At 62.2% G+C, this 57,671-nt stretch carries 50 protein-coding genes and 2 pseudogenes; 22 read left to right on the top strand and 30 right to left on the bottom strand.

The features are described 5' to 3' along the window. Positions 1-36: 36 nt before the first annotated feature. Both FJ443_RS27565 and FJ443_RS27560 read right to left on the bottom strand, forming a co-directional pair. Entirely contained in the window at positions 37-975 is a 939-nt protein-coding gene (locus FJ443_RS27565; RefSeq protein ID WP_140498487.1) for a proline/glycine betaine ABC transporter permease, read from the bottom strand. Positions 976-977: 2 nt separating this feature from the next. Further along, positions 978-2,171, bottom strand: coding sequence for a glycine betaine/L-proline ABC transporter ATP-binding protein (locus FJ443_RS27560; RefSeq protein WP_140525291.1), 1,194 nt, complete (start codon positions 2,169-2,171; stop codon positions 978-980). Positions 2,172-2,392: 221 nt separating this feature from the next. On the opposite strand from FJ443_RS27560, the gene FJ443_RS27555 reads away from it, so the two are divergent. Then, complete coding sequence (locus FJ443_RS27555; RefSeq protein ID WP_140581325.1) at positions 2,393-3,055, top strand: cysteine hydrolase; 663 nt, start codon at positions 2,393-2,395, stop codon at positions 3,053-3,055. On the opposite strand, the gene FJ443_RS27550 is transcribed toward FJ443_RS27555, so the two are convergent. The 15 genes from FJ443_RS27550 to FJ443_RS27480 form a co-directional block, all read right to left on the bottom strand. Next, a complete protein-coding gene (locus tag FJ443_RS27550; RefSeq protein ID WP_140498490.1) occupies positions 3,041-3,355 on the bottom strand; it encodes an NIPSNAP family protein in 315 nt (104 codons plus the stop codon). The genes FJ443_RS27555 and FJ443_RS27550 overlap by 15 nt on opposite strands. A 16-nt stretch (positions 3,356-3,371) precedes the next feature. Continuing rightward, the gene (locus FJ443_RS27545; RefSeq protein WP_140498491.1) at positions 3,372-4,454 is read right to left on the bottom strand and encodes an LLM class flavin-dependent oxidoreductase; all 1,083 of its coding nucleotides are present in this window, start codon (positions 4,452-4,454) and stop codon (positions 3,372-3,374) included. Between the two features lie 42 nt (positions 4,455-4,496). Beyond that, a complete protein-coding gene (locus FJ443_RS27540) occupies positions 4,497-6,008 on the bottom strand; it encodes an aldehyde dehydrogenase (protein WP_140581327.1) in 1,512 nt (503 codons plus the stop codon). Positions 6,009-6,012: 4 nt separating this feature from the next. Then, on the bottom strand, positions 6,013-7,026 hold the full coding sequence (locus FJ443_RS27535) for a flavin reductase (RefSeq protein WP_140498492.1): 1,014 nt from the start codon (positions 7,024-7,026) through the stop codon (positions 6,013-6,015). Between the two features lie 112 nt (positions 7,027-7,138). Next, positions 7,139-9,013 (bottom strand): helix-turn-helix domain-containing protein, encoded by a 1,875-nt coding sequence (locus FJ443_RS27530; RefSeq protein ID WP_140666409.1) that lies wholly within the window; start codon positions 9,011-9,013, stop codon positions 7,139-7,141. 88 nt (positions 9,014-9,101) lie between these two features. Further along, on the bottom strand, positions 9,102-10,658 hold the full coding sequence (locus tag FJ443_RS27525; protein ID WP_281405534.1) for an aldehyde dehydrogenase family protein: 1,557 nt from the start codon (positions 10,656-10,658) through the stop codon (positions 9,102-9,104). 24 nt (positions 10,659-10,682) lie between these two features. After that, positions 10,683-12,431 (bottom strand): ABC transporter ATP-binding protein, encoded by a 1,749-nt coding sequence (locus tag FJ443_RS27520; protein ID WP_140666408.1) that lies wholly within the window; start codon positions 12,429-12,431, stop codon positions 10,683-10,685. Next, positions 12,428-13,186 carry a hypothetical protein gene (locus tag FJ443_RS27515; protein WP_140666407.1) on the bottom strand — a complete coding sequence of 253 codons (759 nt, stop codon included), beginning with the start codon at positions 13,184-13,186 and terminating at the stop codon, positions 12,428-12,430. Before FJ443_RS27515 ends, FJ443_RS27520 begins: the two co-directional genes overlap by 4 nt. A gap of 8 nt (positions 13,187-13,194) precedes the next feature. Then, the gene (locus tag FJ443_RS27510) at positions 13,195-14,952 is read right to left on the bottom strand and encodes a hypothetical protein (protein WP_140666406.1); all 1,758 of its coding nucleotides are present in this window, start codon (positions 14,950-14,952) and stop codon (positions 13,195-13,197) included. 13 nt (positions 14,953-14,965) lie between these two features. Beyond that, positions 14,966-15,772: an ABC transporter permease gene (locus FJ443_RS27505; RefSeq protein ID WP_140666405.1), complete on the bottom strand. Its 807-nt coding sequence runs from the start codon at positions 15,770-15,772 to the stop codon at positions 14,966-14,968. 6 nt (positions 15,773-15,778) lie between these two features. Next, positions 15,779-16,720, bottom strand: a complete 942-nt coding sequence (locus FJ443_RS27500; RefSeq protein WP_140513435.1) for an ABC transporter permease — start codon at positions 16,718-16,720, stop codon at positions 15,779-15,781. Positions 16,721-16,915: 195 nt separating this feature from the next. After that, positions 16,916-18,427, bottom strand: a complete 1,512-nt coding sequence (locus FJ443_RS27495) for an ABC transporter substrate-binding protein (protein ID WP_181169851.1) — start codon at positions 18,425-18,427, stop codon at positions 16,916-16,918. A 101-nt stretch (positions 18,428-18,528) separates the two neighbouring features. Next, the gene (locus FJ443_RS27490) at positions 18,529-19,152 is read right to left on the bottom strand and encodes an amino acid synthesis family protein (RefSeq protein ID WP_140498500.1); all 624 of its coding nucleotides are present in this window, start codon (positions 19,150-19,152) and stop codon (positions 18,529-18,531) included. Then, positions 19,149-19,541 (bottom strand): carboxymuconolactone decarboxylase family protein, encoded by a 393-nt coding sequence (locus tag FJ443_RS27485; RefSeq protein ID WP_140498501.1) that lies wholly within the window; start codon positions 19,539-19,541, stop codon positions 19,149-19,151. The genes FJ443_RS27490 and FJ443_RS27485 overlap by 4 nt, the downstream gene beginning before the upstream one ends. Positions 19,542-19,558: 17 nt before the next feature. Then, on the bottom strand, positions 19,559-20,338 hold the full coding sequence (locus FJ443_RS27480) for an alpha/beta hydrolase (RefSeq protein ID WP_181165367.1): 780 nt from the start codon (positions 20,336-20,338) through the stop codon (positions 19,559-19,561). A gap of 149 nt (positions 20,339-20,487) precedes the next feature. On the opposite strand from FJ443_RS27480, the gene FJ443_RS27475 reads away from it, so the two are divergent. From FJ443_RS27475 to FJ443_RS27460, 4 genes are all read left to right on the top strand, one after another. Continuing rightward, complete coding sequence (locus tag FJ443_RS27475; RefSeq protein ID WP_181165366.1) at positions 20,488-21,210, top strand: GntR family transcriptional regulator; 723 nt, start codon at positions 20,488-20,490, stop codon at positions 21,208-21,210. Further along, positions 21,207-22,187 (top strand): aldo/keto reductase, encoded by a 981-nt coding sequence (locus tag FJ443_RS27470; RefSeq protein ID WP_140498503.1) that lies wholly within the window; start codon positions 21,207-21,209, stop codon positions 22,185-22,187. The genes FJ443_RS27475 and FJ443_RS27470 overlap by 4 nt, the downstream gene beginning before the upstream one ends. 81 nt (positions 22,188-22,268) lie before the next feature. Next, complete coding sequence (locus FJ443_RS27465; protein ID WP_140625443.1) at positions 22,269-22,949, top strand: GntR family transcriptional regulator; 681 nt, start codon at positions 22,269-22,271, stop codon at positions 22,947-22,949. A gap of 73 nt (positions 22,950-23,022) precedes the next feature. Further along, positions 23,023-23,853, top strand: coding sequence for an alpha/beta hydrolase (locus FJ443_RS27460; protein ID WP_181174440.1), 831 nt, complete (start codon positions 23,023-23,025; stop codon positions 23,851-23,853). A 95-nt stretch (positions 23,854-23,948) separates the two neighbouring features. Here FJ443_RS27460 and FJ443_RS27455 read toward each other — a convergent pair. Next, positions 23,949-24,493 (bottom strand): annotated as a pseudogene (locus FJ443_RS27455) (glycerol-3-phosphate dehydrogenase); the annotation flags it as partial. A 346-nt stretch (positions 24,494-24,839) separates the two neighbouring features. Between FJ443_RS27455 and FJ443_RS27450 the strand changes: the two are divergent. The 8 genes from FJ443_RS27450 to FJ443_RS27415 all read left to right on the top strand — a co-directional run bounded on the left by FJ443_RS27450 (position 24,840) and on the right by FJ443_RS27415 (position 32,538). Beyond that, complete coding sequence (locus FJ443_RS27450; RefSeq protein WP_140513420.1) at positions 24,840-25,658, top strand: metallophosphoesterase; 819 nt, start codon at positions 24,840-24,842, stop codon at positions 25,656-25,658. A gap of 38 nt (positions 25,659-25,696) precedes the next feature. Further along, a complete protein-coding gene (locus FJ443_RS27445; RefSeq protein ID WP_140666402.1) occupies positions 25,697-26,902 on the top strand; it encodes an ABC transporter ATP-binding protein in 1,206 nt (401 codons plus the stop codon). Beyond that, positions 26,899-27,819, top strand: a complete 921-nt coding sequence (locus FJ443_RS27440; protein ID WP_140498510.1) for a sugar ABC transporter permease — start codon at positions 26,899-26,901, stop codon at positions 27,817-27,819. Before FJ443_RS27445 ends, FJ443_RS27440 begins: the two co-directional genes overlap by 4 nt. Positions 27,820-27,848: 29 nt before the next feature. Further along, a complete protein-coding gene (locus FJ443_RS27435; protein WP_140498557.1) occupies positions 27,849-28,709 on the top strand; it encodes a carbohydrate ABC transporter permease in 861 nt (286 codons plus the stop codon). A gap of 120 nt (positions 28,710-28,829) precedes the next feature. Continuing rightward, complete coding sequence (locus FJ443_RS27430; protein ID WP_140513416.1) at positions 28,830-30,104, top strand: ABC transporter substrate-binding protein; 1,275 nt, start codon at positions 28,830-28,832, stop codon at positions 30,102-30,104. 111 nt (positions 30,105-30,215) lie between these two features. Continuing rightward, positions 30,216-31,049 (top strand): phosphodiesterase, encoded by an 834-nt coding sequence (locus FJ443_RS27425; RefSeq protein WP_140498512.1) that lies wholly within the window; start codon positions 30,216-30,218, stop codon positions 31,047-31,049. Then, positions 31,046-31,831 (top strand): inositol monophosphatase, encoded by a 786-nt coding sequence (locus tag FJ443_RS27420; RefSeq protein ID WP_140561359.1) that lies wholly within the window; start codon positions 31,046-31,048, stop codon positions 31,829-31,831. The genes FJ443_RS27425 and FJ443_RS27420 overlap by 4 nt, the downstream gene beginning before the upstream one ends. A gap of 26 nt (positions 31,832-31,857) precedes the next feature. After that, the gene (locus FJ443_RS27415) at positions 31,858-32,538 is read left to right on the top strand and encodes an HAD family phosphatase (RefSeq protein WP_140666401.1); all 681 of its coding nucleotides are present in this window, start codon (positions 31,858-31,860) and stop codon (positions 32,536-32,538) included. A gap of 301 nt (positions 32,539-32,839) precedes the next feature. Here the strand turns inward: FJ443_RS27415 and FJ443_RS27410 are convergent. From FJ443_RS27410 to FJ443_RS27390, 5 genes and pseudogenes are all read right to left on the bottom strand, one after another. Next, positions 32,840-34,786 (bottom strand): annotated as a pseudogene (locus tag FJ443_RS27410) (AI-2E family transporter); the annotation flags it as partial. A gap of 747 nt (positions 34,787-35,533) precedes the next feature. After that, a complete protein-coding gene (locus tag FJ443_RS31860; protein ID WP_281405536.1) occupies positions 35,534-35,737 on the bottom strand; it encodes a hypothetical protein in 204 nt (67 codons plus the stop codon). Between the two features lie 56 nt (positions 35,738-35,793). Beyond that, positions 35,794-35,886: a transposase gene (locus FJ443_RS32000; RefSeq protein WP_281405535.1), complete on the bottom strand. Its 93-nt coding sequence runs from the start codon at positions 35,884-35,886 to the stop codon at positions 35,794-35,796. A 383-nt stretch (positions 35,887-36,269) separates the two neighbouring features. Then, on the bottom strand, positions 36,270-37,181 hold the full coding sequence (locus tag FJ443_RS27395; protein ID WP_140666396.1) for an amidohydrolase family protein: 912 nt from the start codon (positions 37,179-37,181) through the stop codon (positions 36,270-36,272). Positions 37,182-37,190: 9 nt separating this feature from the next. After that, on the bottom strand, positions 37,191-38,060 hold the full coding sequence (locus FJ443_RS27390; RefSeq protein ID WP_140666393.1) for an IclR family transcriptional regulator: 870 nt from the start codon (positions 38,058-38,060) through the stop codon (positions 37,191-37,193). 128 nt (positions 38,061-38,188) lie between these two features. On the opposite strand from FJ443_RS27390, the gene FJ443_RS27385 reads away from it, so the two are divergent. From FJ443_RS27385 to FJ443_RS27355, 7 genes are all read left to right on the top strand, one after another. Beyond that, on the top strand, positions 38,189-39,376 hold the full coding sequence (locus FJ443_RS27385; protein WP_140666391.1) for a substrate-binding domain-containing protein: 1,188 nt from the start codon (positions 38,189-38,191) through the stop codon (positions 39,374-39,376). Positions 39,377-39,552: 176 nt separating this feature from the next. Then, positions 39,553-40,461 carry a succinylglutamate desuccinylase/aspartoacylase family protein gene (locus FJ443_RS27380; RefSeq protein WP_246681248.1) on the top strand — a complete coding sequence of 303 codons (909 nt, stop codon included), beginning with the start codon at positions 39,553-39,555 and terminating at the stop codon, positions 40,459-40,461. Next, a complete protein-coding gene (locus FJ443_RS27375; RefSeq protein WP_140666388.1) occupies positions 40,458-41,408 on the top strand; it encodes a threonine/serine dehydratase in 951 nt (316 codons plus the stop codon). The genes FJ443_RS27380 and FJ443_RS27375 overlap by 4 nt, the downstream gene beginning before the upstream one ends. A 1-nt stretch (position 41,409) precedes the next feature. Beyond that, positions 41,410-42,171 carry an ATP-binding cassette domain-containing protein gene (locus FJ443_RS27370; protein ID WP_246681247.1) on the top strand — a complete coding sequence of 254 codons (762 nt, stop codon included), beginning with the start codon at positions 41,410-41,412 and terminating at the stop codon, positions 42,169-42,171. Further along, positions 42,161-42,910 (top strand): ATP-binding cassette domain-containing protein, encoded by a 750-nt coding sequence (locus FJ443_RS27365; protein WP_140666386.1) that lies wholly within the window; start codon positions 42,161-42,163, stop codon positions 42,908-42,910. The genes FJ443_RS27370 and FJ443_RS27365 overlap by 11 nt, the downstream gene beginning before the upstream one ends. Further along, a complete protein-coding gene (locus FJ443_RS27360) occupies positions 42,907-43,896 on the top strand; it encodes an ABC transporter permease (protein WP_140666384.1) in 990 nt (329 codons plus the stop codon). Before FJ443_RS27365 ends, FJ443_RS27360 begins: the two co-directional genes overlap by 4 nt. After that, entirely contained in the window at positions 43,893-44,861 is a 969-nt protein-coding gene (locus FJ443_RS27355; RefSeq protein WP_140666382.1) for an ABC transporter permease, read from the top strand. Before FJ443_RS27360 ends, FJ443_RS27355 begins: the two co-directional genes overlap by 4 nt. Positions 44,862-45,768: 907 nt before the next feature. Here FJ443_RS27355 and FJ443_RS27335 read toward each other — a convergent pair. The 7 genes from FJ443_RS27335 to FJ443_RS27305 all read right to left on the bottom strand — a co-directional run bounded on the left by FJ443_RS27335 (position 45,769) and on the right by FJ443_RS27305 (position 55,705). Further along, entirely contained in the window at positions 45,769-47,178 is a 1,410-nt protein-coding gene (locus FJ443_RS27335; protein WP_140666380.1) for a M20 family metallopeptidase, read from the bottom strand. A gap of 13 nt (positions 47,179-47,191) precedes the next feature. Then, entirely contained in the window at positions 47,192-48,562 is a 1,371-nt protein-coding gene (locus FJ443_RS27330) for an aldehyde dehydrogenase (protein ID WP_140666378.1), read from the bottom strand. Positions 48,563-48,661: 99 nt separating this feature from the next. Beyond that, positions 48,662-50,245: a GMC family oxidoreductase N-terminal domain-containing protein gene (locus tag FJ443_RS27325; RefSeq protein WP_140666376.1), complete on the bottom strand. Its 1,584-nt coding sequence runs from the start codon at positions 50,243-50,245 to the stop codon at positions 48,662-48,664. A 77-nt stretch (positions 50,246-50,322) separates the two neighbouring features. Then, the gene (locus FJ443_RS27320; protein WP_140666374.1) at positions 50,323-52,194 is read right to left on the bottom strand and encodes an ABC transporter ATP-binding protein; all 1,872 of its coding nucleotides are present in this window, start codon (positions 52,192-52,194) and stop codon (positions 50,323-50,325) included. Continuing rightward, on the bottom strand, positions 52,191-53,105 hold the full coding sequence (locus FJ443_RS27315; protein WP_140666372.1) for an ABC transporter permease: 915 nt from the start codon (positions 53,103-53,105) through the stop codon (positions 52,191-52,193). Before FJ443_RS27315 ends, FJ443_RS27320 begins: the two co-directional genes overlap by 4 nt. Continuing rightward, positions 53,105-54,094, bottom strand: coding sequence for an ABC transporter permease (locus FJ443_RS27310; RefSeq protein ID WP_140499621.1), 990 nt, complete (start codon positions 54,092-54,094; stop codon positions 53,105-53,107). Before FJ443_RS27310 ends, FJ443_RS27315 begins: the two co-directional genes overlap by 1 nt. A gap of 57 nt (positions 54,095-54,151) precedes the next feature. After that, complete coding sequence (locus tag FJ443_RS27305; RefSeq protein ID WP_064994903.1) at positions 54,152-55,705, bottom strand: ABC transporter substrate-binding protein; 1,554 nt, start codon at positions 55,703-55,705, stop codon at positions 54,152-54,154. 476 nt (positions 55,706-56,181) lie between these two features. On the opposite strand from FJ443_RS27305, the gene FJ443_RS27300 reads away from it, so the two are divergent. Beyond that, the gene (locus FJ443_RS27300; RefSeq protein ID WP_140499625.1) at positions 56,182-56,946 is read left to right on the top strand and encodes a DeoR/GlpR family DNA-binding transcription regulator; all 765 of its coding nucleotides are present in this window, start codon (positions 56,182-56,184) and stop codon (positions 56,944-56,946) included. 132 nt (positions 56,947-57,078) lie between these two features. Then, positions 57,079-57,671 (top strand): hypothetical protein (locus tag FJ443_RS27295; RefSeq protein WP_140666370.1); only part of this gene is annotated, 593 nt, incomplete at its 3' end.

Here is a 57,671-nt window from a genome sequence, read left to right as displayed (position 1 = left end):
TATTTGTTGCGTCGTTCCGCCTGATCGAGACGGTGTTCAAACCTGCTGGTGGTTCGTTTCGAAACTCCCCGCTTCCTCATTTCTGGGACGCAGCAACTGAGCCAGGGCGGCCCGGATGCCCCGGGTTGGTCCGGCCTTGTCCTGGTTGGCCAGGCCCTGCGTGATGCGATCGAGGATCATGGCTAGCAGGACGATGGCGATGCCGCCGACGGCAGCCATGCCGACATCGAGACGTCCCAGCCCCTGCAGGACCACAAGTCCGAGCCCTTCGGCCCCGATCATGGATACGATCACCGACATGACCATAGCCATCAGTACTGTCTGGTTGAGGCCGCCCAGAATGGTTGGCAAGGCCAATGGAAGTTGGACTTCCCAGAGAAGTTGGCGATCGGTGGCACCGAAGGCCCGCCCCGCCTCGACCATCTCCTTGTCGACAAGACGAATCCCGAGATTGGTGAAGCGGATCAGCGGCGATATCGCCGCCACGATGACCGCGACTGCCCCAGGCACCGTTCCGACGCCGAACAGCATGACCACCGGGACCAGGTAGACGAAGCTGGGCGTCGTCTGCATGACATCGAGCACCGGCCGCACGATGGTCCAGGCGCGATCGTGGCGCGCGCACAGGATTCCGATTGGAATGCCAAGAATGACGCACACCACGATTGCCGTGGCGATGAGCGACAGGGTGGTAATCGCTTCCGCCCACAGGCCCATGAAGGCAATCAGGGTCAGCGAAAGCAGCGTGAATATAGCCACGCCACGCGATGCGGAGCGCCATGCGATGAGGGCAAAGATCCCGATCAGGATTGGAAACGGAATGGCATGGAGTCCATGGTCGATCGCGGTCAGAAGGGTCTCGACGGGCCACTTGATGGTCTGGAAAAGCGGCCGGAAATGCATTGCCAGCCAGCGGACGCCGACCTGGATCCACTGGTCCAGCGGGATGACATAGAGATTATCGACATCCAGCATGATCAGGCCTCCGCTCCCCGGGATTGCGAGGAAGCCGCCGCCGGAGCGCCAATGCGGGACAGGATCTGGAGTGGATCGACACGCCCCAAATATCGGCCGCCCTCGTCAACAACGGCTATCGGCCGGTCTCGATGGCACAGGCTGGCCACCACCGACAGCTTTTCCGTGCCGCATACCGTCTCATAGTCCTTGCTCATCAATGATTGGATCGCCGAACCATCGGCGAGGCGTGGCAACTGGCGTGGTCCGACGACACCCACGACCTGCATCGAATCGTCGACGATGAACACCGGTTCGCCATCGGCATCGCGGCCGCCGGACGCACGTCCGTCTAGCCGGAGCGGGCTGCTTTCCACCATCACGGAACTCGCATCGAACAGATGGGCCCGGTTGACGTCGCGGGTGAAGGCTGCGACGTAGTCATTGCCGGGCTTGGTCACGATGTCCTGCGGAACGCCTTCGCGCATCACCATTCCATCCGCCATGATGGCGACCCTGCTTCCGAGCTTCAGCGCCTCCTGGAAATCATGCGTGATGAACAGGATGGTCTTGTGGAAAGTCCTGTGCAGGCGCAGCAGTTCGTCCTGCATTTCGCTGCGGATGAGTGGGTCCAGCGCGCTGAAAGCCTCGTCCATGATCAGGACATCGGCATCCGTGGCGAGTGCGCGGGCCAATCCGACGCGCTGACGCATGCCGCCGCTCAGCGTACCGGGAAGATGATTTGCCCACGAAGCCAGCCCGACGACCTCCAGCACCTCCATCACCTTCTTCCTGCGCGCGGCGGCTGGCACACCGCGCAGTTTCAGGCCGAACTCGGCATTCTCCAACACAGTTCTGTTCGGCAACAGGCCGAAGTGCTGGAACACCATGGAGATACGCGTCCGGCGGATTTCGCGCAGCCGCGCTTCGCTGGCGCCGGTGATCTCCTCGCCATCGATAAGGATGCGCCCTGCATTCGGCTCGATGAGGCGATTGATGCATCGCGCAAGCGTCGACTTACCGGAGCCGGACAAGCCCATGATCATGTAAATCGAACCGACGGGAACGGACAGCGACACGTCGCTCAAGCCGACGACCTGCCCGGTCTTCTGGAGCACAGCTTCCTTTGTCTCGCCAGACTTCAGCATGGCCAAAGCCGATTCCGGCGATCTGCCGAAAATCTTGTACACGCCCTCGACCGTTATGCGATCCGTCACACCTGTCCTCCACTCCTGGCCTGGCGGACGATAGTCAGCACATTCCAGAGCCACGATCCCGATTAATGAAGATAGAACTGCACCCGCCGTCTTCCCCCGTTCGGCAGGATACCCGCGTAGCCCAGTGCTACGAAGGAAAGCATACGGCTCGCGGGTTCGATGGTATAGGCTCTCCGCTACCCGGATAGGTATAATCCGGGGCGCCCGTATGGAGAAACGGCGTGCTGGCTTCGCTTAAAAACCCTGCCCTCATGGTCGTGGACATGCAGAACGATTTCGTGCGCAGGCATGCGCCGATGGAGGTTGCATCCGCGCGCGAAACCATACCTTCGATCGGCAGACTCATTGCGGCGTTTCGCGGCAACGGCAAGCCGGTGGTATTCACGCGATACGTTGCCGACTCCCTGTATCAGGCCCTCGCCGGCAAGCTGACCTGGATCAAGCTGACCGATGCGCCGACCCATGCGTGCGTACCAGGCTTCATGCGCTCCTACGGCGATGTCGAGGGCATGCGGGATGCCGCGGAGGTGATTGACGAGCTTGCGCCACAGGATGGCGATATCGTGCTGGACAAGGTCTATTTCAGCGCCTTTCATGCCACGGATCTTGCCAAGACGCTCAAGCTGCTTGCGGTGGACGGTCTGGTATTCGTCGGCACGGTAGCGGAGATGTGCGTCGAAGATAGCTGCCGTCACGCCGTGCATTTCGGTTATCCCACGATTGTGGTGGAGGATGCTGTTTCTTCCAACCATCCGCCCAGCCGGCAGGCCATGCTCGATGCTTTCGCGCGCAACTACGGCTGGGTCATGACCACGGACCGGCTCCTGAATTCTTTCGCGGTCGGGCAAGCGGGAAGCGAGGTCTTGAACCTACCGCAGCGGTGAAAAATCGGTCGGGATCAGGATTCGGTTTTCCATCGTTTCGATATTCTCGGTGAGCTTGACGGTAAACGCCCGCCACGCGGGATCTTCGGCCAGCCGCTGACGCCGCTCGGCGCGGTCGTTCAGGTCGCTATAGCCCCATAGATGCACGACATGGTTGAGAGGTCCGATCTCGGTGCGGAAATAGCCGATCAGGTTCCCCAAGATCGGCTGCTGGATGGCAAGGCCTTCCTCGCTGATAAGCTGCATGTACCTGGCGAGACGGCCGGCCCTTATCTTGTAGATGCGTTCCTCGACAATCATGGCGTGACAGCTCCCATCAGGCGATCACCCGCGACTTTTCCCTGCCCGCTTCCTTCTCGCGCATCGCAAATACGGGCATCACTTCCTTGATGAACAGCGCCAGCGATTTCTTCTGCACCTCAAACGGCAGGTCGAAGGCGAGGCCGAGGCAGAACTGGTCTACGCCCGCCGCTTCATAGACCATCAGCTTTTCGACCACCTCGTCCGGGGTGCCGAAAAGGAGATTGTCGCGGATCGACCGCGGATCGTAGTCGCCGCTGTTGCCAACGGTGTCGTAAGAAACCGCTTCAGGAAAGCCGTTCTTCACCGTGCCGATGTTCTGGAACAGGTTCTCGAAGCTGCGCCCATATTGATAGCTGTAGCGAACCGGCAGTTCCCAGTCCTCGGGACGTTCATACACGCAAGTGCGGCGCAGCATCATGAACCGCGGTCTCGGCACTTCGGGATGATCCTGGACCGCCTTCTTGAACTTGTCGCCGAGAATGCCGATTTCCGCGACCGGCCGCGACAACGGCGTGGAGAGGATGTTGTGGCCATTGCGCACCGCCCAATCGAATGTGCCGGGGTCACGCGCCGCCACCCAGATGGGCGGGTTGGGTTGCTGCAAGGGCTTCGGCACCGAGGTTGCCAGCGGGAAGTGGTAATACTTACCCTCGTGGGCGTAGTCGCCTGCCCATAATTTCTGGACTGCCGGCAGCAGTTCCTGCATGTAGGCGCCGCCTTCCTGTTGCGGGATGCCTCCCGCCATACGGTCAAATTCATACTGATAGGCGCCGCGGGCGATGCCGAATTCCAGCCGCCCTCCCGTCAGGTGATCGCAAAGTGCGGCCTCTCCCGCGAGACGGATCGGGGTCCAGTACGGCGCGACGATGGTGGCGGTGCCAAGCCGGATCTGTTCGGTATGAGCTCCCCACCAGACCAGCAACTGGAACGGGCCGGGCGCGATCGTGAATTCAATCGTGTGATGCTCGGGCGACCAGGCGGTCTCGAAGCCGCCGGCATCGGCCATACGGACCAGTTCCAGCGTCTCAGCCGCCACCTGGCGCATATCCTTGTCGGGACTGAACCTCTCCATGTTCAGGGAAACGGAAAATTTCATGGCAATGACCTTTTCGAATATTAGGGAACCGTCGGATGAGCGTCAGCGCAACCGGATTACGAACGGGTCCTGCGTGGCGCCGGAGTAGTCGATGACGACATTCTTCAGGCGGGAGAACTCGCGCATAACCTCGAAGCCCCCGCGCTTGCCGTAACCGCTCTCCTTGAACCCGCCGGAGGGCGACATGTAAGCAGCAGAGCGATACGTATTGACCCAGACCGTGCCGGCATCAACGTTGCGCGCAAAGCGCAGCGCCCGGTCGATGTCGCGGGTCCAGACACCCGCCGCCAGCCCATACTGGGTGTCGTTGGCAAGCCCAATCAGCTCGCTTTCATTGTCGAACGACACGACGCCCACGACGGGCCCGAAAATTTCGTCGCGCATGAAGCGCATGTCGTTGCGCGCATCCGCCAGAACCGTGGGCTCGTAATACCAGCCGCCGGGGAGGTCGTCCCGCCGCGGCCGGTGGCCTCCGGCAACCAGCCGCGCGCCATCGGCGACGCCGTAGTCCACATACTGCTCGACCTTGTCGAGTTGGGCAGCGAGCGCCAGCGGACCGATTTCCGTGGCCTCATCGGTCGGATGGCCGATACGCACGCGCCTGGTACGATCCGCCAGCTTTTCTACGAATGCGGCATAGATGGATTTTTCGACGAAACAGCGCGAACCTGCGATACAGGTCTGCCCGGCAGCGGCGAACACGCCGGCAACCACGCCGTTCACCGCGCGCTCGATGTCGGTATCGGCGAATACGACATGAGGCGACTTGCCGCCCAGTTCCATCTGACACGAAACAAGTCGGCTGGCAGCGTTGGCGGCGATGCGGCGGCCGGTTGCCGTACTGCCCGTGAAGGCGATCTTGGCGACATCGGGATGCAAGGTCAGCGCTTCGCCCGCCGTGGCGCCCTTGCCGGTAACGACATTGAAAACGCCAGCCGGGAAGCCCGCTTTTGCAATCAGTTCGGCGAGGGCAAGGGTGGACGCGGAAGTATGCTCTGATGGCTTGACCACGACCGTATTGCCAATTGCCAGGCAGGGTGCGAGCGTGCCGGTCAGCAGCATCAGCGGTGAATTCCACGGCGAGATCATGCCCACCACGCCGATGGGCTCGCGCAGCGTGAAGTTCAGCATATCGAGCTTATTGACCGGTATGGTCTCGCCATGCAGCTTGTCGGCCATTCCGGCGAAATAGAGATAGCTGTCCGGCGCCGCGCGCAGTTGCACACGCATCTCTTTCAGAAGCTTGCCGTTGTCACGCGTCTCGATGGCCGCGAGTTCATCGGCGTGTTCCGCGATGAGATCGGCCAACCGGCGCAGCAGCTTGCCGCGATCCGTCTGCGTCAGCCTGCGCCAGGCCGGATCGTGAAACGCTCTTTTGGCTGCCTGCACGGCGGCGTCGACATCATCCGCCCCGGCGTCGGCAACCTCATACCAAGGCGCCGCGTTCGTCGGATCGTAGCTCGGCATGTAGCGGCCGGACCGCGGCGCGACGCGCTCCCCGGCAATCAAAAGATCCTGGCGCGATCCTTCGATCATTTTCAGCGTCAGGTCCATCATCTCATCCCTTCGCGGTTTCTCGGTCGCCGGCCAAGCCGTTAAGCGACCGCCACGGACGCGGGGCGCCGTCTATCATCGCCACCCGGCCGCCATCGCTGGAATCGACGTAGATCCCGAAGCGAGAGTCCGCGCGCTCATGCAGGTAACGGCGCAGCGTTGCGCGTATCTGCCTGATCGGAATGCTGTCCCAAGGCAGCTCTTCATGGGCAAAGAACCTCAGCGACGGCGACAAATCCGGAATTTCGCCGGGCGGGCCCGCGAGCGCGCCACGGTAAACGACATAACCGGGCTGCTGGTCGGCCACATCGAAGACCGAATAGAGAAACGCATCGCTGGTGAGCGGCGCAACCACGCCGCCGCCTTCGAAGCTGAGCATGTCGCCCGGCTTACGGTGCGTTGCCGTCGGCAGTTCCCAGCCTCCGGCGCCATCGTCGCGCAGCAGGATGCGGCCGTCATGCTCGACCAGGTAGCCGATGATCATGCGATGGGAAGGCGTCCAGCCAGGCGGCATCGGGTCTTCCACGCAGACATAGCGCCCCCGGCAAAACCCTAGCGGAGCGGCAGGGCTGGTGCCGAAAGCACGCACCCGGCCGATCAGGATCACATGGTCTCCCGCCTCGATACGGTCATGCACCGTGCAGTCGAACCAGGTAAGGCTGTCGGTGAGCACCGGCGAGCCCGTATGCACGGTAGTATGGGCTATCGTCTCGAACTTGGAGAGTGACTTCGAGGCGAAGAGGCTCGCCACCTCCTTCTGGCGCTCGTGCAGTACGTTGACGGCGAAGCCTTCGGCCGTGTTGAATGCCGGAAAGCTGCTGGCGCTCTTTCCTATGCAGACGAGCAGCAGCGGCGGCTCAAGGGAGACTGAGGTGAAGGAATTCGCAGTCATGCCGCGCGGCGAACCATCTTCGTCCCGCGTCGTCACCACCGTGATGCCCGTGACGAAGGTGCCGAACGTTCGCCGCAGTTCCACTGGATCGATCGTGCTCAGCTCTTTTTCCCTCTTGTCCGTCATGCGTCCTGCCTCTCCAGGAGGGTGGAAGGATAAAGGGACGTGAGAGAGGGTCTTCCTGCTCTACGCAGGAGAGGCGGCAGTCAGACTCCTAGGACACGAAGCAGAGACCGCATCAGACAGGTTGCTCCCGGGCAATGGTCTCGTTGAGGCGTATTGCCAGTTCAAGCGCGAACCGACGTTCGGGTGAATCGATCTCGATGCCAAACAGTTCCTGGATACGGTTCAGGCGATAACGAAGCGTAGTAACATGCAATTCCATCGCGTCCGCGCAGGCCTGGCTGCGGCAACCGTGCTCCAGAAAGACGGTCAGGGTCCTGATATAGTCCGTTGCATGCGCCTCGTCGTGACGCACGACCGCGCCAATGGCGATATCCACGAACGACCTCACTTCCTTGCTGTCGGCCGCCGAAAGCAGCAGCGGAAAAGGACCGAAGTCCTGGGGCGCAAGCAACCCGGTACGGTTGAAGCGGACGGCAAGACGGATCATGCGCTCGCATTCAAGCCATGCCTGGGGATAGTCGTGAATGCTCGAACAGGTCTTACCCGCCACGATGATCGGCTTGGTGCCGATCAGCCACTGCGTTTCCTCGATCAGCTTGCGCACAAACGTCTTGACCACCGTGTCCGCGTCGCGGGGCGCGTCGGGAATGCGGCACAGAATGATCTCGCCCAATGCGGCGGCGGTCGCCTGCGGCGCCAATTGGCCGGCGAGCCGCATGATGGCGCGGTGCAGTTCGGGTATGGTCTTGCCCTTTTCCGGCACAGTTTCCGGGAGGCCGATCGCGACCAGCCTGGCGGTGGCGTTTACGTCAATGCCGAGCCGGCGCGCCCGCGCCGTCAAATCGTCCACGTTGCGCCAGTTGCCGGAAACGATTTCCATGAACAATTCGCTGGAAGTCTGCGATTCCGTCTGGAACCGTAAATGGCTGCGCATCAACTGGACGCTGAGCGCGAACCGAGCGCTCTGAAGAAGAAGATGATCGAGGTCGCCGAAATTGGCGTCGAGCGAAAACACGATCAGCGCCCCTACCGTCTTGCCATCCACGACCAACGGCTCCACCGCCGCCGGCAGGTTGAGGTGATGGCCGCCGCAGTTCAGGTACAGCTTGCGCATTTCAAGCCCGGCCTGGTCCGAGATATCGCGAGCAAGACGGAGAAACTGGCGGCTCATGCAATCGTCCATCTCCTCGCGCCAGCGGTCGGTGTCGATGAGGTCCGGCTTGGGCGAACGTCCGGCAACGACCAGGTTGGCAGTCAGATCCACCACGACGATTGCGTTCGGCAGGAAGGTTTCGACCATGGAAGCCGCGGATGCGACGGAACCGTCCGACAGGACCTGGTGCATCAGGGAGGAATGCGCGGCAAGTGCGTTTTGGAGTTGCGCGGCGGCAGCATGTTCCGCCCTTAGCCTGTGGGCCTTGTCCACGGCTATGGCGCCCAGATGGACGATCGTCTGCAGGAATGCGAGATCGGCCGCTGACAGATCGACAACGTCGCGCGACTGCACCGACAAGACCATCGCGCGGTCTTCCATGTCCCGGCAGCCCAGAGGCAAAACCACGACAGTGCGATAACCGCGCTGGATTGCCTCTTCCCGATAGCCCGGAAATTCGATGCTCTCCTGGGCATCGCGAATGATCACCGGATCATTGCGGGTCAACGCGATGAGGGATGGACTTGTCGCCAGCGTCCAGCGGTTGCGATAGGACTTCGTCAACTGGCTAGGATCATGCCGGGTCACGACCACAGCATTGCCATCCGCCTGATCGATGCTCATCACCGCCGCCATCGACCAGGCATCGTGCTGGCATGCCGCATCGACAAGGTGCTGCAGCGTTGTCTCGAGGTCGACGCTGGAATTGATGAGGCTGGTCACGTCGCGCAGGACGCGTGACAGCGGGCGATCCAAAGCGCTCAACAGAACCTCGCTGCTTGCCGGTACTCGATCGTTACATAGCCTTCCTGGTCGATGGCGCGCCACAGTCATATTCGTTACCGGGGGTCATGCCGCCGCCATATGGCCGGCATGGATAGGATCGACCTTGCCGGCTGTTCGCGAAAGGTTTGGCAGGCCTTCAAAGCGACATGATGACCGACTTGGTCTCCGTATAAAGGTTCAGCCCTTCCTGTCCCCGTTCCCTGCCCCAGCCGGATTGCTTGAAGCCGCCGGTGGGTATCGCCGCGTCCACCGAGCCGTGTACGTTGACCCCGATCCGGCCCGCGCGAATTCGCCGTACCATCTTGTGGGCGACGCTCAGGTCCCGCGTCCAGACGCTGCCAGCTAGTCCGAAGATGCTGTCATTCGCCTGCCGCGCGATCTGTTCCAGGTCGTCGTCATCGAAGCTCATGGCGCACAGGACAGGACCGAAAATCTCTTCCTGCACCACCGCCATGTCGGGTCGGGTATCGGTCAGCACCGTCGGCGCAATGAAGTTGCCTTCATTGCCTATCCGCGTGCCGCCAAACGCCACCGTTGCACCGGCGCTCCTGCCCTGCTCGATATAGCTCATGACGCGGTCGCACTGGACCGGGGAAATGACCGGCCCCATCTGGACGCCTTCGCTGAGGCCATGACCAACGCGGATGTTCCCCGCCCGCTGGCCGATCCCATCCACGATCTGGTCGAACACCTTCTTGTGGGCGAACAGCCGCGATCCTGCGGTGCAGACCTGGCCGCTATTGGCAAAAATGCCCTGCGTGACACCGGGAATGGCAACCGACATGTCAGCATCGGGAAAGACGATGACGGGCGACTTCCCTCCCAATTCGAGCGACACTTTCTTCAAATTGCCCGCGGCAGCCTTGACGATGATGCGGCCGACCTCACTGGAACCCGTAAAGGCAACCTTGTCGATCTGGGGGTGCGAGGCTATCGCTGCGCCCGCCGTAGGTCCAAAACCGGTCACGATATTGATCACGCCGGCGGGAATGCCGGCCTCCTGGACCAGTTCACCGAAGCGCAGCGCCGTCAGCGGCGTCTGCTCCGCCGGCTTGAGCACGATCGTGCAGCCGGTGGCCAGCGCCGGAGCTACCTTCCAGGCCAGCATGAGCAGTGGCGCATTCCACGGAATGATCTGCCCGACGACACCGACCGGCTCGCGCACCGTGAAGGCATGGTACTTGTCCGGCGCAGAGATCGAAATGGTTTCCCCTGTGATCTTGGTCGCCCAGCCCGCCATGTAGCGGAACATATCCACGCTGAGCGCGACGTCGGAATTCCGGGCATTGGCAAGCGGCTTGCCATTGTTGAGAACCTCCAGTTCGGCCAGTTCATCGGCGTTCTGTTCCAGCAGATCCGCCAGTTTCCAGATGAGACGTCCACGTTCGCTGGGCGTGATGCGGCTCCATGGGCCTTCTTCAAAGGCCCGCCGCGCAGCTTTGACGGCATTGTCGATATCGGCGGCGTCGCCCTCCGGAACCTGTGCAATTATGCGTCCCGTGCCCGGATCATATGTGTCGAAAATCTTCCCGGACTGAGCCGGCACCCATTTTCCATCGATAAGGAGTTTTTTCTCCTGGCGTAAAAAGGAAGCCGCCTTCTCTCCAATTCGGAACTGATCAGCATGTGTGTTCATCGAATTCTCCATGGGTATCGGGAAGCGCCTTGCCCGGGTTCGTTCAAGGGCGTCCATCTGAAGCGCCCTCGTTAAAGCTTGTCACTCGATCACGAAGTGGTCGGGTCCGACCGCGCGAGGCTGCCGCTTCGGCGGAATGAAATCGAGCGGCCGCACGGGAGACGGCAATTCCGTCACCGGCTTGCCGATCAAGCGGTGCCTGTCCGCGGCCGGCTCTGGGTTCGGCACCGCTGCCATCAGCTTCTGGGTATAGGGATGTTTCGGATTCCCTATCACCTCGCGGCTGGGCCCGATCTCCACGATCTCGCCAAGATACATGACCGCCACGCGGTGGCTGACACGTTCGACAATGGCCATGTCGTGACTGATGAAGAGGTAGGACAACCGCAGGTCCTCCTGCAACTCAAGCAGCAGGTCGATCACCTGCGCCTTTACCGAAACGTCGAGCGCCGAGACGGCCTCGTCGGCTATAATGACCTTCGGGTCGAGCATCAGGGTCCGCGCAATGCAGATTCGCTGACGCTGTCCGCCGGAAAACTCGTGCGGAAGACGGGTGATCATCGACGGTTCGAGGCCGACACGCTCCAGAAGATGTTTCGCCTTGTCCAGGGCCTTGGCCCTGGTCGCCAACCCATGGCATAGCAGGGGCTCCGCCAGGATCGCACCGACGTTTTGCTTCGGGTCCAGGGAACTGAAAGGATCCTGGAAGATCATCTGCACATTGCGCCGGAGATCCGAAAGATCGGACCTGTTGTCGCGCCGCACCGTGCGTCCGTCGAAGACCACCTCGCCGGAATCCGGAGGATTGAGAAACAGGATGCTGCGTCCGGTCGTCGACTTGCCGCAGCCGGATTCGCCAACCAGCGACAGCGTTTCTCCAGGCATGATGTCGAAGCTCAGACCCTCGACGGCATGGAGACGCCCCACCTTGCGACGCATCGCCCCGCCACGCACGTCGAACCGGGTCACCAGCTTGCGCACGCTCAAAACCGGCTTCGGCACAGCATCCTTGGCGGGCGCGCGGTAGGAGCGGGCGACGCCTTGCCCCAGGCGGGGGACCGCGTCGATCAGCATCCTCGTATAGTCCTCGCGCGGACGCTCGAAAACGTCCTTTACTGCTCCCGTCTCCACCACGCGTCCCTTGTGCATGACCATGACGCGGTCGGCGATGTTGGCCACTACGCCCATGTCATGCGTGATGAACAGGATCGCGGTGCCGGTATCGCGCTGGACCTCGTTCAGGAGATCGAGGATTTGCGCCTGTATCGTCACGTCGAGCGCTGTTGTCGGCTCGTCGGCGATAAGCAGCTTCGGCGAGCACGCCAATGCGATGGCGATCATGATCCGCTGCCGCATCCCCCCGGAGAACATGTGAGGATAGTCATTGAACCGCCGCCGCGCGTCAGGAATGCGAACGCGGTCGAAAAGCCGGATGCCCTCCTCCCGCGCCTCGGCATCGCTTAAGGGTCGATGCTGGCGCAGCATTTCCTTGATTTGGGTGCTGACCTGCAGAACCGGGTTCAGGCTCATCATCGGTTCTTGGAAGATCATGCTGGCAATGCCGCCACGCACCCGCCGCAATGTCGATGTCGACGCCCCCACCACTTGCTGGCCATCCACGATGACCGAACCGGTCACTTGAGTATTGCCGGAAGGCAGTCCCATGATCGTCATGGAGGTGACGCTCTTGCCGGACCCCGACTCGCCGACAAGCGCCAGCGTCTCGCCAGCATGGATGGCCAGATCGACATCATGCACCACCTGATGCTTGCCGAAAGCGACGTTGAGGCCTTTTACCTCGACCACTGGATCGGATTTCCGTTCACTCATGAGTTTGGCGCCGGTGCAACAGTGAAGCCCGCCTGCGAGCGAGAGCGCTCCGAAGTTGGAGCCCAGGTGAGCATTTCGAGCGCGTACAGCGCATCCAGCGTCTCGCGCGACAGGGGAATGCCCTTCTGGTGCGCCATGGCGATCTTTTCCCGAGGCCGAACGGCAACGTGCCCGGACGCCTTCAGTTCAGGCCTGCGGGCGCTGACCATGAGAAGCGCGCAGCCCGGCGTCAGCCCGGCGGCGTCGATCGATTCCAGAACCGCCGTGTCCTCACCGAGGAGCGCCGCCAGGGCATCCCGGCCCCGGCCCGAATAAAGCACACCCCGTGCGTCGGGGTCAGCCAACAGCCAGTCGAAGGTTCCATCCCTGGCGATGATGCCGATAGAGGAGAGATTGTAGTCCATCGCACCGACCAGCGTGGCCGGAACAAGCGACAGCTCGGTCGCCGCCAATATCCGGCACATTTCCCATTTGGCGCCGCCTGCATGCGCGGCGAGAGCATCGATCGCGGCAGGTCCCGTTTCCAGAAATGAAACGCCGGCGGCGTCCAGCATCGTGAGCCCGTTCGATTTCCGGTAGCGGAAGCCATGGGAGGGCCGCGGTCCCGCCTGGCGAATTTCCTCCAGAATAGCCGGATCGAGCGCCGCACCTGTTGCGACGAGATGAGCGCCCCGGTCAGCGGTTCCGAACGCGTAGCCCAGCGCCCTGAGCGACCACGGCAGGACGCGAGTCAGTTCGGAATAGGCAACAAACATGCTCGTGCTCACAGGGCGACCTCATTCTCATGCTTGCGAACCCGGGAACCCGGCCTGTCAGGCTCGAGGAATTCCGAAGGCAGCGGCTGGTCTTGGAAGAAAGTGCCCCGCACATAGCGGATGCTGAGCGGCGTCGAGCCGCGAATGCCCAGCGACGCAAGGAAAAACCGTATGAGATCGGCGGGGACGAAATCGCGATGCGCGAGCGGATCGCGTATTTCCGCATAGGGCAGGCCATCGAGATATTGCACGCGCGAAATGGCGTAATGCAGGTCCGGATGGTCGAGAACGACGTCGCCGGCGCGCTCCTTGTCACCACGGCTGACCAGCACCGCCGCCAGCCTCTGGATCAATCCGATATGATCGATGAAGGATTCGAAACGCTCGTGCGGGTCGATGACCCGCTCGCCGCGCCTTTGTTCGCCATTGTCGATCGAATGGTACCAGAAGTGCTGATGGGTTTCGGCAAGCGTGCGGTCGGCGGTGAGAGCCCAGACGTAGTTCCTGCGCAGGATCTCGCGCAATTCAGCGACCGTCATTGCTGGCTGCAATTGCCGCTTGCGGGCTGCGCCGATCTGGAAATAGGGCGCGATGGCGTCACAAAAGTCCGGTACCACGTCGAGAAGTACGCTGTGGAACTGCTCACTGGTCTCGCCATCCATGACTTCTGCGACGTGCGCAGCAACGTCGCCCCAGCACCGAAACTGTCCTTCGCGCAGGCTTGCCGATATGCGTGTCAGGTTCTCGATGATGGTTTCGTTGGCCACCACGTAGTCCTGCGTCTGTGGGTCGGTCTGCGCATAGATGCGGATGGTGCTCTCTATCGAGCCGCGGACAACTGAAATGCTTCCCGCATCGACCGGCAGGCTTTTTGCGTAGCCAAGAGCCGCCTCGCGTACGGTCACCCATGTGGCGACCCAATGCGGCCAGCGCTGGAGGGCAACGCACATGCCCTGGCCTGAGGAGTTGCCTATTCCAAGCCCGCGCGCGATCGAAATGTCGAGCTGCGCTGCGTCCGGATTGCGCCGCCGCGCCACGGCATTGACGAGATCGATGGAGACGAGCCGCACCAGGTAGATGGCGAAGATATCCGCAAAGAACGGGTGCGCCAGCGGATGCCCCTCGGGAATGCCCGGATAGGAAACCGTGCCATTCCGGCCGCTGCTTTGAAAGCCACCGTTCCGCATGAGATAGGCGATGCCGAGCTCGGGGGCGGGCTGTTCGCCGCGGGACAGTGCTTCGACTACGGCGTCGAAATGCCGGCTGCTGCGATTGGCCGGGGTCCAGCCGACCACATCCGAATCCGTACGCATCTGGCCTTCAGCCTTGATGTCGAATGTTTCAAATTCCCGCTCGATACGCTGTTGGCTGGCAAGATTGACGAAGAGCGCGCCGAACATGTCACGGTCCGCGCCATCGGAGCGGCGTCCGACTTTTTCGATTCCGTCCCATGGATATGCTCGGGCAATATAGGAGAAGGAATGGCCTTCCGCGTCGATCCGGTAGACGAATCTCGCCGCGCCGTCATCGCCGCATTCCGCCGAGATCATCCTTATCTGCCAGCGTTCGCGAACGATCCTGCGCAACAACATGTCGGCAAAACTGACGCGCGAAGCCTTGAAGCAGCGAAGGTTCTCCACACGCATCAGAACATCCGCCGGCCGCATCCATCGCCGCGCTTTCAGGGCACCTTCCCGGCCGGCAAACTCCTGCAGGCGTTGTTCTATGAATGCCGGCAGCGGCGGCTCGATCTGGTTAGACGTCATTTCCCTGTTCCAATCAGCGATCATTGCGGGACGCGGCCTCGTTTATGCTCGACCCGACAAGATAAAATGTGAAAACTGTAAGGGCGACGGCAGCGCCCGGCCCGAGGCTGAGCAGCGGCAGGATCGGCAGGAACATCGAACCGTCGCGTACCATGCCGCCCCAGTCCGGAGCCGGCGGAGGAACGCCCAGCCCCAGGAAGCTGAGGCTTGCGGAGGTGAAGATCGCGAAGGCCACATTGATTGCGAACTGCGCCCACACCACGCGCATCGTGTTTGGCATGATATGATGGCGGATGATCCAGAAAGAGCTTGCGCCCGTGGCGCGCGCAGCTTCCACGAAGACCATTTCCCGGACGACGAAGACCTGACCACGAACCAGCCGGGCGACCGTCGGCGCGGTGACGACACCCAGCGTGACCGCCAGGTTGACCACCGATGGCCCGAGCATCGCGGTGATGATCAATGCGAGAACGAGCCCCGGCAAGGCGATGAAAATGTCGATGATCTGGACGAGGACAAAATCGATCCAGCCACGGAAAAATCCGGCGATCAGGCCAATGGGGGCGCCGATCAGCACAGCCACTATGGCCGCCGAAGCGCCCACCTGCAGTGAAACCCTTGTTCCGTAGATGACGCGCGACAGCACGTCCCGGCCAAGTTGATCCGTGCCAAGGATGTTTTCAGCCGAAGGCGGGCCGAGGACGTTTACCGTCGTGGCGGTCGGGTGCAGGGGCGCGATCAAGGGCGCGAACACCGCGATCAAAGTGATGATCACCAGAAGCGTCAGGCCAAGGACCAATCGGAATGGAAGTTTTCTCATTGGATGCTAAGCCGATGTTCGCACGAGCGGATTGACGAGGCTGTAGGTCACGTCCGCCACAAGGTTGAGGATCATCACGCCGACGATGATCACCATTCCAACCGACAGCATGACAGGAAAATCCCGGGACGAGATCGCTTCCACCAGAAGCCGGCCCATGCCCGGCATCGAAAAGACGGTTTCGGTGACGACCGCGCCGCCAACCAGTTGTCCAAGCGAAAGACCGGCATAGGTGATCAAGGGCAATATGCTGTTGGGCAGAATGTGCCGGTAGGAAATGCGCGCCTCGGACAGCCCCTTCGAACGCGCGGCCTGGATGTAGAGGCTGCCTTTCACCGACTGGTATTCGGCTTTGTAGACGAGCGTGAAGGAGCTGAAATAAAAGGTCGTAAGCGTGATGACGGGCAAGATCATGTGGATGAGATGCTGCCCGGCGCCCCGTGACCACGGCGACCATCCGGTCGTCGGTAGCCAGCGGAGTTGAACCGAAAACAGGTAGATCAGCAGCAGTCCGAGAAAGAAATTCGGTACGGTGATGCCGACGATGCTGACGGCGGCGGTGAGCCGGTCCACCAGCTTTTTCATGAACGTCGCCGAATTGATCAGCGTGGCGCCCAGGAAAGCGATGAGGATTGCCCAGGATGCCAGCTCAAGCGTTAGAGGAAGGGCATCCGCGATCATTTGCGCGACAGGCTGTTGGGTGGAATAAGACCGGCCCAGGTCGCCCGACAATGCGGCGCTGATCCAGTTCCAGTAACGCGACAGAATGGGCTGGTCGAAGCCTAGCTTCGCGTTGAGTTCGGCGATCGATTGGGGGGATGCGTTCTCGCCCAGCATGATCGCCGCCGGCGTCCCCAGAAAGGACGTCACCGACGTGAACAGCAGAAACGTCAGAACGATAACGTTCGGAACCATGATCGCTATGCGGGAAAGTACAAGCGCAAGCATGCCGGCCTCAGTTCATCGCGAAGGATTGAAGAAACGCCTCCGGGGCGCCCGTCCCGCAAAGCGGGCGGTTGGGCACATCCGATGGGCGGCGGTCATAATGGCGATCAAGTTCCTCTACCGGTTGCAGGCGGGACCAGGTCCCACCCGCGCCAGAGGCCGCGGCGCGCCGCGCCGCGCCGCGGCAAAGCATGAAGATCAGGCCTGCGTTTTCCAGACGTAACGGAACCGCGGGATCTCGTCCGGCATCGGAGCGAACCCTTTGACGGTGTTGCGCATGGCGTTGAATTCGACGCTGAACCCGACGGGCATGTAAGGCAGATCGGCAGAAATCTGACGCTGGATCTTTTCGTACAATTCCTTGCGGCGCGCCTGATCGGAAATTACCCGCGCTTCATCGATCCATTTGTCCACTTGGTCATTCTTGTACCCCGTGGAGTTCGCGGTGCCTTTGCTGGAGAAGAGATAGTGGATCAGGCCGTCGGGATCCGCCCGTTGCGTCCAGCGCATCGGCGTGAAGCGTATCTCGCCTGAGACCGCCTTTGCGTAGTAGTCGCTTTGGGGGACCGGCTCGAGCTCAATGTTGAGGCCGATCGCGTCGAGGTCTTCCTTGGCAAGTTCGGCAAAGCGTCGCAGCGTATCGCCGCTTGGCGCCGCAAGCTTGATGGTGGTGCCCTTCAGGCCGGAATCAGCCACGATCTTGCGCGCCTTTTCCGGATCGTATTCGTAGTGCACCAGATCGGTTGGGGTCCACCACAGGCCGTCTGGCGTGAAGCTGTCGGAAATCTTGCCTTGCCCCGCCCATATGATCTGGTTGATGCGGTCGCGGTTGAGGCCATGCGCGATGGCCTGGCGCAGTTCCGGCTTGTTATATGGCTCGGCGTCCCACCGCCACTGGTAGGAATACCAGACGCCACCCTTCGACGGCACAAGCTCGATGTCCGGGCTGGCCTTGGAAAGGCGCGTATCCAACGGATCAAGCTGGCTTATGAAATCCAGTTCACCGATGGCCATGCGCTGAATGCCGACGACGTTCGTCGGAATGTCATGGAAGGTAATGCCGTCGAGATATGGCATTCCCTTCTGCCAATAGCTGTCGTTCTTGGTGAGCGCGATGCGCGACCCGCGGACCCATTCGCCGAAAACGAACGGACCGGTCCCGACAGGATTGGAACCGACGTCGCTGCCGTATTTCTTGGCCGCAGCTGGCGAAGCCATCAGCCCTGCGCGGTCGGCAAACAGCGCCAGCAGCGGCGGATAAGGTTCCTTCATGTCGATGGCGACGGTGAATTCGTCCAGCACTTCGACATTCTTGACGCCTTCCAGCAACTTGAGCTGCGATGAGTTGCCTTTCGGATCGAGACGTGCATCAAGGTTCCATTTCACGGCCTCGGCGTTGAACGGTGTGCCGTCATGGAACTTCACGCCTTCCTGCAGCTTCAGGACCACGCGCTTGCCGTCGTCCGAAAACTCCCAGCTTTTCGCCAGGGCAGGCTTCAGGGAGAAGTCCGCCTCGGTCTCGAGAAGCGTATCGAATATCAGGAAAAGGATCTGCCGCTCGGTCCATTGCGACGACTGAAGCGGGTCGAGCGTGCGGACGTCGCTGATGAAGCCGACGTTGAGCGTGCCGCCGGTGACCGGCTGGGTATCTTGAGCCAGCGCTACCGCCGGCAAAGAGGCCACGATTGCGAAGCCGCTGACGGCGGCCATAAATTGCCTTCTATCCATGACAAATCCTCCGTTGGTTCAGTTCCCGATATTATCGGCATTGCCGTTATTGGCCTCCGGGCAAGGACCCGGAGGCTTGCGCGTTATTTGCTCTCGGCTGGCAGCGGCCGGCCGGCCTGATCGACTCCCATGATCCGCATGTCGTTGAACCGATCGCCGATGCGATGGTGCGGACGCCCGCCGCTCGCGGCGCCCAAGGCGATGACGATCTCGTCATGCGCAGGCGCGTCGGGAATGGTGAATTCCACGGTCAGAAAATGAGCGCGGCTTCCCTTCTTCTCAGCGTCCTTGTGGGTCAAGGGAACGGTGAGCGCGGTGCCGGCGCCGGCACGCTTGTTCGTGAACGGGAGAAAGGAATCGCCACCAGCGGCGATGCGGAAGACATTGCCGAAATGCAGCGTGTGGATCAGGCCGGCCGCGTGTTCGACTTCGCCGTCCGTCCCGGTCACCGCGCACTTTCCAAACGCTTCTATCCTGTCCGGACCGCCCATGATCGCCACCAGGCGAGGCACGAGGGCATCCGTGAGAGCCTTGGCGTGCTCCATGATGTGCGGCTGCAGGTCCTCGACGAATGCCGATCCTGCCCAGGGATTACGGATTACCGCCGCGCAGGCGGCCATGCGAAGCGGAACCGGCGCGACGCGCCCCCCTTCGATAAGCGTGTCCTCGACGAAATCGACGATCTTGCGGATCAGGACCCCAGTCATTTTTCCACTCCGCCGGCTGCGAGTTCGGCAAGCACGCGGTTGGCAATGCGATGGCATTCGACGCCGACAGGAACGCCGCAATAAATCGTGAGATGGGTTATCAACGCGTCCAGCTCGTCACGGGTGACCCCGTTGCGAAGGGCGCCGCGAAAATGCAGTTCCCACTCATGCATGCGGTTGAGCGCGGCAATCATGACGATGTTCAGCATGCTGCGGGTCCTGGCATCCAGCCTGTCGTCACCCCAGGCCGTTCCCCAGCAATATTCTGTGATAAATGACTGAAAACCCTTGGAAAACTCGGTTGCCTTGCTCAGCGAATTTTCAACATATTCGCTGCCGAGCGTCGCCTTGCGCCGCTCCAGCCCACGCTCAAATAGCGTCTCGTTCATTCGTCTTCCCTTCATTTTCAGCGTGGACGCAAAAGGAACTCGCGGACATGGTCGGACACCAGCTTGGATGCCTCGACCAGGACGCTGTGCTTCAGGCCGGCCAGAATGCGTAATTCCGAATCGGGGATCAGCCGGTGCATCGTCTCGGCCATCCGGACATTCGACCCCTGATCGAATTCGCCCGTCATCACCAGCGTTGGCTGTCTGATCTCGGGAAGCCGATCCACCAGTTCGGTAAGGCCGAACACCCGATACGCCTCCAGGTAAGACGGCACGTGGACAGCCTTGAGCTCGGCAATTCGCCGCTCGATCACATCGGGATGGCGCTCGGCGAATTCCTTGGTGAACCAGCGGTCGTGCGCAGCACCAACGACTGCGTCCATACCGCCGTCGCGGATCATCTGCAGGCGCGCCACAACCTTCTCACGTTCGGCGGGGGTGCGCCCCGCAACTGCGGAAAGAAGCACGACGCGCTCAAACCGGTCCGAATAGGAACAGGCCAGTTCTTGCGCGATCAAGCCCCCCAATGAAAAGCCGACCAGATGGGCTTTGCGCACGCCGGCGTCGTCCATCACCCGAACGATATCGGCGGCAAACTTCTCGACGGAATATTCCGAATCGATGTGCGCGGACTGACCATGACCGCGCAGGTCGGAGCGAATAATGTCGAAGCTGCCCTCCAATTGGAGGCTGACGTCCTCCCAGCTTTGCAGGTTGGCGCCGACACCGTGCACCAGCACGAGAGGATGGCCCTTACCGCTTCTCTCATAGGCGATGAGATCGTCTTTGGTGCGCATCGGCGCCATCCCAGGTCCCTCGTTCGAACTCGATTTTTTTGGTATACCGACAGACAGGCATATGGTCAACCGTATTTGAATCGGCTACTTGTGATGAAAGAGTCGAACGCGTAGCTGTCATGGAAGGAACGACGGGAGAGGACGCCGCGATGCATGAATGGACGGACTGGTCGATTGCGGATTCGCCGACATTGCGCGAGCAGACCGTTGTCACGCTGCGCGAGGCGTTGTTCAACGAAGTGTTCAAGCCGGGTGACAAGTTGGTGGAACGGAAGCTTGCCGAGCAGACCGGCGTAAGCCGCACAAGCATTCGGGAAGCGCTGAGCCAGCTTGAGTCCGAAGGGCTTGTGACTCGGGTAGCCGGCAAGGGCATGTTCGTGACCCGCTTGTCGGAACGGGAAGTCCGGCAGATCTACGAGGCCCGCGCAATCCTGGAATCGGCCATGGCGCGCCTGTTTGTCGAACGGGCCAGCCAGGAACAAATGGACGAATTGGCGCGGCGTATTTCGGAAGCAGGCGAAACCGACACCTCCGAGCTTGCCAGGCAGCATGCCGAGAAGCTCGACGCGGTGTGGGACATCATCATGCAAGGCGCAGGCAACGACATCACCAGGCAAATGACCTTTCTCCTGCATGGCCGCGTCACCTATCTGCGCACCGTCACCACCCGCGTCGCCTCGGCTGAACGGCGCAGGAATACGATGGCCTTGCTCCACGGCATTTTCGACGCGCTGCGCGCGCGCGATGCCGACCTCGCCGAAAAGCTCACGCGCGGGTATGTCGAAAGATCCGCGGCTTTCGCGCTGTCGCTGCTGCGGGACTCTGGGCAGAACGCCAAATCCTCATCACGCAAGCAACGGATCGACACATGAACTATGTCAGGCTCGGCAAGAGCAATCTGAAGGTATCCCGGCTATGCCTCGGCGCGATGGGATTCGGATCCGCGGGATGGCGGGCCTGGGTGCTCGATGAGAAGGCGTCGGCGCCGATCGTTGCGCGCGCCCTCGACCACGGCATCAACTTCTTCGACACCTGCGACTTCTATTCGGCTGGCGAGAGTGAACGCATTCTCGGCCAGATACTCGTTCTCAAGCAGCCGCGCGACAGCTTCGTCATCGCCACCAAGGCGGGAAACCCGATGGCCGCGCATTGCAACGGCCGCGGCTACTCCAGAAAGCACCTGTTCAAGGCAATCGACGATTCGTTGGTCCGCCTTGGAACCGATCACGTGGACCTCTTCCAGACGCATATCTGGGACAAGGACACCGACCTCGACGAACTGGTCGATGCCATGGCGGATATCGTGCGCGCCGGAAAGGCGCTCTATGTAGGCGTCACGACGATGCCCGGCTGGACACTCGCAAAATGCCGTGCGGCTGCCAGCGCACGCGACCTTCCGGCATTCATCTCGATGCAATGCGAATACAATCCCGCTCACCGGGAGTGCGAGCGGGAACTGCTTGCCTACTGCCGCCACGATGATGTTGCCCTGATACCGTTCAGCCCGATCGCGCGCGGCTTCCTTGCCGCGGACCGCCGCAATCCCGGCCAGCAGACGGCGCGCACGAAAAGCGACGACTATACGCAGAGATATTACCACCGCGACGGCGACCACGCCGTGCGCGAAGCCGTCGCTGCCGTTGCCGCCGACATCGGAAAGACACCGGCGCAGGTGGCTCTCGCCTGGACATTGGCGCGCCCCGGCATTACCGCGCCCATCTTCGGAGCGACCTCGACAGACCATGTCGACGAGGCAGTCGCGGCATTGGACATAGTGCTTACGCCCGAACATATCGACCGCATCGACGGGGCTTACGAGCCACGGCCGCTGAACGCCTCAGGCCACTGAATGAAGCACAATGCTTGCGGTAAGCTGATATGCTTGTGAAATTGCACTCGTTCGCGCACGTTTCAAGGGAGCAAATCCGCCGTGTATGATCTGCGAGTCCATGCTCCGCCGCGCCTGTACACGCAGGTGGCCGATACCATCCGCAACGCCATCGTCGTCGGAGAACTGGCGCCGGGAGAGCGGCTGGTGGAGCGCACGCTTTGCGAGCGCATGGGCGTTTCGCGGACGTCGCTCAGGGAAGCGATGCGCGAGCTCGAGAACGAGGGCCTGGTCACGAACCTGCCCAACCGGGGGCTTATCGTCTCTGTCGTCGATCCCAAGATCGCGAAGGACATTTTTGACCTTCGCGAGGCGCTGGAGGCGCTTGTATGCAGGTTGTTTTGCGAGAATGCGACTGACGATCATATCACGCGTTGTCGGGGCGTGTATGACGAGTTGATGGAAACCTATCGCGTCGGTGTGGCGCACGAAATGATAGCTGCAAAGACTAGATTCTACGACGTCTTGATAGCGGGCGCGAACAATTCCGAGGCGGAACGGATGCTTCGCAGCATCCATATGCGGGCCTCACAGTTGCGCATGATTTCTCTTTCCGATGCAGAGCGGCGAAAGGCATCTCAGGAAGAGCTGGCAGCCCTGCTCGACGCCCTGGTGAACCGCAGGGCATCGGATGCCGAGCGGCTTGCAAAAAAGCATGTACGCAAAGCCGCCCAGTTCGCGCTCGGGATGATCGAACAGCTTGAAAACCAATCCGTCAGGTGATCGGCGGCGCTTGAAAGCGCGAGACGCCGCCCGTCCGCCGCTACCCGCGGCGACGGTGAAGGAGAATTATGTCGTGGCGGGCGGCATCCGTACGCGCTATTTCGAAGCTGGCAGCGGACCGGCCGTGATCCTGCTGCACGGCTCGTCACTGGCGATCGATGCCTGGTCCACCTGGCACAACACCATCCCGGCACTCGCGCATGACTTCCGGGTGCTGGCGCCCGATCTGGTCGGCTTCGGTCTCTCGGATGCGCCGGTGGACGGGAAACACGTTCCCCGCCTCGAAAGGCGGCATCACGTTTCAGCCTTCATCGAAGCGCTCGGCGTCACCCGATGCGCGCTCGTCGGCCATTCCGAAGGCGGTTTCATCGCGGCAATGCTCGCCGTTGAAAAGCCGGGTCTGGTCGATAAGGTGGTTGTCGTGAGCAGCGGTGCGACCTCCCCGCGCCTCGGCGGAAATGAGGACCACGCTTGGCAGGCAGCAGCGGCAGCAGCGTATAATGTGCTCGAGGGATGCGACACCGAGGAAGACTTTCTGCGAACCAATGCGAGGCTAAGCACGAAGAATCCGCCGGAGTTCGTGGAGCTGCTAAAAAAGAACTACCGCCTGGCCTGCGAGTCCGGTCAGTTGGAGCGCTTCAAGCAGGCTGCCCGGAAAAAGGACGACACCGAATATACCCAGATCCAGGAGGACCATCTCCTTCCGCATTTGCCCACCATGCAGGCCAAGCTGTTCATAGCCTGGTCAGGCTGCGACGAAACCGTGCCGGTGGCGCGCGGCATCAAGCTGCTGGAACGCGCGCCGCAAGCCGACATGCACATTTTCGCCAATGCCGCTCACATGGTCATGATCGATCGCCCACGCGAATTCAATGGAGTTGTCCGGGACTGGCTTGGCAGCTAGCGCCGGTCAAAAAACCGTCCAGCTTATGACCCACAGCAAGTCGTCCCAAGAGGGCCGCCATGCCGCGGGAGGATGTCCTCGGGCGTGCGCCCTCACTCCCTCGCCACCAGGTAACGCGCTTCCGAGTCGTAGAGCAGCCCGCCATAGTGCTGCCCGAGGTCGGACATGCCAGCCGTGGCGCCCACCACCTCCTGACCGCGTGCCGTAGAGCCGCCGGTAATGATGAACGAGGGCGCGCGGCATCCACGGCCATGTTTCGCATAATCCGTTGACGGAAGGCTCAAAGTCCGCGTTCGGCATGTTGCCGCCCGGCAGCGGCACACTCGCGGTCCAGTCGCCCCCCATCTGCGGAAAGATATGTTCGAGGCGATGGGCCGCGCTAGGCCAATTTCCGGAAGGTCGTGATCTTGCCGCCGAAGACATTGAACAGTGGCGTGCCCCCGGTCTCGTCAAGGTCGAAGACGTAGTCGCGCGTAACCGCCGAAGGGTTCCCATTGCCGTCGTCGAACAACAGCCGCACGCCCCAGAACGCATACAGCAAGTCCTGGGGGCGCAGCTTCTCTTTGAAGTAGCGGTTCACGGCCGCGCTCAAATACTCGATCTCGGTCTGGTCGATCTGCACCGCTTCGGCAGCACCCTCTAGGCGCCGCAGTTCGAGGTGCGGCTACGGTCGCGATTTTTGTCTTGATATTTTTATCAACCTGTGAAATTTTTTTCAATTAAATGCTGGAGGAAGTTTTCCGCACCTCAGAATGCCCTGACAATGGGCATCGGACGGAGAACACGATGGGAGGTTCAATATGCCGGTCCAAGCCGTTTCAACCGAGTGAGCCTTTCCTGCGGGAGACGCCGCGTCCTGGACCTAAAAATCCGGCGTCGTCGTCACACCTTCACAGGCAGGGGAAAGAGTGCATCCGGCTTCAGGCGCTTTTTTCAAAACGACGAGATCAACGCCGCGAGACGCGGCAAAGGTTCCAGAACGTCCGATGACGCGAATAGTGCAGATTTCCGATACCCATCTCAGCCCTGGCAAGCGACACTTCCATGCCAACAGCCAGCCGCTCCTCGACTGGCTGAAGGAAAGCGATGCCGACCTCGTTATCCATACAGGCGACGTCACCGTGGATGGCGCCGATGTCGAGGAGGACATGCGCTATTGCGCCGAGATGATGGACTCCATCGGACTGCCCTATCTCGCCGTGCCGGGCAATCACGACGTGGGCGAGCCCAAGCATCTCTATCAGCCAGTCAACGCAGAACGTCTGGCCCGCTGGCGACGTCATTTCGGGCCGGACTGGTGGCATCGCGACATCGAGGGCTGGCGCCTGATCGGGCTCGATTCGATGCTGTTCGGCAGCGACGAGCCGGCCGAAACGGAGCAGATCGCGTGGCTGGAAAACGCCATGCGCGAAGCGTCCGGGCGCCGGATCGGCTGGTTCACCCATCGCCCGCTCTTCATCGGCGAGCCGACCGAAGGCGACGTTGGATACTGGGCGCCCACTCCCGAGCCTCGCGCGCAACTGCTCGACATGGTGCGCCGCTACGACGTGGCCTTCGTGGCCAGCGGCCACCTGCACAAACTCTACGATCGTCAACTCGGCGGCGTCCGGTACCTGTGGGGGCCGTCGTCCGGCTTCCTCGTCGAGGCGCACTTGCAGCCGGAAGGGATGGCCGGAGAAGCCACCTTGGGCGTGCTCGTCTACGACTTTTCCGGGTCCGATTTCACCGTGCGGCCTCATGAAATTCCGGGCCTCACACCCTTTTTCATCGGTGATGTCGTGCATGAGGTCTATCCACCGAGATAGCGCCTCTACCCAATTGTTCGCGAAACGGAGCAACCCCAGTGGCTGCAGTGGAAATAAAGAACCTTTCGAAGTCCTTCGGGCCCCACCGGGTTCTCAAAGACATCAACCTGTCCATCAACGATGGCGAGTTCCTGACGCTTGTCGGCCCCTCCGGCTGCGGAAAATCGACGCTCATCCGCATCATCGCCGGCCTCGAGCCGCAAACCTCGGGCTCGATCCTCGTCGATGGCGCGCCGATCGATCATCTGAGGCCGCATGAGCGGCGCATCGCCATGGTGTTCCAGAGCTACGCGCTCTACCCGCACATGTCCGTCTTCAACAACATGGCCCTGCCCCTGACGATGACCGGGCTTAGCCTCTACGAGCGCCTGCCGCTCGTCCGGCTACTCTCGTCCCGGCGCCGCAAGGTGATGCAGGAGATCGGCAAGCAGGTCAGGGGCATCGCGGCGCAACTTCAGATTGAACCTCTTTTAGAGCGCAAGCCCGCCCAGCTCTCCGGCGGCCAGCGTCAGCGCGTCGCGCTCGGTCGCGCCATGGTGCGCCAGCCCGCCGCTTTCCTGATGGACGAGCCACTTTCTAACCTCGACGCCAAGCTGCGCGTCCACATGCGTAGCGAGCTGGCCGAGCTTCACCAGAGACTCGGCGCGACATTCGTCTACGTCACGCACGACCAGGTCGAGGCGATGACCATGTCAAGCCGGGTCGCCATGATGGAAGGCGGAGACATCCTTCAACTCGGCACGCCCGACGAACTCTACGACAGGCCGGCCAACATCCAAGTCGCCCAGTTCATCGGCAGCCCGACGATCAACCTGATTCCCGTGACGGTGGGGGTCGGTGGGCGGCTGGAATTGCTCGGAAAGCCTCTGCCGATCGGCACCGCCCTCCCCGCCGGAGAGAAAGCGACGATCGGCGTCCGCCCGGAAATGATCCTGCCCGGCGCGGTCTCGGGCCAGTCGGCGGACCAGGTCCCGCTTCCGGCGAAGCTGCGGCGCAGCGAGCATCTCGGCTCCGAGAAGATCCTGCATTTCGATGTTCCCTCGCTCCCTGGGATCTTGGTGACCTCGCGCATAGGCGCGGGCGTGCCGGACGGTGAGGTCGAGAACACCGAACTCTTGTTCCATCCCTCGGCCTGCCATGTCTTCGATGCCGCCGGAAACCGCGTGGAACCCCAAGTTTCCCAAGACGCGGCCACCGCCGCCAAGGGAAAGCTGCGCCTCGCAGAGGGAGCGCGCGCATCATGAGCCTGACCGCGGTCCCCGCTCCGCCCGCCCGGCCCGGTGCCCGGCAGGCCTTCATCGAGAGGCTGGTCGCCGGCGGCTTCGCGCTGCCTGCCCTGCTTTTGCTGGTGCTGACGATCCTCGTGCCGCTCGGCGTGCTCGGTTATCTCAGTTTCACCGACTACGAGCTCGGCGAGGTCGATGTCCATTATGTCGGCCTGCAAAACATCACCGACGCGCTGACCGATCCGGAATTCCGCCGCGCACTCAAGAACACGCTCGTCTACGTCGCGATCGTCCTGCCCGGCTCGGTGATCCTGTCGCTACTCGTCGCCGTCCTCGTTCACCGCCGCAAGCGCACCCGCTCGCTCTACGAAATCATCTACTTCCTGCCTGTGACCTCGACCTTCATCGCCATGGCGACGGTGTGGCAGTTCCTGCTGCACCCCAGCCTCGGCCCGGTGAGCGCGGTGCTGCGCTGGCTCGGCATCGGCGAGGTCGCCTTCCTGAGCAATCCCTCGCTGGCGCTGCCGACGCTTGCCGTGATCGGCATCTGGCAACTGGTCGGCTTCAATATGATCCTGTTTCTGGCCGGCCTCTCGACCATTCCAAAGGACCTCTACGAAGCCGCCGAGATCGACGGCTGCGGCGGCGAAATCGACCGCTTCCTGACGATCACGTGGCCGCTGCTGGGACCGACGACTATGTTCGTCATCGTCACCAGTTCGATCACCGCCTTCAAGGTGTTCGACACGGTGGCGGTGCTGACCCATGGCGGTCCGGTGGGATCGACCGAGGTCCTGCTCTACAAAGTCTACCTCGAAGGCTTCCAGTACTTCCGCATGGCGTATGCGTCGGTCCTCACCTTCATCTTCCTCATTTTCATTCTGGTCTTCTCGATCCTCCAGACCGTCGTCATGGACCGCAGGGTGCATTACTGATGACCGACACAACCATCACTGCTCCCGCGATGGGGGGCACAACAACCACACCAGCTGGCTCCGCCGGCCGACGCTTCGCCTCTCTGTTCATCACTCACGGCATCCTGATCACCGGCGCGGCGTTCATTCTCCTGCCTTTCCTGTGGATGCTGGTGACCTCGATCAAGCCGCCGGAAGAGGTGTTCAACGCCCAGCTCAGGATCTGGCCGAAGCATTTCTACGGCTTCGAGAATTATGCGATGGCGCTGACCAGCGCGCCGCTGCTGCGCTTCGCTCTCAACGGCGTCATAGTGTGCGGCGGCATCCTCATCATCCAGCTTCTGGTCGCCATCCCATGCGCCTACGCGTTGGCCAAGCTGAAGTTCCCGGGCCGCAACCTGCTTTTCGTCCTCGTCCTGCTCGGCCTATGCGTGCCCGAACAGGTGCCGGCGCTGCCGATCTACATCGCGCTGGCGAAGATGGACCTGCTGAATACCTATTTCGCCATGATGGTGCCCTTCTTCCTCTCAGTCTTCGCGATCTTCCTGTTCAGGCAGTTTTTCCGTTCCTTCCCCGACGACATCATTCATGCCGCGCGGCTCGACGGGATGAGCGAGTTCGAGATCGTGTGGCGCATCGTCACGCCCAGCGCCATGCCGGCGATCGCCGCCTTCGCGGTGTTTTCCTTCGTCGCGCACTGGAACGACCTCTACTGGCCGCTAATCGTCATATCCGACGTCAACCTGGCGCCGCCGCCGCTCGGCATGATGTTCTTCTCGGACGCCGAAGCCGGCACCAACTACGGCGCACTGACGGCCGCCGCGACCATCCTGACCGCGCCTCTGCTGCTCGCGTTCCTGTTCGCACGCCGCCGCTTCATCGAGGGCGTCACGATGACCGGCGTGAAATAAAACTGACAACTGGCGCGGCTAGAAGCCCGGTCGCGCCGTTCCCCCACACCTTTCGCGGGGCAAGGCGGCATCATCGCCTCAAGAGCATCGGGCAAATCGCATAACCGGAGGAAAGCCTTAATGAAATTCCTGTCAAAGATCATCGCGGCCTCGGCCGTATTGCTGGGAGCGGCGTCGACAGCGCTGGCCCAGTCTCCCGTGACGCTCGACGTCTACTACGCATTCCCGGCCTTCGCGAAGTTCCATGAGCCGCTGGCCGCGGAATTCATGAAGGAACATCCCGACATCAAGATCCAGTTCCGCGCGCCGGCGGCCAGCTACGACGAAGGCCACCAAGCCATGCTGCGGGCCTCCATCACCAACAACCTGCCCGACGTCTATTATTCGGGCTATCACGTCCTGCATGAATTGGTCGGCAAGCTGAAGGCGCGCAACCAGATATTGGACCTCGGCACGATGATGGACGCTGAGTCGAAGGAATGGCGCGACGCCAACTACGCCGACAACATTCTCGACCTCGGCCGGGTGGACGGCAAGCTCTACGGACTGGCCTTCAACGCTTCCATGCCGATCATGTTCTACAATGCCGACCTGGTTAAAAAGGCCGGCGGCGATCCCGACAACATGCCTACCGACTGGCCGGGCATTATGGAACTCGCCAAGAAGATCAAGGCCACCGGTTCCGGCATCGCCGGCCTCGCCTACAATATTCATGACTGGCCCGACGAATGGCTCTGGGACGCCATGTTGATGCAAGGTGGGGGCGAGCTGACCAAGGACGGCAAAGTGGCCTTCGGCGACGAGCACGGCCTGAAGGCGCTGGAATATTTCCGCAGCTTCGTCACCGATGCCGGCATGCCGTTGATCGACTGGGATCAGTCGCGCCAGGCCTTTATCGCCGGCCAGATTGGCATCTTCTTCGATACGCCTGCCCGTCTCAGCCAGGATACCGAACTGATCGGCGACCGATTCAAGCTGCGTACCGCGGTCTTCCCGGTCGACGACAAGGAAAAGGGTGGCCTGCCCACAGGCGGCAACGCGGCGGTGATCACTGCCTCCGACCCGGCAAAGCAGAAGGCGGCCTGGGAATTCCTTAAATTCGTCACCGGCCCCAAGGCGCAGGAGCAGGTCGTGAAGATGAGCGGCTACCTCCCGACCAACAAGGCCGCCACCGGGACCGACTATCTCGGCCCGTTCTACGAAGCGAACCCGAATTACGCCACCGTTGCCAAGCAGATGGCACTGTCGCGCCCGTGGCCCGGCTATTCGGCGGGCAACACGGTCCGCATCTGGCGCACCCAGCGCGAGATCATCAGCAAGGTCATGAGCGGCGACGTATCCATCAAGGACGGGCTCGACAGCCTCGTCTCCGAAACACAGGCACTCATGAAATAAGTCGCCATGCCACGCGCGCCGGCCGGCTTCGGCTGGCGCGCCCTTTTTAAGGTGGCGCCGATGTGGCGCCCTTCTTGTGTCAGCCCTCCCTTCACACTGCCGGACCTCCCGATGCTCATTGCACAGATCAGCGATTTTCATATCCGACCCGACGGCCAGATGGCCTATGAGGGTCTCCAGACCAACACCATGACTCGTCGCGCCATCGCGACCGTCGCCGCGCTCGATCCGGCGCCCGATTGCGTCCTCGTCACCGGCGATCTCGCCGATTGCGGTCGCCCGGAAGAGTATGCGCTGGTCGCCGACATGCTGTCGGCCCTGCCCATGCCCGTCTTCGTCATTCCTGGCAACCACGACCGGCGTGAGACAATGCGCGAGGTGATGGCGCCGAAATTCCCCTATCTGAGCCAGTCGCCGGATTTCCTGCATTATACGATCGAGGACCTTCCGGTCCGCCTTATCGGGCTGGACACGGTGCAGCCGGGCGAGGACGGTGGTGCGATCTGCGAGCGGCGCGAAGCCTGGCTCGGTGAGCGTCTCGCCGAGGGCGACGGCCGCCCGACCTTCGTCTTCATGCACCATCCGCCCTTTCCCGTCGGCGTGCACGGCATGGACATCATGATGTGCGTCGTCGGCGACGGCTTCCGCGACATGATCAGGTCCCACGCCGAAATTGAGCGGGTGGCCTGCGGGCACTATCACCGGCCCATCACCACGCGCTTTGCCGGCACGGTCGGCTTCGTCGCGCCGGGCGTCGCGCACCAGGTCGCGCTCGATCTTCGTCCGGGCGAGCCCAATCGCTTCATCTTCGAACCGCCGGCTTTCGCCCTGCACGCCTGGTCGCCGCAGACCGGTATCGTTTCGCACGTCGTCCCGATCGGCGATTTTGGCCCCGCCCACGATTTCATCACCGATGTCGACTACCCCGGGAAAAACGAAACATGAGCGACTACCGTCAAATCCTGAAAGACGCCGATGCCGTCGCACGCAAGGCAGCCGCGACGTTGATGTCGATGCGCGAGGAGCGCCTCGACGTCACTCGCAAGGAAGGGCTGGACATTGTCACCGCCGCCGATCTCGCTTCGGAGCGCATTGTCATCGACGGGCTGCGCGCGCTTACGCCGCAAGCTTCCATCCTGTCGGAAGAAGCCGGCACGACGGGAATCTTGGGCGAAAGCCGCTGGATCGTCGACCCGCTCGACGGCACGATAAACTACGCGTCCGGCCTGCCGTGGTTCTCCGTCACCATGGCCTATCAGGAGCAGGGTGCGACGAAGGTCGGCCTGACCGTCGCGCCCGCCGCCGGCTTCGAGGCGCACTACACCTGCGAGGGGATCGCGACCGTCAACGGCAAGACGGCCAATGTGTCGACAACTGCAAGACTGGCCGATGCGGTCATTGCCGTCGTGCTGACGTCGCACTTTTCGGCCGAGGAGGTGGCGCGCACCGCAGAGATCGTGCGGCGGCTCGGCGTCGGCGCGCGCGGCGTGCGCGTTATCGTCTCAGGGGCCTTTGAATATTCGATGGTCGCCGCCGGCCAGCTCGATGCGGCGGTTTCGATCAAGGCCGACGTCGTGTCCTACGCGGCTGCCATGCCGCTGCTACGCGCAGCAGGAGGCAAGGTCACCACGCTTTCAGGTGTCGACTCCACAGACGAGGACACGCAGAAGGTCGGCTCGAACGGGCTCATTCACGACGAACTTCTTGAAGCGCTACGCGGCCTGTGACACCTGGCGCGCAAACCGGAGCGAGCATGCAAGACACATTGATCATATTCGACTGCGACGGCGTGCTGGTCGACAGCGAACCGCTGGCGGCGCTTGCCTACGGGCGGGTCTATTCGAAACACGGCATGGAACTCGACCCGCAGGCGGTCCTGCAATGCGTCGGCATGAAGCAGACCGACATCCTGGAGCGCATCAGGCTCACGACCGGCCATCGTCTTGAGGAGCATCAGACCACGGATTTATGGGACGAGGTGAAAGCGCTCTTCACCGAAAGTCTGCAGCCGATGGCGGGCCTGAAGCCCTTCCTTGAACAGCTGTCCAATCCCCGCTGCGTCGCCTCATCCTCCTCGCTGGAACGGATATATCACAGCCTTTCGGTCACAGGGCTCGCGAGATTCTTCGGCGAGAACATATTCTCATCGTCAATGGTCGCGCGCGGGAAGCCCGCCCCCGACATCTTCCTGTTCGCCGCGGATCAGATGAGCATCGAACCGAAGCACTGCGCGGTTGTCGAGGACTCGCCTTTCGGCGTGCAGGGCGCAGTCGCCGCCGGCATGACGGCGATCGGCTTCATCGGCGGCGGCCACACCTATCCGGGGCATGCCGAGAAACTACGCGTGGCCGGCGCCCGAACCATCTGCGCCGACTGGGACGAAGTCGCGCGCGAACTCGTTTCTCTGGAGTTGATCGCACCCGTCTCCGTGTAGATTTCAGGCCCAGCGAAAGCCGGGCAGCAGATAATCCGGCACCGCCCTTTCCTGCTCAAACACCGTCGAAAGCGCCGCGTCGCCGAATGTAACAGATAGGTAGGATTCCGTAATTGGGGCCGGAACAAGAGCTGTTTCAGAATCTGCTTAAGGTCGAACGGAGAGCGAACACCCGGATGTTCGCTGTGGATGCGCGATTGCCAGCGAACTTTCGAAACTACCTGCCGGTGCCAGAGGTACCGCTCACATGATCATTATCAGGTAGCCGAAGTTGGTCCAAAAGGGGCCGTGCCGTTGACGATCACCGCACCGGCTGAGCCAACGAATCGTCCAATTGCACCGTCGCCGCCACGCCCTGACGAGCGCGAGGCCGCCTTAGATTTCTTTGCTTTCTCTTTTTCACTTGACGCGGTTCTTCGTTTGAAAGCGCACCCGTCACGCAGTCGACCACGTTGAACGCAACAAAGTCCGCTTCCAATTGCTCGGCGAGGCCCGCCGTATCCTCCCTGGGCTTGTCATGGGTGTCGTGCCAGAGCGCGATTCCGATGCGTGCACGCGGTGCGAGTCGCCTCAAGCGCCTCACGACGAACACCGCGTGTTTGAACGAATCGCGGTTGAGGAAGCCCACGACGACTGCGTCGCGAGCTTCAAGCGGAAGTTTCCGGATCCGCGCGGGGAGGAGGTCACGGTGGCTCGCGGCCACGCAATCCGCACCCTCGATCGAAATGACCTGCGCGAGCATCGCAGCGGCCACATCGTCGAGGTCTCCGCGCCCGCCGATACACAGCACTGACTTCCCAGCACCATCCGGGAGATCAGGCGCAAACTCGGCTTGATCCTCATCCTCTTCGCCCGGATCCCCGCTCGCGCCTTCTTTTTCCGCGTGCTCGTCTTCTTCCTCTTCTTCTTCCTCCGCGGCGATCTCGTTGAGGTTGGCCACCAGGGTGCGGGCGTTTTCGGCAAGGTTCGCCAACTGACTTGCCGTCAGTGCGCCCCGAGCCCGGTCCTGTTCACCAAGCAGCAACGCCGGAATCGCAACCGTGCTGTGGAACTCGATCAGGTATTTCTCCTCGAGCATTTCTTCCGCGTTGTCGGTGGCTTCGTCGATATCGTCGGCAAGAAGCCGCTGGTACAGACGCTCCTTCGGGTCAAGCACCGGCTCATCGCCAAACAGGATCTGCAGGAATTCGAACTGGGGCACGTGCCGTCCAAGCACGACAAGGCAGACGGTCAACGGCGTCGACAGCACCAAGCCGACCGGGCCCCATAGCCAAGCCCAGAAAACGGCGGCTACGATGATCGCCAGCGGCGAGAGGCCCGTGTGCGAGCCGTAAAGCCAGGGCTCGACGATGTTGCTGATTACGAGCTCTGCCAAGATGAAGAGAGCGCCAGTCCATACCAGTAAGCTCCAGCCGGGAGCCACTGCGAAGGCAAGAAACAAAGGTATCACCGCCGCGATAACCGGACCGATAAAGGGTACGAAACGCAAGACAACGGCCAACATGCCCCATAGCAGGGCATTGGGAATGCCAAGAAACCAAAGACCTATCGCAAGGGGCACGCCGTAGACGATGTTCACGACCAATTGCATGAGCAGATATTGTCCGACGCGACTGCCTGCATCCTGCAATGCCTGGGTCGTGCGATGGAGATCGCTGTAGCCCACAAGGCGGATGAATCGATCCCGCAATTCTTCACGCTCGAGCAGCATGAAAATCACCACGATGATGACAAGGCCGGTCGTGGCGAGTGGTCCGATCAGCGGCTCGATGATGTTCCTCAGCGTCTCTATCGGACGCTGGGGCGAGAATATCTGAACCAGAAGCGGATCCTGCTGCTTCGTGGTTTGCTCCACATCTGCCTGCCCGCTGGATTGGGATTTGTTTATCTCAGTGTTGACGCGCTCGAACACCTTGCCGAGCCGGCTGATAAGGCCGTCTTCGGATCCTGTTTCTTTCAAAGTCCGAATCTTCTCGAGGATGTTGGATTGGTATGTCGGAATGTCCTGCGCGACCTGGCTCACCTGCGTGGCAACGATCAGGCTGAACAGCGACACGAGGACGAAGGCCGATGCAACCGCGCCAAGCACAGCGATCATTCGCGGCAGCTTCAACTTTCGGAGCAAAGAAACAATCGGCGCCAACGCAAATGTGAGAAGGACCGCTATTGCCAATGGCAGCAGGACCTCCTTGGCGACGTAAAGAATGGCGACGGTAGCAATCATCGCCACGACGGTTGCCAACTTCGATGTCATAAAAGCAGGGGGCATGATGGGACCTATCTGCAATCTCGCGATTTAGAGGACGGCCATGGCCTAACCGCGCAAAGCGTGCGCTGGTCCATATACTGGCACCTCCTCAGCTTCTGGCCAATGACCTGGTTCGTTACACCGCATGTGTGATGATCTCGAACTTTTGCAGGGCATGTAGCCCAAAGGTGTGGATCATCGGACATCTGCAGCGTCCCTCGCAGGCCCAAAAGATTTCTTTGGCGGCGTGCTTCCTACCCGGCTGGCAATGACCAAGGTCATCACGCATGGCGTGACCGGCGCGTCCGTATTTCGGCCAGGTGACTGGCCAGCGGAATTCGCTGAACGGATCAGCGCTGCGGTTTTGCCGGCTACAACACGTTCTCCCGAGCCGACACTTTGAAAGCGGCGGATCGGCTCCTGCGGCAAGGACCAGTTCGCCTTAAGCCTCCCTACAGAGTCTCTCCTCGAGTTTCATTAGACGATAAGGTGCCGATGAGTAACACCGGCGCGTATAATTTAACCTTATTGCAAACTATACTGCTAAAACAACGGCTTGTTGCTTTCGATGATCTTTGTTAAGCCGTGAAGTGATTCCCGTATTAACTTGCGCACACTAAGAAAAACTAGGCCTTACGGTGAAAATCGCGCAATCTATCTTATGAAATTTACTAGGCGATTGAAATAGAAAGTTATTCTTGGCCGCAGCCGCTCAAAAAAGTTCTGATATTATTCTTTAGTTTTCCTTTAGGAACAAGGTACTCGAAACATAGCGCTGGTTCTTTGGACTATCATGCTCCAAGGCAGATTGATTGCGACTCCGTCCCCGGCCTTGGCCGTCTTGATCTGCTCGAGCGCGATCTGCGGCTTGATCTGGAACGTGATCTCTGTCGGAATCTTGGCCTTCTTGTATTGTTCCGGATCCTCCGCCCCGCTGTGCTGGAGATACAATTGGTAGGCGATCGGAAGCAAGGCTGCGTCATTAGCGATCGACAGGCTGACCCCAATCAGTTGTCCTGCTTGCTCAACAGGCCGCAATACTGGCGCGCTACGCCCACCGAGTGCTTGCCCTTCTTGGGAAAGCCCGTGTCGTCGACGATCCACGCTCGGATCGGTCCATGCTACTCGATCTATGGAGGGACCCGGTGGCGAACCCGCGCCAGGAAGGCCGCGTCCGACCACGGCGCCTCCCACGAAATGCAGCCAGAGACTGATGCTTGGCAGGCATGCGCGACGGCGCCGTGATGGCCGCCAACGGTCCGCGCTCTTGCACTCGAGGCAGTAATCCTTCAGAGACTCAGCTCGGTCGGCGTGGCCAATCACCCCGATCAAGGCATCGACATAGGCGCCGAACGCCGCTTCGCTCTCCGCGGTCCAGTTGCTCATGGCGCGCTTCCCTGATCACGAATCAGCATGCTAACAAATCCGCAGCCAGCACGAATCCCCCGCATCCGCGACTTTCTCGGCAAGACTAGGTGCTTGCTTATGCGGGACCCGGAGTTCGATAGATGCGCCGAGCCGTGTCATGAAACAGCGCTCTCTGTTCGGCGGCGGTGAATTCGGCGGCGACAGCCCGGTAGATGGCATAGGTTTCGCGGTAGGTCGCATGCAGGCTCGTCACCGGGAAATCGCTTGCGAACATGGTCCGTTCCGGGCCGAACGCATCGATGCAATGCAGAATTAGCGGGCGGATGCTAGCGAGCGTCCAATCGGGGTCGTATCCGGTCAGGGCCGAGATCTTGATTGCGACATTGTCGGCCCTGGCAAGCTCGACGATGCCTCGATGCCAGGCGGCCATCGCGTCGGCGTCCCGGTCGACCGGGCTGCCGCTATGGTTCAGCACGAATTGCTGGTCGGGGAAAGCCGCGGCAAGCCGGCTTGCGTCGGTCAGTTGGCCGGCAAAGATCATGAGATCGAAGCTCAGTCCGTGACTCTGCAGTCGCGCCAGCCCCCGCCGCCAAGCTGGGTCGTCCATCACGTCACGTCGCGCGCGAAAAGATCTGCTGGGGTCGCGATGCCAGCTCAAGATATCGCGAATGCCGACGACATCGGGAAATGTCGCCTGCTGCGCTAAGAGCTCCGGCGCGTCCGGTCGGTCGAGCGCGACGTGGGCGACATAGCGGCGCGCAATGCCCGCGCGATGCGCGAGCCCATCAAGCCAGCGCGTTTCGCCGACGCAATCAGCATCGAGCCAGGCCGCTTCGACATGCACCGTGGCAACGACGTTCTGATCCCTGGAGTCGGCAAGGTAGTCGTCGATCAGGTAGCTGCGCCGTAACGGGGCGTTGGCATCGACACCGGTCCCCGGCGGATCAAGCCAAGGATGTCTCCCTAACTCGAGGTCCCACAGATGATGGTGCGGATCGATGATGGGGCCGGAATAGGAGCTGGGCATCGACAATTCTCATTCGGGATGCGGAGCGCGGGTCAATGGGTCCGATAGCGGGAACTCGGGTGCCGGCGGCGCACCGCCCAGAATGTTCGACAGCTCGCAGGCGGCCTTGAATTGCGAAGCAGCTGCCTGCTGGATCGGCACTCGCCCGCGCACCGACTGTAGGAAAGGCATGGTCAGCGCGGCTAATGCCTGCCCCCGGCCGTCGAGGATCGGGAAACTCACGTCGGTGATACCGGCAATGTTTTCACCCGCGATCAGCTCATAGTGCCGCACGGCGATGGCTTCAATGCGCAGCCGCACCCGCCGCAATTCCGCGCGATCGATGCCGTTGGCTGCCAGCGCGTCGAAATTCCACTCGCGTATCGTTGGCGGCTGGAAGGCCAGGATCACCCGGCCCGAGGCGGTGTGCTCGGCCGGACTCGAGGTACCGAGCCGCACCCGGAAGCCCAGCGGCGCCGGACTGTCGGCATAGGCGATGGTGCGGATGAACGCCCCCTCCAGCACCGTCACCAGGATCGATTGCTGCGTCTCCGCCGCGAGCCGCAACAGGATTGGGTTGGCCGCCGTGGTGAGCATCTCGATCGGCGGGAAAGCGAGCGCCAGGTCATAGAGCTTCATCGACAGCCGGAAGGAGTCGTCATGCGGTCCGCGGCGGATATAGCCGCGCCGCTCCAGCGAGACGACCATGCGGTAGACCTCCTGCAGCGAACGGCTGAGCTGCTGGGCGATCTGACTCTGGGTGAGTCCCTCGGATTGCCGGGCAAGCAGCTCGAGCACGTCGAGGCCCTTCTCCAGCGCGGGCGCGAGATAGGCCGCCTGCCCTTCTCTGGGCGCCTTGTCCGCCCGCTCGGCGACGTCGCCTTTCCTTGGCCCACCCATTTGATTCTGGTCCCGTTCGTTTTGTCCGCAGGAATTTGCTGATCTCGACGGCGATTGACAAGCGCGCAAAGCTTCTATTACATATTAAAGCATGCTATCATATATAAAATCAATCGGGGAACTCGACCATGGACACGCATGCTCTGCGCATACTTCTCCCAGCTCTGCTGCTCGCCGAGCTGGCCATCCCCAATGCCGCTCTCGCCGACGGCAAGGCGGCGCTCGCCACGCTGCCGGATAATCTGCGCGGCCTCTATGTCGGGGCTGAACAGAATGTGCAGCCGTCAGCCTTCGACGGCTTCGCGATGCCGGCCAAGCCGTGGAAATGGTGCCATTCTGAATCGTATCAGGGAAATCCCTGGCGGGTGGCGCTGACCAGCCACTTCAAGAGCCTCGTCGGCGCATTCGAGGCCGACGGGAGCATCAGCAGCTTCGAACTTTCGGACTCGAACGGTGACACTAGCCAGCAGATCGCCCAACTCCGTGCCTTCATCGACAAGAAATGCAGCATCATCAGTGTCGTGGCCGGATCGTCGACCGCGCTGAACGACGCCATCGAGGCGGCCTATAAAGCGGGCATTCCGGTGGTCTCGGTGGGCCTCGTCACCACGCCCTACGCGGTCAGTGTCGATTCCAACTATATCAAGTTCGGCTATGACATGGCCAAGGACATCACCACGGCGCTTAACGGCAAGGGCAATGTGCTGAGGGTCGAGGGCATTGCCGGCAGTCCGCTCGTCGCGGAGCAGCGTATCGGAGCCGACAAGGCGTTCGCGGAATCGCCCGACGTGAAGGTCGTGCGCGACGTCAACGGCAACTGGACCGCGGCGGTGACCAAGACGGTGGTGCTGCAGGCGCTCGCCACTAATCCGGGTCCGGTCGACGCGGTGTGGACCTCGGGCAGCGAAGCGCGCGTGGTGGCCGAGGCCTTCGCGCAGGCTGGCCGCCCGGCGCCAGTCATTACCGGCAGCATCTCGGGTGATGCCCTCGGCTACTGGAAAGCGCATCCGGACTTTAAATTCACGGGCGGAGCGCTGCTGCCGTCATGGACCGCGCAGACCGCGGTACGCGTCGGCGTGCGGATGCTGCTGGGTCAGGAGCCCAAGGTGAGCCTGGTGGAAATTCCGGTCCCCGACGTCAAGGTCGGCGACCTCGGTTCATGGTACCGCTCATGCATGACGGCCGATGCCGTGTCGATCTTCCCGGTCGCACCGCAGGATCCGATGCCGGAGGACCTGATGAACGGGTATTTCAAGAACCCCGCGCCGACGCCGGAATTCGATTACTCCAAGACGCCGGACCCCTGCGCCCAGTAACTCCCGTCGCCCCAAGGGCCCTTCTCGGAGGGCCCTTCCTCACTTCCAGACATTTTTGGCAGAACCACCATGAAGCTTGTCAGCACGGCCAGCACGGATATCGATTCGAAAAGGACGGAAAGCAGATCGGCTTCGTCAACCTCCCGCTTTCCGTTCATGAGGATGCCTGGGGCGTCGTGCCGATCCCGCTCACCGTCATCAAGAACGGCAAGGGGCCGACCATCCTGCTGCAGGGTGGCAACCATGGCGACGAATACGAGGGGCCGATCGCACTCGGCGAGCTGATCCGCGATCTCGATCCGGCCTCGATCTCGGGCCGGCTGATCATCGTGCCGGCGATCAATCTGCCCGCGGTCGTGGCCGGCCGCCGAACCTCGCCAGTCGACGACCTCAATCTCAATCGCATGTTCCCGGGCGATCACGGCGGCACCATCACCGCCCAAATCGCCGCCTACATCAGCGACGTGCTGTTCCCAATGGCCGACGTTTTCGTCGACCTACATTCCGGCGGTTCGTCCTCGGTCAACATGCCGAGCGCCGCCATCGAGCCGGCCGCCGATCCGGCGCATTTCAAGCGCAACATTGATGCCGTCATGGCCTTCGACGCGCCCATGGTCGTGATCATTTCCAATCGCGGTGATCCACGCACCTCGACGGCGACGGCGGTGCGCGCTGGGCTGACGGTGGTCGGCACCGAGCTCGCCGGTGGCGGCACGGTGTCCATCGAAGCGCTGGCGGTCGTCCGGCGTGGGCTGCGCAACCTCTTGGCGCATTTTGGCGTGCTGCCGCCCGGCGAGGATGGTTCGTCCTCCGTGGAGCGGCCCAGGATCTACGAGATCACACCCGAGGCCTATGTGCTTGCCACCGAGACCGGCGTGTTCGAGCCGCTGCACCTCAACGGCGCAGAGGTGCGTGCCGGCCAGCCGGCCGGGCGCATTCATTTCCTTGCCAATCCCGGCCGCGCGCCCGAAACGCTCCACTACCGCGCCGACGGCATCGTCTATGTGCACCGCCAACCGGGCCAGGTCCGGCCCGGCAATGTCTGCATGGTCGTGGCGACGCCCTATCGCGGACAACTGCCGTGATCGGCCTCGACGATGTGCGCTCGGCCGCCGAACGCATCGCCCCATACATCCGAAGCACACCGGTGGTGAAGGCGACCGCCACCCGGCAGCCATTGACGGACGCCGAAGTGTGGATGAAGCTCGAAGCGCTGCAGCCGACGGGTTCCTTCAAGGCCCGGGGAGCCACCAACCGCCTGCTGACCACGCCCCGGCAGGAGCTTGCCGCCGGCATCGTGACCGCTTCAGGCGGTAACCACGGCTTGGCAACTGCGCGAGCGGCAACGATCGCCGGAGTGACGGCGACGGTGTTCGTGCCTGAGACGGCCGAGCCGGCGAAGATCGACAAGCTTCGGGCCTGGGGCGCCGAGGTCCGCATCGAGGGCGCCGTCTGGGACGCCACGAACCGCGCAGCCCTGGCGCTCGCCAAGGAGCGAAATGCCGCCTATTTCCACCCGTTTGCCGACCCGCAGGTCGTCGCCGGCCAGGGCACGATCGGGCTTGAGCTCATCGAGGCGCTGCCCGACCTCGACGTCGCGCTCATTGCCATCGGCGGCGGCGGGCTGATCGCCGGCATTTCGACCGCGCTCAAGGCGCTGAAACCCTCGATCCGTATCGTCGGCATCGAGCCCACTGGTTCGCCGACGCTCCAGGCCTCTCTCGCCGCCGGCCATGTAGTTACCCTGCCGTCCGTCACCACGCGCATCACCACAATGGCTTGCGGGCGAACGGACGAGCGCATCTTCAGCATCGTTCGCGATCGTGTCGACGAGATCGTCCTTGTCGATGACGAGGACATGCGGGAGGCCGCGCGCTGGCTGTGGTTCGAATTCGGCATCGCCGCCGACCTCAGCGGCGCCGCCGGCATCGCCGCCCTGCGCTCGGGCAAGCTTCGTCTGCCGCCGCGCGCAAAGGTCGCCACGCTTATCTGCGGCGCCGGCAGTAACGGCATCGGCCCGGACAACCGATGAGATGACCCGCGAGCGCAGCCCTATGCTCGAAGCGTGTGGCCTGTCGAAGCGCTATGGCGAGACCCTGGCGCTGTCGAACGTCGATCTCGCCTTCCAGCCCGGCTCGGTTCACGCTATCCTGGGCGAGAACGGGTGCGGCAAGAGCACGCTGGTCAAGCTGCTTTCGGGGATCGTCGCGCCCACCTCCGGCAGCATCCGGATGCTTGGCCAGGCGGTCACCGGTTCCGGTCCGGCGCGTGTCCAGGAACTCGGCGTGGCGACCGTTTTCCAGGAGGTGCTGCTCGCCCCCGAACGCTCCGTGGCCGACAACATCGTGCTCGGCACCGGCTCGGCTTTCGGCTGGCGCGCCGGCCGCGCCGCGCGTAACGACATCGCCGCCACGGTCCTGGGGCGCATAACGAAACTGCCGATCGATCTCGACGCGCCTGCCGGCTCGCTGTCGCTGGCGGTGGGCCAACTGGTCGTGCTGGCGAGGGCCCTGGTCCGCCGCCCAAAGATCCTGGTGCTCGACGAGGTCACCGCCGCGCTCGATCTCGGCGACCGCACCGCGGTGTTCGAGATGATCGAGGATCATGCCCGGGCGGGCGGCCTGGTGCTGTTCATCTCGCACCGGATGGACGAGGTGATGCGTCTCGCCCATCGGGTCACCGTGCTGCGTAACGGGCAACTGGTCGACACGCTGGAAACCGCGTCGGTTTCGGCCGAACGGCTGCTGCAATTGATGGCGCCCGCCGCCGCCAGGGAGCTCGATCATGCCGTCTGAGCCGGCCCTGCGCGTCGAAGGCGTGTCGCTTGCCCACAACACGCCCGGGCTGGACGAGCTCATCCATGCGGGCGAGATCGTCGGCCTCGCCGGTCTCGACGGCCATGGCCAGGATGCCTTCCTGGAAACGCTTGCCGGCTTGCGTGCCCCGGCCGGCGGCCGCGTCCTCGTCCATCATGGCGCTGCCGGCTATGTCGAAATCGACGATTTCCGCCACGCGACATGGCTGGGCATCGCGTATCTCGCTCGCGACCGCAGAGCCAACGGCATCTTCCCCTCGCTGTCGATCCTCGACAATTTCAGCATGGTGACGCTGGAACGCGATCGTCGTTTCGGACTGATCAGCGCGCGCGCCAGGCGCGAGCGCTTCGAGCGCTACCGCGAGCGATTGTCGATCGTCGCGCCCGATGGCAACAAACCGATCACGGCGCTTTCGGGCGGCAACCAGCAAAAAGTGCTGCTGGCGCGCTGGCTGGCGCGCGAACCCAGGATCCTCCTTCTCAACGACCCGACGCGCGGCGTCGATCAGCGGACCCGTGAAACGCTCTACCAGGTCTTCCGCGACCTCGCGCGACAGGAGGGCATGGCGCTTGTCGTGCTTTCCTCCGAACTCGAGGAAATCTTCCGCCTCTGCGACCGGCTTCTGGTGTTCCGCGAGCAGGGCCTCGTCGCCACTTTTTCGGGAGCCGATATGAACAGCAGCACCGTGATCGCGGCAATGTTCGGGCGCGTCGCATGAGCGCCGCGTCAGTTGCCAGCAATGCACCCGCCCGATCCCGCGGCATCGGAGCGCTGTTGTCGGGACGTCGTGAGTCGGCACCGGCGCTGGCCCTCCTCGTCGTCCTGTTGATCGTCAACCTGTGGATGAACCGGGCTTGGGTGCTGCCGGGCTCATGGGGCACCGTCATCGGCTTGGCCTGTCCGACGCTGGCGGCCGCCATAGCCTCGATGCCGGCGATCGTGGCCGGGCGCGGCGGCATCGACGTGTCGATCGGCCCGTTGATGGGCTTCATCAATGTCATCCTGGTCAAGGTGCTGGCTGGCGATCTGGGTATCGACCAGCCCTGGGTGCTGGTGCCTGTCGCGCTCGGAATCGGCGCGCTCGTCGGGCTTTTCAACGGGCTGCTCTCGGCGGTGCTGCGCATCCAGCCGATCGTCGCCACGCTCGGCACCTATCTGGTGCTCAGCGGCGTGACGCTGACCCTTCTGCCGGCACCCGAGGGCGCAGCGCCCGCCTGGCTGAAGACCCTTGCCGGCCCCTACTCCATCGTGCCGCTCGCCGGCATGGCGGCAATCTGGCTGCTGGTAAAGCGCCTGACCGTCTACGATTGGCTGATGGCCTGCGGCAGCGATGACCGCGCCTGCTTCACCGCCGGCGTTCCCGTCACCGGAGTGCGCGTCTTCGCCTATGCGCTCGGCGGACTGTTCGCTGGTGCCGGCGGGCTTCTGCTCAGCGCGCTGCTCGGCTCGGCCGATCCCAATGTCGGCCCCACCTTCACCCTCGTCGCCATCTCCGGCGTGGCGCTTGGCGGCGTCAGTCTTGCCGGGGGTCGTGGCGGCTTCGCCGCCGCGGCGCTGGGCGCGGCGGTGATTTTCCTGCTGCAGAGCGCGCTCACCTATTTCAACGTTTCGAGTTTCCTGCTGCACACCCTCTACGGCATCATCCTGGTCGCATCCGTGTCGTTGAACGCGCTGACCGATCGCGTCGCGGGAGGATCGAGATGAACGTCCTTTCCGGCCTTAGCGCCAACACCCGTCGCACCCTGGGCGCCATTGTCATGGCGCTCGTGCTGCTCGTCGTCGGATCGCTGGCGATCGAGGGATTCGGCGCACCGTTTGCCATCCGCTCGATGTTCGTCCTAGCGACATTCATAGCCGTTGCGTCTATCGGCCAGACGCTGGTGGTCCTGCTTGGCGGGATCGACCTGTCGATCCCCTTCGTCATCGGCTTCGCCAATGTCGTTGCCGCCTCGCTTTATGGCGGCGGGATAGCGTTCTGGCTGGTCTGCCTCGTCGTGGCGTCGCTGTCGATGGCGATCGGTGCACTGAACGGTGGGCTGTCCTCTTTCCTCAAGATCCACCCGCTGATCGTGACGCTAGGCGTCGGCACCACGGTGCAGGGCATCGTGCTGATGTGGACCGGTGGCCTGCCCACGGGCTCGGCTCCGGCCTATCTAAGCGAGTTCGTGTCGATTGGTGGAACGATCGGTCCGCTGCCCGTCCCGTGGGTCGTGCCCTGCTTCGCGGTGCTGGCGATTTTCGTCCATGTGCTGCTTGCGCGCACGCCGTTCGGCCGGCAGGTCTATGCACTCGGCAGCAACCCGACGGCGGCGCCGCTGGCGCTGATCGATCCGCATCGGATCGTCATCGTCAGCTACGCGCTAAGCGCCCTGTTCGCCGCGCTCGCGGGCATCCTGCTGCTCGGCTTCACCGGCTCGGCTTATGGTGACGTTGGCCAGCCTTACCTGTTCCAGAGCATTGCCGCAGTGGTGATCGGCGGCACCGCGCTCGTCGGCGGGCGCGGCAGCCTGATCGGCACGATTGCCGGCTCAGCAGTCCTGATCGAGCTCAACACATTCCTGATCGGTCTCGGTCTCGCGCCTTCTGCGGTGCAGGCTGCGCTGGGTGTAGTCATTCTCCTACTGGTCTCAATCTACGGCCGCGAAGCCCATGTCCGCACGCTGATCTGAGCGCGAACGGCATGATCGACCGCGACTTGCACGCCACAAAAGCCGAAAGCGCGTTAAAGGTGGAAAGTACTGACAGGGTATTGCGAGCGGTGGGCGTTGGTCGGCCGGAAAGTTCTTGAGGCCCTTGATCTCGCGGTCAGCTGGTGGGTCAGGATAAGGCTCCCAAGCCAGGGAAGGTCGATGGCAAGCGGTTGCGCTCACCGCTGTCGTCGGGAATGGCCAAAAGAGTCAATATAACCTGCCGCGTTTCCCAACGTGCTTCGATTGCAGCGAGCTTAACCGGCTGGTACTCAAGCGTATTCAGACCATGCTGGTCGCCGATGAAACCCTGGAGCGGGACCAGCACTGCAAGCAGTCAGAGCGTCATCGACAGCATTGTTCGCACTTCCGCTACGGATCGCCCGCGACCTATCAGATGGCGCCGACGCCTAAGACAACGAAGCCGATCGTGACAAAGAAGGCGACGTACGTCCGGCTTCTCCAAGTCCGCTAGGTCAAGCCCGAAAAAGTCCGTCAAGCGCGCTTCATATGCGCCACGTCTTCCGGATGCGTTCCGATGCTGCCTAACGGGCCGAACACCGACTGCACGAATAATGGCGGCTCGAGACGTCAGCCAGTTCAGCAACTTCAGGGTCGAGCTTCCTGGAGGCCGTCACGAGCGCCTCGTCCGAGCACCCAGCCGGGACAAGGTCTCGGCTATGGCGAACCCGATCCCCCCAGCACCGGCGGCAACCAGTACTCGCTGCCCCTTCAGTCCGGAAAGAAGATCATTAGCCGAAACCGGCGCTCGCGAACTCATGCCTTGCTCCCTAGGTCGAATGTCTTTCCGCAACGCCATCAATGCGCCGAAAGCGGCGGCGAGGCCGTAGAAGATGGCGCGTGGCGCAGATGTATGTACATTTGAGCGCTATCCGCGGAGCGGAGGCATAAGATCGGGCGGCAAGATGCGCACGACCGGATCGCTCGCCAGCCTGGATGCATGTTCCTTCTTCGCTTCGGCCAGCCGGTCGGGGTTGCCGAACAGATCCACTCCCGTCGCCGCCATGACCCTTGACACATGGATCATGCCTTTTTTCGCATGGGGGGATTTGCCTTGGGTCGTCACCTGCCATGTGTGGAGCGGCGTGCCGATGGCGAGGGTCGCCCCGTAGGCCTGGACGGTGGGAATGGCCCAACTGACATCGCCGACGTCCGTGGAGCCGAGCATCCGCTTGCCGCCCGAACCCGTGCGGACGATGCGATTGCACAGTGCCGTGTTGCCCGGTTCGAGCCCGAACATCGCGTAGGCGGACTGTATGTGCTCCTTCGTCAGCGTGTCTTGTATCTGCTGGGCAAATGCCTCGTCCTTGTCGTCGAATACGGGGGGCCCGAGTATTTCGAAATTCCGCGCCATCACGTCCTCAAGCACGCGGTTGCCGAGCAGGCTGTTCATGGCGCAGACGAGGCGCGGCTCCACCGGCGTTTCGCTCATCAGCGCCGCGCCTTCGGCAATGCGCCTGACGCGCTCGATTAGCATCAGCACCTCGGCCGCACGCGGCGCTCGCACGATGTAGCGCACCACCGCTGACGCCTGCACGACGTTCGGCGCCGGGCCTCCGGCATCGAGATAGGCATAGTGGACCCGGCAATCGGTCGGAATGTGCTCGCGCAGATAGTTGACACCAACACTCATCAACTCGACGGCGTCGAGCGCGCTGCGCCCAAGGTGCGGTGAGCCCGCCGCATGGGCCGATCGGCCGGTGAACGAGAAGTCGAGTATGGCGTAGGCGAGCGCGGCAGGCTCCATCACTCCCGCGAATGCGAACGGATGCCATGATATTGCCGCGTCCACATCCGCGAAGACGCCGTCGCGCACCATGAACGCCTTGCCTGCCCCGCCTTCCTCGGCGGGGCAGCCATAGTAGCGCACCCGCCCTGGCAGATTGTTCGCGGCCAGCCAACCCTTGACCGCCGTTGCGGCGAGCATTGCTCCGGCCCCGAGCAGGTTGTGGCCGCAGCCATGTCCGGGTCCATTTCCCGCAAAAGGTCGATACTCGGTCGCGCCGGCCTCCTGGCTCAGCCCCGGCAGGGCATCGAACTCGCCGAGGAAGGCGATCACCGGGCCACCTTCCCCCGCCTCGCCCATGATGGCCGTCGGCATGCCGGCAATGCCGGTTTCAACGCGGAATCCCTGCTCGCGAAGCATGCGAAGATGCTCGTCTGACGAACGGTATTCCCGATAGTTCAGCTCAGGCGTTTCCCAGACCCTGTCGCTCAGCGCGACAAAGCACTCGGCCAGGCCATCGACATGTTCCCATATCCGGCGACCGTTGCTCATGGAATGCTCCGGCTTAGACCGCTATGGCCTTGTGCTCGATGTAGTGATTGATGGCTTCCGGGCCGAATTCGCGGCCGATGCCGCTTTGCTTGAAGCCGCCAAAGGGAGACAGCAGGTCGGCGGTCGCGTTGTTGATCGTCAGCCCGCCGGTGCGGATGCCGCGGGCAACGGCCAGGCCCTTTTCGGAGTCTTTCGTCCAGACCGAACCGGAAAGGCCGTAAACCGAATCGTTGGCGAGGCGCACGGCTTCGTCCACGCCGTCATAGGGTATGACGCAGACGACCGGCCCAAAAATCTCTTCCTGTGCGATGCGCGACTTGTTGTCCACGTTGGCGAAGACGGTCGGTTTCACGAACGCGCCGTGATTGATCCCTTCGGGCATTCCGATGCCGCCCGTGGCCAAGTCCGCGCCGCTTTCCAGCCCGGAACTTATGTATTCGCTGACGCGCTGGCGCTGACGCTCCGCCGCGAGCGGGCCGAGAAATGTAACGGGTTCGGCGGGATCGCCAATCTTCATGCGCTCAACATTGTCCACCAGCGCATCGACAAAGGCATCGTGCCGATGGCGCGAGACGAGGATGCGTGTCTGCGCTACGCAGACCTGCCCGTTGTTCGGAAACGACCTGTAACGCAGAGCCTCGACCGTCTGGCCGATTTCGGCATCATCGAGAACGATGGCAGCGGACTTGCCGCCCAGTTCCAAGCTGACGCGCTTCAGTTGTGCTCCGGCAAGACTGGCGATCTTGCGCCCGGCGGCGGTCGACCCAGTAAAGCCGATCTTGTCCACTCCCGGATGCGTGACGAGATACTCGCTCACTTCCCGGTGCGCTACCAGGATGCTGAGCACGCCGTCCGGCAGTCCGGCTTCGCTGAAAAGTTCGCCCAGATATTGGCCGTCAATCGCCGTCTCCGGCGCCAATTTCAGAATCACCGTGCATCCGGCAAGCAGAGCCGGAAAGAGTTTCGCTAGCGCGACCTGATGCGGTGCATTCCAGGGGATGATGGCGGCAACCACGCCGACTGGTTCGCGGATCCAGATGGACGTCCCTTTCGGGAAGCCCTCGCGCTTCACTTCCCAGGGATAGTGTTCGGCCGCGGTCAGATAAACCTGGCCCTGATCACGGATCAGGGTCTGGATCGCCGCGGCGAACCACGCGGGAGCGCCCATTTCTGCCGTGACCAGTCCGGCAAATTCCGTGGACCGCGCCTCGTAGAGGTCGGTGAATTTGCGGATGACCGCGATGCGCTCGGCTACCGGCATGCGCGGCCACGGCCCTTCGTCGAATGCTTTGCGCGCCACGTCGACGGCAAGGTCGATGTCCGCCTGTGCGGCGAGCGGAGCCGTGCCGACCAGGCTGCCGTCGTGGGGCGAACGAACTTCGATGGACTCTGGGCCGAGCGGTCGACGCGCCTGCCGCCGATGAAATCGTGCTTGAAATTCCTGGTCATTGCCCGTCTGGCTCCTGTTCCGGCTTGCCTGGGATCAGGGATGGATGAGATCCGCCGCCCGCTCGCCGATCATGATTGCAGTCGCGTTGGTGTTGCCCGCGATGTGGCGCGGAAAGATCGAGGCATCCGCCACCCACAGCCCCTCGGTGCCGCGGACGCGCAGTTCCGGCGTCACCACTGCCTTATCGTCGATCCCCATCCGGCAGGTCCCGACCGGGTGAAGGAAGGGGACCGTTGCCTTGCGCACATACTGCTCCTCCGCATCGCGGCCCGCCCGCTCGGGCGGCACGTCAATCAGCTCGCGCACATGGTTTCCGAATGGAGGCGTCGAGGCAAGTCGGCGAATCCAGGCCAGTCCACGTAGAACGCAGTCCAGGTCGTCGGGGTGGTCGAGGAGCCGCGGATAAATCGCGAGCGGCGTGCGCGGATCGCTGCTGCGTAGTTCCAGACGGCCAGTACTCTTGGGGTAATTCACGTTCGCGAGAATGGTGACGAGATTGCGCGTGGGGACGCGCAGGCGTCCGCTTTCGCTGAAATAGCCGAACGGGAAGAGATGGAACTGGAGATCGGGCACCTCCTGCTCGGGTGTGGATTTGAGGAAGGCGAGCACCTGCGCGGTCGGCACGCTCAGCACGCCACTGCGCGACAGCGCCCACTGCCCGGCGGCGCGCAGCCGGCCCAGGGCCGACGCATAGGCATTGCCCGTCTTGACGTCCATTTCGGCGCGGACATAGAGGCCCGGATGCTCCATCAGATTGTGCCCGACGTCGGGGCTGGCGACGCGCACTTCGATGCCATGGCGACCCAGTTCGGCCGGATCGCCGATGCCCGAAAGCATTAGGAGCTGTGGCGAGTTGATGGAGCCTGCAGACAGGACTACACCGCGGCGTGCTGTTGCCCGGATTGTCTTGCCCCCGCGCATGATGTCCACGCCCGAGGCCCGCTTACCCTCCATGAGGATACGCTCCACCAGCGCGTTGTCCATGAAGGTCAACTTATTGTCGTTGAGACGTGGGAGGACGAAGGCGTCGAACGCCGAATGACGCAAGCCCCCTGTCGTGGACCCTTGATTCCAGGCGACCCCTTCATGCGAGCTCCCGTTCAGGTCCGGGTTGCGGGGCACGCCGGCATTGACGAAGCTGTCAATGAATTTCTGCGATAGTGGGTGTTTCCAGCGCAGCGACGAAACCCGGAGCGGCCCCATCCCGCCGCGGTGAGAATTGTCCCTGTCATCGTCCGCCGTCTCCATCCTGCGGAAATAGGGAAGCACGGAGTTCCAGCCCCAGCCCTTGTTTCCCATGGCCTCCCAAGCGTCGTAGTCGGCGGCCGCGCCACGAATGAAGATCATCCCGTTGATGGCCGACGAACCACCCGGAACCCGCCCGCGCGGCCAGGCTTCCTGCAGTCCGTTACGGCTCGGATCAGGCTCGGTGACGTAGTTCCAGTCGTACCGGTTGTTACCGATCGTATACATGAGCGCGGCCGGTACGCGCGTCAGGTGGAGCTTCTCGCGCTTGCCCGCTTCGAGGAGAAGGACGCTCGCACCCTTTTCGACAAGCCTGGCGGTGAGCGGTGAACCCGCACTGCCCGAACCTACGACGATATAGTCGAATTCCATGATACGCTTGCCTCATCGGGATTGCGGGGCACCGCGCCGGGGTTAGGGGCCCGGCGCGGTCTGGGACTGCGCCCCTGTTATAGGCCGCTCAGATCGACCGCCGGCATCAGCCTTGGGGCCGACAAGCCGGCCTCGATGAGATGGCATGCGGCATAATCCTCGTCGCTTCGTTTCAGCAGCGCCGGATCCTCCGTTACGCAGCGGTCAAAAGCGAACGGGCAGCGCGTGCGGAAGGTGCAGCCGGAAGGAATGTCGATGGGGTCCGGCGGCTCGCCGTCCAGGAGATAGGTCGCCGTGTCGTAGGGCTTGTGCTCGATCGCCGGAACCGCACTGAGCAGTGCCCGCGTGTAGGGATGGCCGGAATCGAAGAATGTCGCCTCGTTGCCGGCGAGTTCGGCGATGCGACCGAGATACATGACGGCCACGCGATTGCAGACGCGGCGCACCATGCTCAGATCGTGCGAGATATAGATGTAGGTCATGCCGTGGCGGGCCTGCAGGCGCTCGAAAAGATCGAGCAGCTTGCCCTGTTCCACTTGGTCGAGTGCCGACAGCGTCTCGTCGAGGATCAGCAGTTCCGGGTCCAGTACCATGGCGCGGGCGATGTTGACGCGTTGCCGCTGGCCCGCACTGAGCCCTACCGGCAGTTTGTCCGTCAGCTCGGGGCGCAACCCCACCTCGTTCATCGTGTAGGCGACCTTCTCGCCGATCTCCTTGGCGCTCATTCCGCCATGGATGCGCAGCGGTTCGGCGATCGTCCGGCCAATGGCCAAATGTGGCGGGATGGCGTTGTAGGGATCCTGCAGCAGCAACTGGAACCGACGGCGCAGATCAAGCAGCTTCTTTCGGCCGAGATGCGCGATGTCCTGGCCCTTGAACAGGATCTGGCCGCGATTGGGTGCTTCGAGGCGGCTGAGTAGACGCGAAAGCGTCGACTTCCCGCAACCGGATTCGCCTACGATGCCGAGGTTATCGCCTTTGTAGACGTCGAAGGAGACGCCCCGGACGGCCTGGACGACCCGATACGCAAACAGCCTCTCACGGTCCTTGGTTGCGTAGGAACGGTAGACGTCGCGGACCGAAAGGATGATTTCGCGTGTGTCGTCCTTGGCCAATGCCGGCGCGGCGGTGACCCGCTCAGCGTCCCAGATGCGCGGCACGCTCTTGATGAGGTTGCGCGTATAGTTGTGCTGGGGTTCGTCGATCAGTTTACGGGTCTGCTGGCACTCGACCACGCGGCCATCGGCGAGCACGAGGACGTTGTCTGCGATCTCGTTAACGACACCGAGCGCCGAGGAGACGAAAATGACCGCCGTGCGGAAATCGCGCTGGAGATCCCTCAGTAGGCGAAGAATCTGGGCGGCGACGGTCACGTCGAGCGGCTGCGTGATGTTGTCGGCGACGAGCAGGTCAGGGTTGGTGACCAGGGCATCGACGATCAGCACGCGCTGCATCATCCCGCCGCTGAACTGGAAAGGAAATTCTTGGAAGCGCTGCGCTGGCGAAGGAATGCGGACCGCGTCGAGGACACGAAGCACGCGCGCCTTTGCTTCCGCCGTCGAAATACCCGGCTCGACGGCGCGCAGCTTCTCGATGATCTGCTGTCCGACCGGGATGGTCGGATCGAGTGCGCTGCCAGGGTCGGAGCCTATATAGGCCACCTTGCGTCCTCGCAGTCTCTGCATCTCGGCGGGCGCGAGATCGAACAGGTTGCGGCCATGGTAGGCAATCGTCCCGCCGGTCACGACCAGCGGCGGGCTTATCCAATTGACGAGTGCGCGCGACAGTACCGTCTTGCCCGAGCCGCTTTCACCGATGATGCCGAGGACCTCGTCCTGGGAAACCGAGAGGTTGACGTCCCGAAGAACAGCGCGCCTTGCGCCGCCTGGCAGCGCTAGATCGACTGACAGGCCCGAAACCTCGATAATGCTTACACTCTCCCCGCTCATAGGACACCTTGGAGTAGCTTGTTGCGGGAGCGCTCAAGGGCACCGCCCATGAGGTTGATGCTGCACAGCGATATCGCCAGCAGCAGGCCGGGAATGGTGGTAATCCACCACGCATTAAGGAGATACTTGGTGCCGTCGGCGATGATCGTCCCGAATGTAGGCGTGGGCGGCTGGATGCCGATGCCGATGAATCCGAGGATGGCTTCGAAGATCATCATGCGCGCGACGTCGAGCACGGCGACGAATGCGATCGGCGGCAGGATGTTCGGCGCGATATGCACCAGCAATATGCGCAGGTCCGATGCGCCGAGGATCTTGGCGGCGCGCACATATTCCTTGCGCCGCTCGGACATGGTGACGCTACGCGCCACGCGGGCGTAGCCGGGCCAGCCCGCGAGGATGAAGACGAGGATGACCGTCAGCGGCGTCGGCCGCGTCACACCGAGGATGGTGATGGCGAGGATGATCACCGGGATCGACATCTGCGCATCCGTGATGCGCATCAGGATCAGATTTGTCCAGCCACCGACATAGCCGGCCAGCATCCCGACGGCCGAGCCGAGCACGAACATGCCCACCACGCTCGCAATACCGATCATCAGCGCGTTCCGCAGGCCGATCAGCGAACGCGCGAGCAGGTCGCGGCCGAGCTGATCGGTGCCGATCACGTGAGGCCAGACCGAGCCTTCGGCAGGCCAGGGGGGCGAGAACTTCAGGCCGACATTGAACTTCGTCGCGGAAAGTCCGAGCAGGCCCGGCGCGGCGATCGAGAGCAGGATCACGGCGATGAAAATGACCGCCCCGACCCGGAACTCCGGCGTCTTGAAAGCTTGAAGGAAGATATTAGCGCCGAGGCTTCGGGCTTTTGGGGGAACGCTGACGTCCGCGTCGACGATGGTGTGTTCGGACATCAGTACTGGAGCCTTCTGTCGATCGTGGTCGATGCGAAATCGACGAGGATGTTCACACCGACGAGCCCGGCGCAGGCGAAGATCGCGATCGCCTGGATGATCGGGAAATCGCGCTGGAACACCGCATTGATCATGAGCAGGCCGATCCCCGGATAGTTGAAGAGGTATTCGACGACGAACAGCGAGCCGAGGATCAGGCCGACCGCCTGGATGCCCAACACGTTCAGAAGGGGTATCCCGGAGTTACGCAGAACATGCGCCGAGATCATGCGCCGTCGGGTCAGCCCGCGGATTTGGCCAACATAGACATAGGGCTCGAGGAGGTTGGAGGAGACCGAAACCGAGAGCGACCGGACGATGATCGGAATCAGTTCCACCGCCAGGACCAAGGCCGGCAGGATCGCATAGGTCCAGTTCTCGTAGCCGATTGCAGGTAGCCAGCCAGTCCTGGCCGACAACAAATAAATGAACACCAGTCCGAGCCATACATTGGGCAGCGAGACGAGGACCGAACTCAGGTAAAGCGCGAATCGGTCGGGCGCCCTGCCCGCGTTAAGGCCGGCCCAGATGCCGAGCGGAACCGCGATCGACAGTGAGATCAGGAAGGCCAGGCCGGCCAGCAGCAGGCTGTAGGGCAATGTCGCGCCGATCAGATCAATGACCGGCGCCCGGTTGCTGGCATCGAAGGTCGATTCGCCGCGCGAACCTCCAGTGCTGCCGCCCTGGGCGCTGCGCACGAAGGATCGGCCGAAATCGCCGCGGACGATCTGGGTCATATACCGCCCGAACTGGACGATTATCGGATCCCGGAGGCCGAGCTCCTTGGCCGTCTGCTCCGCCACGGACTGCGAAACCATCGGGCCGAGCATCAGCCGCACGGGGTCGCCGGGCACCACGCGCAGCAGGGTGAAGATCAACAGGGCGATGCCCGCCACAATGATCACGCCTTGGGCAAGACGGCGAACGAAGAAGTCTATTGCAAAAAGCATAACGGCAGGCTCACGAAGGAGCAGCGCCGCCGGATGGCGACGCTGCTGGGCCAAAGGTTAGACGAGATCCGCCTTCGACAGGTCGATAGGTCCGTAGGGCAGATAGACCGCGCCTTCGAGGTTCTTGGCGGCGCCGTGGAAGGTGAGCGCAGAGAACAGTGAGAAGCTTGGGACTTTCTTGGCCATCGTCGGAAAGGTTTCCTCGGTGAGGATCTTCAGCCGCTGTTCCGGATTGGGCGCGTTGCGCTCCTTGTCCAGGACCGCGTCGATCTCGGGATCATTGATGCCCGAAATCAGCGCCGCGCTGGAGTGCCAGTTGGGCCGCAGGACGAGGTCCGGCTCAGGCGACGGCGTCATCCAGCCGACGTCGCACATATGGCCCTGGCCCTGACCGTCGGCGCGGCGATAGATCGCCACTTCCCAGGCCGCCGGCTCCAGCACCGTCAACTGGACGTTGAAGCCCTGCTCCTGGAGCATCGCGGCGATCAGTTCGCCATACTCCTTGGTCTTGGGATAGAAGCCGATCGAAGTGATATATTCGAGCTGCGGCAGCCCCGCCCCGTTCGGGAAGCCGGCTTCGGCCAGCAGACGCTGCGCTTCCTCGGGATTGTAGTCTGGATATCCCTTGATGTCGGTGAAGCCGAACTTCATCGGGGAGACGTAACAGCTTGACTCGAGCGCCGCTTCGCCCATCAGTTCGAGGATCTGCTTGCGATCGATCGAATGGCATGCCGCCAGGCGGATGCGCGGATCGTCGAAGGGCGCCTTGTTGCAGCGAAAATGCAGATATTTGTTCTCGGTCGTGAGACCCTTGCGAGTGGTGACCTTTGGATTTCCGGCGAGCGATGCGTACTGTTCCGGCTCGAGACGTTCGGCGATGTGGTACTGGCCGTTCAAGAGGCCGAGAACCCGCGTGTTGGCATCCGGAACATAAGCATAGACGACCTCATCGATCTTCGGACGCCCGCCGAAGAAGTCGTCATAGGCGTGAAGAATATTTTTGTCGCCGTTGGTCTCGACATACTTGAAGGCGTTCGTGCCGTTCGGACGCTTTTGGAGAATCTTCGGATCAGCAACATCCTTCGCCGAGAGGATCGGGATCACGCTTGAAATGAACCACCAAGCCGATGCCGGATAGCCGTGCTTTTCGGTGTGCAGTCGCACCGTAAGGCGATCGACAATTTCGACATCGACCTTTCCGGGGCAAAACGAAGCCGCCGGGCGGGCGGGGTCGCAGGAGTATTCGAGCGTCGCCTTTACGTCCTCGGCGCTGAATTCCTTGCCGTCGTGAAATTTCACGCCGTCGCGCAGCTTGAACTCGAACGTGTTGGTGTCGATCAGCTTCCAGCTTTCCGCCAGCGCGGGTTCGAGCAGGTCCGCCTCGCCGTCCCGCATCGGGGCACGCGTCAACGCATTGAAGACGAACTTTTCGAAATTGCCCTGACCAAGGGTCGTGTGGGAAGTCGGATCCCAATTACCTGTGACGGGCCCCATCGACGCGAGCACGAGTGACTTCTTGCCCTGCGCATTGGCCGGCACCGCGACCTTGCCGAGCACGCCGGCTACGCCAAGCGCTCCCGCCCCAACCATAATGTCTCTACGCGTAATCATTGATCGTGTTCCCCTTTTTGTATCGGCAGTTGTTTTGCCGATGTGCGGTTTAGTTTTCCAGGACCCGCTCGGTGCCGGTCCGTTGAACTCCATGCTTCGACCTGCAGCATGGCACTTATTCGCCATTGCCAGACGAGCCTTCCAAATCCTGACTGGACGCCAGATCCATCGTCAAACCGATCCAATTTCTCAAAACACACAAATCGGTCAGAAACACCAATATCGACACATTTGCCTGTGGTCAAGCACGGCTGCTTGGCCTACCCTCGGCGAGTGCCCAGTCCCGAACAAGGTCTAAATCCCAAGGCTTGTTAGACCCTAGGACTGTTGAGCGACTAAGACGGATTTGACTGGTTTGAGCATGTCGACTAGCTTGGCGCCGGGATTTTCGGTCTTCCGGCATCTCGCAGTGTTCGACGTGCTCGGGGATATGTTAAGTCCGGAAAGACCCAAATGGTCACAGGCAGATTCGGTCCATGAGATTTTCTGAGTTTCGCCAGGAAAAAATCCTGGAAATACTGCGCGCAAATGAGCGCGCGAGTGTCAATCTGCTCGCCGATCGCCTCGAAGTCAGTCCGGAATCCATCCGGCGCGATCTGCGTCTACTCGAAACAAATGGCTTGGCTCGGCGCGTCTACGGCGGTGCGGTACTGACGCCAAAAGAGGGGGACAAGCCGTTTGGCGAGCGCAGCCGGGTCAATGCGCCGGAAAAAAACTTGATCGCCGAAAGGGCTGCCAGCCTTATCCAGAACGGTATGAAGATCTTCGTCAGTTCGGGAACCACTACGCTGGCCTGCGTGAAGCACCTTGACAAGCATGCAGACCTGACGATCTTCACGAACTCCATCGCCATTGCGGCGCATTTTTTCTCCCACGGCTGGGGCACCAGTGTCCGCGTGCTCGGCGGTCCGATGGTGCCGGAATATCAGGCCACATTCGGGCATTCTACCATTACCGCGCTGAAAGGGCACAGGTTCGACCTGGCTTTGATGGGTGCCAGCGCCGTCCATGTCGATCACGGCTTCATGGGCTTTGGTGAGGACGAGGTTGCACTGCACGATGAGGCGAGGCGTCAGGCCGGCACCACCGTCATGGTAGCCGATCGATCGAAGTTCGGACGCTTCGGCTCGGTTCGTGCATTCGGCCTTGCCGACGCCCAACATGTCATCACCACTAAGGGTGTCGGCGAAGAATTCGTCCAGCGCTTCGCCGAACTGGGCGTCGACCTCATCCGCGTTTAAGTGCATCTCGGCGCCGATAGGCACGTCGGCACTTTACTCACGCCCGCATAGATATAGCATTGCGTTTCCTGCTGGCGCGCCTGTCCCCCGCTCCCTTTCGTGGACGGGCCGTCGCTGGTGGGTTGTGCTTGCTTGGATTACAAGGGTTCCGCTGGCTTCATGGAAATTGGTCTGTCGCGAAAGGGTATGGATCGCCGCATCGGCCCGATGGACATTCATCGTCTCCCGTCCGCAACAAAAGAACTCCGTTCCCTTTTTGCGGATGACCTCACGGCGCCGGCCGACCTCTGTCTTATGACGCCCGACGAGCCCGCCTGCTCTGGTGCCGGACCGCAGCTGTGCAGATCGGCACAGGAGATGGAGCCGGGCATTCTCGTCCCGTCGCATCGTGGCGTGGACAGCACCCGCCTGCTTCTGTCGGTCGATGGCCAGCATCCGTCGCTCCTGCTCAAAACAATCCAGCCCGACCAGCGCCGCTTCATCGATGCGGCCGCATCCTTCGATGCGCAGCGCAAAGCGGCCGGCCTCGGCTGCGCGCCCAAGATCCTTGCCATCGATGCGCGGCGCGCGACCTGCATTATGGAATATCGCGACGGCTGGGCGACCGCCCGTGTCAGCGACCTGAAAAAGCTGGACGTCCTCAATGACGTGATAGGTGTTAAGCGCAGGGTCCACGGCGGACTGCGCTTCACGATCCCGGTGTCGCCGTTCGACCGGATCCGCGC

Source organism: Mesorhizobium sp. B2-6-1 (assembly GCF_006440475.1).
In the GTDB taxonomy this organism is placed as follows: domain Bacteria; phylum Pseudomonadota; class Alphaproteobacteria; order Rhizobiales; family Rhizobiaceae; genus Mesorhizobium.
The sequence above is the reverse complement of the archived record's forward strand: the minus strand, read 5'-3'. Positions and strand labels throughout refer to the sequence as shown.

Excerpts from the sequence above, each read along its gene's own strand:
- FJ443_RS27565 (WP_140498487.1), bottom strand. The coding sequence starts at position 975 with ATGCTGGATGTCGATAATCTCTATGTCATCCCGCTGGACCAGTGGATC.
- FJ443_RS27550 (WP_140498490.1), bottom strand. The coding sequence starts at position 3,355 with ATGATTGTCGAGGAACGCATCTACAAGATAAGGGCCGGCCGTCTCGCC.
- FJ443_RS27545 (WP_140498491.1), bottom strand. The coding sequence starts at position 4,454 with ATGAAATTTTCCGTTTCCCTGAACATGGAGAGGTTCAGTCCCGACAAG.
- FJ443_RS27540 (WP_140581327.1), bottom strand. The coding sequence starts at position 6,008 with ATGGACCTGACGCTGAAAATGATCGAAGGATCGCGCCAGGATCTTTTG.
- FJ443_RS27535 (WP_140498492.1), bottom strand. The coding sequence starts at position 7,026 with ATGACGGACAAGAGGGAAAAAGAGCTGAGCACGATCGATCCAGTGGAA.
- FJ443_RS27530 (WP_140666409.1), bottom strand. The coding sequence starts at position 9,013 with ATGACTGTGGCGCGCCATCGACCAGGAAGGCTATGTAACGATCGAGTA.
- FJ443_RS27525 (WP_281405534.1), bottom strand. The coding sequence starts at position 10,658 with ATGGACGCCCTTGAACGAACCCGGGCAAGGCGCTTCCCGATACCCATG.
- FJ443_RS27520 (WP_140666408.1), bottom strand. The coding sequence starts at position 12,431 with ATGAGTGAACGGAAATCCGATCCAGTGGTCGAGGTAAAAGGCCTCAAC.
- FJ443_RS27515 (WP_140666407.1), bottom strand. The coding sequence starts at position 13,186 with ATGTTTGTTGCCTATTCCGAACTGACTCGCGTCCTGCCGTGGTCGCTC.
- FJ443_RS27510 (WP_140666406.1), bottom strand. The coding sequence starts at position 14,952 with ATGACGTCTAACCAGATCGAGCCGCCGCTGCCGGCATTCATAGAACAA.
- FJ443_RS27505 (WP_140666405.1), bottom strand. The coding sequence starts at position 15,772 with ATGAGAAAACTTCCATTCCGATTGGTCCTTGGCCTGACGCTTCTGGTG.
- FJ443_RS27500 (WP_140513435.1), bottom strand. The coding sequence starts at position 16,720 with ATGCTTGCGCTTGTACTTTCCCGCATAGCGATCATGGTTCCGAACGTT.
- FJ443_RS27495 (WP_181169851.1), bottom strand. The coding sequence starts at position 18,427 with ATGGCCGCCGTCAGCGGCTTCGCAATCGTGGCCTCTTTGCCGGCGGTA.
- FJ443_RS27490 (WP_140498500.1), bottom strand. The coding sequence starts at position 19,152 with ATGACTGGGGTCCTGATCCGCAAGATCGTCGATTTCGTCGAGGACACG.
- FJ443_RS27485 (WP_140498501.1), bottom strand. The coding sequence starts at position 19,541 with ATGAACGAGACGCTATTTGAGCGTGGGCTGGAGCGGCGCAAGGCGACG.
- FJ443_RS27480 (WP_181165367.1), bottom strand. The coding sequence starts at position 20,338 with ATGCGCACCAAAGACGATCTCATCGCCTATGAGAGAAGCGGTAAGGGC.
- FJ443_RS27475 (WP_181165366.1), top strand. The coding sequence starts at position 20,488 with ATGCATGAATGGACGGACTGGTCGATTGCGGATTCGCCGACATTGCGC.
- FJ443_RS27470 (WP_140498503.1), top strand. The coding sequence starts at position 21,207 with ATGAACTATGTCAGGCTCGGCAAGAGCAATCTGAAGGTATCCCGGCTA.
- FJ443_RS27450 (WP_140513420.1), top strand. The coding sequence starts at position 24,840 with ATGACGCGAATAGTGCAGATTTCCGATACCCATCTCAGCCCTGGCAAG.
- FJ443_RS27440 (WP_140498510.1), top strand. The coding sequence starts at position 26,899 with ATGAGCCTGACCGCGGTCCCCGCTCCGCCCGCCCGGCCCGGTGCCCGG.
- FJ443_RS27435 (WP_140498557.1), top strand. The coding sequence starts at position 27,849 with ATGGGGGGCACAACAACCACACCAGCTGGCTCCGCCGGCCGACGCTTC.
- FJ443_RS27430 (WP_140513416.1), top strand. The coding sequence starts at position 28,830 with ATGAAATTCCTGTCAAAGATCATCGCGGCCTCGGCCGTATTGCTGGGA.
- FJ443_RS27425 (WP_140498512.1), top strand. The coding sequence starts at position 30,216 with ATGCTCATTGCACAGATCAGCGATTTTCATATCCGACCCGACGGCCAG.
- FJ443_RS27420 (WP_140561359.1), top strand. The coding sequence starts at position 31,046 with ATGAGCGACTACCGTCAAATCCTGAAAGACGCCGATGCCGTCGCACGC.
- FJ443_RS27415 (WP_140666401.1), top strand. The coding sequence starts at position 31,858 with ATGCAAGACACATTGATCATATTCGACTGCGACGGCGTGCTGGTCGAC.
- FJ443_RS27395 (WP_140666396.1), bottom strand. The coding sequence starts at position 37,181 with ATGCCCAGCTCCTATTCCGGCCCCATCATCGATCCGCACCATCATCTG.
- FJ443_RS27390 (WP_140666393.1), bottom strand. The coding sequence starts at position 38,060 with ATGGGTGGGCCAAGGAAAGGCGACGTCGCCGAGCGGGCGGACAAGGCG.
- FJ443_RS27385 (WP_140666391.1), top strand. The coding sequence starts at position 38,189 with ATGGACACGCATGCTCTGCGCATACTTCTCCCAGCTCTGCTGCTCGCC.
- FJ443_RS27370 (WP_246681247.1), top strand. The coding sequence starts at position 41,410 with ATGACCCGCGAGCGCAGCCCTATGCTCGAAGCGTGTGGCCTGTCGAAG.
- FJ443_RS27365 (WP_140666386.1), top strand. The coding sequence starts at position 42,161 with ATGCCGTCTGAGCCGGCCCTGCGCGTCGAAGGCGTGTCGCTTGCCCAC.
- FJ443_RS27360 (WP_140666384.1), top strand. The coding sequence starts at position 42,907 with ATGAGCGCCGCGTCAGTTGCCAGCAATGCACCCGCCCGATCCCGCGGC.
- FJ443_RS27355 (WP_140666382.1), top strand. The coding sequence starts at position 43,893 with ATGAACGTCCTTTCCGGCCTTAGCGCCAACACCCGTCGCACCCTGGGC.
- FJ443_RS27335 (WP_140666380.1), bottom strand. The coding sequence starts at position 47,178 with ATGAGCAACGGTCGCCGGATATGGGAACATGTCGATGGCCTGGCCGAG.
- FJ443_RS27325 (WP_140666376.1), bottom strand. The coding sequence starts at position 50,245 with ATGGAATTCGACTATATCGTCGTAGGTTCGGGCAGTGCGGGTTCACCG.
- FJ443_RS27320 (WP_140666374.1), bottom strand. The coding sequence starts at position 52,194 with ATGAGCGGGGAGAGTGTAAGCATTATCGAGGTTTCGGGCCTGTCAGTC.
- FJ443_RS27315 (WP_140666372.1), bottom strand. The coding sequence starts at position 53,105 with ATGTCCGAACACACCATCGTCGACGCGGACGTCAGCGTTCCCCCAAAA.
- FJ443_RS27310 (WP_140499621.1), bottom strand. The coding sequence starts at position 54,094 with ATGCTTTTTGCAATAGACTTCTTCGTTCGCCGTCTTGCCCAAGGCGTG.
- FJ443_RS27305 (WP_064994903.1), bottom strand. The coding sequence starts at position 55,705 with ATGATTACGCGTAGAGACATTATGGTTGGGGCGGGAGCGCTTGGCGTA.
- FJ443_RS27300 (WP_140499625.1), top strand. The coding sequence starts at position 56,182 with ATGAGATTTTCTGAGTTTCGCCAGGAAAAAATCCTGGAAATACTGCGC.